General features: G+C 44.6%; 46 protein-coding genes and 1 tRNA gene (2 of these 47 only partly in view). 26 read left to right on the top strand and 21 right to left on the bottom strand.

Features of this window, described 5'->3' with window-relative positions; translation table 11 throughout:
• A protein-coding gene (locus V202x_RS04785) for a sigma-54-dependent transcriptional regulator (protein ID WP_145171707.1) crosses the window boundary here: on the bottom strand, nucleotides 1–295 show its 5' portion. The gene continues 1,061 nt to the left of window position 1, outside the view; 295 of the gene's 1,356 nt are visible here — the first part of the coding sequence; its start codon is at nucleotides 293–295; the stop codon falls past the left edge of the window.
• Nucleotides 296–319: 24 nt separating this feature from the next.
• Entirely contained in the window at nucleotides 320–1,783 is a 1,464-nt protein-coding gene (locus V202x_RS04780; protein ID WP_145171705.1) for a sensor histidine kinase, read from the bottom strand.
• 475 nt (nucleotides 1,784–2,258) lie between these two features.
• Here V202x_RS04780 and glgA point away from each other — a divergent pair, with 475 nt between their 5' ends.
• The 3 genes from glgA (at nucleotide 2,259) to V202x_RS04765 (ending at nucleotide 7,404) form a co-directional block, all read left to right on the top strand.
• Entirely contained in the window at nucleotides 2,259–3,770 is a 1,512-nt protein-coding gene (gene glgA, locus V202x_RS04775) for a glycogen synthase GlgA (RefSeq protein ID WP_145171704.1), read from the top strand.
• 51 nt (nucleotides 3,771–3,821) lie between these two features.
• Nucleotides 3,822–4,817 carry a DUF4921 family protein gene (locus V202x_RS04770; protein ID WP_145171702.1) on the top strand — a complete coding sequence of 332 codons (996 nt, stop codon included), beginning with the start codon at nucleotides 3,822–3,824 and terminating at the stop codon, nucleotides 4,815–4,817.
• Between the two features lie 391 nt (nucleotides 4,818–5,208).
• On the top strand, nucleotides 5,209–7,404 hold the full coding sequence (locus V202x_RS04765) for an alpha-amylase/4-alpha-glucanotransferase domain-containing protein (protein ID WP_145171700.1): 2,196 nt from the start codon (nucleotides 5,209–5,211) through the stop codon (nucleotides 7,402–7,404).
• Nucleotides 7,405–7,448: 44 nt separating this feature from the next.
• Here the strand turns inward: V202x_RS04765 and V202x_RS04760 are convergent, their stop codons facing one another.
• Nucleotides 7,449–8,729 carry a DUF1501 domain-containing protein gene (locus tag V202x_RS04760; RefSeq protein WP_145171698.1) on the bottom strand — a complete coding sequence of 427 codons (1,281 nt, stop codon included), beginning with the start codon at nucleotides 8,727–8,729 and terminating at the stop codon, nucleotides 7,449–7,451.
• A gap of 77 nt (nucleotides 8,730–8,806) precedes the next feature.
• Nucleotides 8,807–10,672 (bottom strand): DUF1549 domain-containing protein, encoded by a 1,866-nt coding sequence (locus V202x_RS04755; protein ID WP_145171696.1) that lies wholly within the window; start codon nucleotides 10,670–10,672, stop codon nucleotides 8,807–8,809.
• A 178-nt stretch (nucleotides 10,673–10,850) separates the two neighbouring features.
• Between V202x_RS04755 and V202x_RS04750 the strand changes: the two genes are divergently transcribed.
• The 6 genes from V202x_RS04750 to V202x_RS04725 all read left to right on the top strand — a co-directional run bounded on the left by V202x_RS04750 (nucleotide 10,851) and on the right by V202x_RS04725 (nucleotide 16,352).
• A complete protein-coding gene (locus tag V202x_RS04750) occupies nucleotides 10,851–12,554 on the top strand; it encodes a GntP family permease (protein ID WP_145171694.1) in 1,704 nt (567 codons plus the stop codon).
• Nucleotides 12,555–12,629: 75 nt separating this feature from the next.
• Nucleotides 12,630–14,075, top strand: a complete 1,446-nt coding sequence (locus tag V202x_RS04745; protein ID WP_145171692.1) for a hypothetical protein — start codon at nucleotides 12,630–12,632, stop codon at nucleotides 14,073–14,075.
• Between the two features lie 47 nt (nucleotides 14,076–14,122).
• A complete protein-coding gene (locus V202x_RS04740; RefSeq protein WP_145171690.1) occupies nucleotides 14,123–14,500 on the top strand; it encodes an iron chaperone in 378 nt (125 codons plus the stop codon).
• A 67-nt stretch (nucleotides 14,501–14,567) separates the two neighbouring features.
• Nucleotides 14,568–15,113, top strand: a complete 546-nt coding sequence (locus V202x_RS04735; RefSeq protein WP_145171688.1) for a DUF5946 family protein — start codon at nucleotides 14,568–14,570, stop codon at nucleotides 15,111–15,113.
• 75 nt (nucleotides 15,114–15,188) lie between these two features.
• The gene (locus tag V202x_RS04730) at nucleotides 15,189–15,935 is read left to right on the top strand and encodes a hypothetical protein (protein ID WP_145171686.1); all 747 of its coding nucleotides are present in this window, start codon (nucleotides 15,189–15,191) and stop codon (nucleotides 15,933–15,935) included.
• A 30-nt stretch (nucleotides 15,936–15,965) separates the two neighbouring features.
• Nucleotides 15,966–16,352 (top strand): VOC family protein, encoded by a 387-nt coding sequence (locus V202x_RS04725; protein ID WP_145171684.1) that lies wholly within the window; start codon nucleotides 15,966–15,968, stop codon nucleotides 16,350–16,352.
• 97 nt (nucleotides 16,353–16,449) lie between these two features.
• On the opposite strand, the gene V202x_RS04720 is transcribed toward V202x_RS04725, so the two are convergent.
• From V202x_RS04720 to V202x_RS04700, 5 genes are all read right to left on the bottom strand, one after another.
• A complete protein-coding gene (locus tag V202x_RS04720; RefSeq protein WP_145171682.1) occupies nucleotides 16,450–16,857 on the bottom strand; it encodes a hypothetical protein in 408 nt (135 codons plus the stop codon).
• A gap of 138 nt (nucleotides 16,858–16,995) precedes the next feature.
• A complete protein-coding gene (locus V202x_RS04715; RefSeq protein ID WP_145171680.1) occupies nucleotides 16,996–17,949 on the bottom strand; it encodes a DUF1559 domain-containing protein in 954 nt (317 codons plus the stop codon).
• Nucleotides 17,950–18,628: 679 nt separating this feature from the next.
• Nucleotides 18,629–21,772: a fused MFS/spermidine synthase gene (locus V202x_RS04710; RefSeq protein WP_145171678.1), complete on the bottom strand. Its 3,144-nt coding sequence runs from the start codon at nucleotides 21,770–21,772 to the stop codon at nucleotides 18,629–18,631.
• A gap of 388 nt (nucleotides 21,773–22,160) precedes the next feature.
• Nucleotides 22,161–23,609 carry a hypothetical protein gene (locus V202x_RS04705; protein ID WP_145171676.1) on the bottom strand — a complete coding sequence of 483 codons (1,449 nt, stop codon included), beginning with the start codon at nucleotides 23,607–23,609 and terminating at the stop codon, nucleotides 22,161–22,163.
• Between the two features lie 154 nt (nucleotides 23,610–23,763).
• Nucleotides 23,764–24,732 carry a C-terminal binding protein gene (locus V202x_RS04700; protein WP_145171673.1) on the bottom strand — a complete coding sequence of 323 codons (969 nt, stop codon included), beginning with the start codon at nucleotides 24,730–24,732 and terminating at the stop codon, nucleotides 23,764–23,766.
• 345 nt (nucleotides 24,733–25,077) lie between these two features.
• On the opposite strand from V202x_RS04700, the gene V202x_RS04695 reads away from it, so the two are divergent.
• From V202x_RS04695 to V202x_RS04665, 7 genes are all read left to right on the top strand, one after another.
• Nucleotides 25,078–25,530, top strand: a complete 453-nt coding sequence (locus V202x_RS04695) for a hypothetical protein (protein WP_145171671.1) — start codon at nucleotides 25,078–25,080, stop codon at nucleotides 25,528–25,530.
• A gap of 149 nt (nucleotides 25,531–25,679) precedes the next feature.
• Nucleotides 25,680–27,158, top strand: coding sequence for an efflux RND transporter periplasmic adaptor subunit (locus V202x_RS04690; protein WP_232098841.1), 1,479 nt, complete (start codon nucleotides 25,680–25,682; stop codon nucleotides 27,156–27,158).
• A 65-nt stretch (nucleotides 27,159–27,223) separates the two neighbouring features.
• The gene (locus V202x_RS04685; RefSeq protein ID WP_145171669.1) at nucleotides 27,224–30,448 is read left to right on the top strand and encodes an efflux RND transporter permease subunit; all 3,225 of its coding nucleotides are present in this window, start codon (nucleotides 27,224–27,226) and stop codon (nucleotides 30,446–30,448) included.
• An 83-nt stretch (nucleotides 30,449–30,531) separates the two neighbouring features.
• Nucleotides 30,532–31,062 (top strand): hypothetical protein, encoded by a 531-nt coding sequence (locus V202x_RS04680; protein ID WP_145171667.1) that lies wholly within the window; start codon nucleotides 30,532–30,534, stop codon nucleotides 31,060–31,062.
• A 237-nt stretch (nucleotides 31,063–31,299) separates the two neighbouring features.
• Entirely contained in the window at nucleotides 31,300–31,734 is a 435-nt protein-coding gene (locus V202x_RS04675) for a hypothetical protein (protein WP_145171665.1), read from the top strand.
• A 143-nt stretch (nucleotides 31,735–31,877) separates the two neighbouring features.
• The gene (locus V202x_RS04670) at nucleotides 31,878–32,639 is read left to right on the top strand and encodes an RNA polymerase sigma factor (protein WP_145171663.1); all 762 of its coding nucleotides are present in this window, start codon (nucleotides 31,878–31,880) and stop codon (nucleotides 32,637–32,639) included.
• On the top strand, nucleotides 32,636–34,792 hold the full coding sequence (locus V202x_RS04665) for a hypothetical protein (protein ID WP_145171661.1): 2,157 nt from the start codon (nucleotides 32,636–32,638) through the stop codon (nucleotides 34,790–34,792). Before V202x_RS04670 ends, V202x_RS04665 begins: the two co-directional genes overlap by 4 nt.
• 137 nt (nucleotides 34,793–34,929) lie before the next feature.
• Here V202x_RS04665 and V202x_RS04660 read toward each other — a convergent pair whose 3' ends face one another.
• The 3 genes from V202x_RS04660 to V202x_RS04650 form a co-directional block, all read right to left on the bottom strand.
• Nucleotides 34,930–36,219 (bottom strand): PQQ-binding-like beta-propeller repeat protein, encoded by a 1,290-nt coding sequence (locus tag V202x_RS04660; protein ID WP_145171659.1) that lies wholly within the window; start codon nucleotides 36,217–36,219, stop codon nucleotides 34,930–34,932.
• 68 nt (nucleotides 36,220–36,287) lie between these two features.
• Complete coding sequence (locus V202x_RS04655) at nucleotides 36,288–37,283, bottom strand: NAD(P)H-dependent glycerol-3-phosphate dehydrogenase (protein ID WP_145171657.1); 996 nt, start codon at nucleotides 37,281–37,283, stop codon at nucleotides 36,288–36,290.
• Between the two features lie 6 nt (nucleotides 37,284–37,289).
• Nucleotides 37,290–37,544: a hypothetical protein gene (locus tag V202x_RS04650; RefSeq protein ID WP_145171655.1), complete on the bottom strand. Its 255-nt coding sequence runs from the start codon at nucleotides 37,542–37,544 to the stop codon at nucleotides 37,290–37,292.
• 128 nt (nucleotides 37,545–37,672) lie between these two features.
• Here V202x_RS04650 and V202x_RS04645 point away from each other — a divergent pair, with 128 nt between their 5' ends.
• From V202x_RS04645 to V202x_RS04600, 10 genes are all read left to right on the top strand, one after another.
• Nucleotides 37,673–37,912, top strand: coding sequence for a hypothetical protein (locus V202x_RS04645; RefSeq protein WP_144984377.1), 240 nt, complete (start codon nucleotides 37,673–37,675; stop codon nucleotides 37,910–37,912).
• 608 nt (nucleotides 37,913–38,520) lie between these two features.
• On the top strand, nucleotides 38,521–39,660 hold the full coding sequence (locus tag V202x_RS04640; RefSeq protein ID WP_144984380.1) for a hypothetical protein: 1,140 nt from the start codon (nucleotides 38,521–38,523) through the stop codon (nucleotides 39,658–39,660).
• A gap of 56 nt (nucleotides 39,661–39,716) precedes the next feature.
• Nucleotides 39,717–40,463 carry an NTP transferase domain-containing protein gene (locus V202x_RS04635; protein ID WP_145171653.1) on the top strand — a complete coding sequence of 249 codons (747 nt, stop codon included), beginning with the start codon at nucleotides 39,717–39,719 and terminating at the stop codon, nucleotides 40,461–40,463.
• Between the two features lie 218 nt (nucleotides 40,464–40,681).
• Entirely contained in the window at nucleotides 40,682–41,629 is a 948-nt protein-coding gene (locus V202x_RS04630; protein WP_145171651.1) for a ribose-phosphate diphosphokinase, read from the top strand.
• A 65-nt stretch (nucleotides 41,630–41,694) separates the two neighbouring features.
• On the top strand, nucleotides 41,695–42,195 hold the full coding sequence (locus tag V202x_RS04625) for a hypothetical protein (RefSeq protein WP_145171649.1): 501 nt from the start codon (nucleotides 41,695–41,697) through the stop codon (nucleotides 42,193–42,195).
• A 50-nt stretch (nucleotides 42,196–42,245) separates the two neighbouring features.
• Entirely contained in the window at nucleotides 42,246–43,169 is a 924-nt protein-coding gene (locus tag V202x_RS04620; RefSeq protein ID WP_145171647.1) for an SDR family oxidoreductase, read from the top strand.
• Between the two features lie 124 nt (nucleotides 43,170–43,293).
• Nucleotides 43,294–44,580, top strand: coding sequence for a 3-phosphoshikimate 1-carboxyvinyltransferase (gene aroA, locus V202x_RS04615; RefSeq protein WP_145171645.1), 1,287 nt, complete (start codon nucleotides 43,294–43,296; stop codon nucleotides 44,578–44,580).
• Nucleotides 44,562–45,995: a 16S rRNA (cytosine(967)-C(5))-methyltransferase RsmB gene (gene rsmB / locus V202x_RS04610; protein ID WP_145171643.1), complete on the top strand. Its 1,434-nt coding sequence runs from the start codon at nucleotides 44,562–44,564 to the stop codon at nucleotides 45,993–45,995. The genes aroA and rsmB overlap by 19 nt, the downstream gene beginning before the upstream one ends.
• A gap of 214 nt (nucleotides 45,996–46,209) precedes the next feature.
• Nucleotides 46,210–47,535 (top strand): DNA-directed RNA polymerase subunit alpha C-terminal domain-containing protein, encoded by a 1,326-nt coding sequence (locus V202x_RS04605; RefSeq protein WP_232098838.1) that lies wholly within the window; start codon nucleotides 46,210–46,212, stop codon nucleotides 47,533–47,535.
• Between the two features lie 143 nt (nucleotides 47,536–47,678).
• Nucleotides 47,679–47,749, top strand: a tRNA-Gln gene (locus tag V202x_RS04600).
• 87 nt (nucleotides 47,750–47,836) lie between these two features.
• On the opposite strand, the gene argS is transcribed toward V202x_RS04600, so the two are convergent.
• The 9 genes from argS to V202x_RS04555 all read right to left on the bottom strand — a co-directional run.
• Nucleotides 47,837–49,801 carry an arginine--tRNA ligase gene (gene argS / locus V202x_RS04595; RefSeq protein ID WP_145171641.1) on the bottom strand — a complete coding sequence of 655 codons (1,965 nt, stop codon included), beginning with the start codon at nucleotides 49,799–49,801 and terminating at the stop codon, nucleotides 47,837–47,839.
• A 117-nt stretch (nucleotides 49,802–49,918) separates the two neighbouring features.
• Entirely contained in the window at nucleotides 49,919–50,287 is a 369-nt protein-coding gene (gene rsfS / locus V202x_RS04590) for a ribosome silencing factor (protein ID WP_145171638.1), read from the bottom strand.
• A 53-nt stretch (nucleotides 50,288–50,340) separates the two neighbouring features.
• Nucleotides 50,341–52,953, bottom strand: a complete 2,613-nt coding sequence (locus V202x_RS04585) for a sodium-translocating pyrophosphatase (protein WP_232098837.1) — start codon at nucleotides 52,951–52,953, stop codon at nucleotides 50,341–50,343.
• A gap of 271 nt (nucleotides 52,954–53,224) precedes the next feature.
• Nucleotides 53,225–53,641, bottom strand: coding sequence for a Minf_1886 family protein (locus V202x_RS04580; RefSeq protein ID WP_232098835.1), 417 nt, complete (start codon nucleotides 53,639–53,641; stop codon nucleotides 53,225–53,227).
• Nucleotides 53,642–53,838: 197 nt separating this feature from the next.
• Nucleotides 53,839–54,690 (bottom strand): stage 0 sporulation family protein, encoded by an 852-nt coding sequence (locus V202x_RS04575; RefSeq protein ID WP_145171634.1) that lies wholly within the window; start codon nucleotides 54,688–54,690, stop codon nucleotides 53,839–53,841.
• 199 nt (nucleotides 54,691–54,889) lie between these two features.
• The gene (holB, locus tag V202x_RS04570) at nucleotides 54,890–55,945 is read right to left on the bottom strand and encodes a DNA polymerase III subunit delta' (protein ID WP_145171632.1); all 1,056 of its coding nucleotides are present in this window, start codon (nucleotides 55,943–55,945) and stop codon (nucleotides 54,890–54,892) included.
• A 39-nt stretch (nucleotides 55,946–55,984) separates the two neighbouring features.
• Complete coding sequence (locus V202x_RS04565; RefSeq protein ID WP_145171631.1) at nucleotides 55,985–56,251, bottom strand: lipoyl domain-containing protein; 267 nt, start codon at nucleotides 56,249–56,251, stop codon at nucleotides 55,985–55,987.
• On the bottom strand, nucleotides 56,252–57,151 hold the full coding sequence (gene lipA, locus V202x_RS04560) for a lipoyl synthase (RefSeq protein ID WP_145171629.1): 900 nt from the start codon (nucleotides 57,149–57,151) through the stop codon (nucleotides 56,252–56,254).
• Nucleotides 57,138–57,671 carry the 3' portion of a lipoyl(octanoyl) transferase LipB gene (locus V202x_RS04555; RefSeq protein WP_145171627.1) on the bottom strand. The gene runs 213 nt beyond the window's last position, so only the last 534 of its 747 coding nucleotides appear in the window; its start codon lies off the right edge, out of view; it ends in the stop codon at nucleotides 57,138–57,140. The genes lipA and V202x_RS04555 overlap by 14 nt, the downstream gene beginning before the upstream one ends.

Genomic DNA, 57,671 nt, shown 5'->3' with positions numbered 1-57,671 from the left:
CTCCGGCTTTAAAAGCGGAGATCGTATTTTCGACTGTGGCATAGGCCGTGATGATCAGCACAAAGATACTGGGTTTGATATTTTGTAATCGTCTGAGTAATTCAATGCCATCACCGTCAGGTAATTGAACATCACATATCGCGACATTGAAATCCTGGCTACGGGCTAGTTCCAGAGCTTTAGTGACAGTGGAAGCCTGCATGGTTTGGTAGCCTTCACTGGTAAGGTATTCAGACAGAGAACTTCGGATTACTTCTTCGTCTTCGACAATCAGTACGGATCGGTTGAGTTGCACGTTGAATTAAGTCCTATTGATATTTCATGTCGTTACAAATTTAATTTCATTCGCCTGACCGGGAGGGATATCTGCCAGACCATTGAGTTCGTCACAATTGAGTGAGACAATAAATCTCGCACCATCTTTTACTGTATCATCAATTTCAATTGAACCTGAGTTTGAATGTTCAAGAATATTTTTACAAACAAACAAACCCAGACCAGTGCCTTTTGCTTTTGTGGTAAAGTAAGGTTGAAACAGTTTCTCTTTATCTTCGTCTCGGATTCCATGACCATTGTCGTGGACTGAGATCAGAATTTGACCGGCTTTCGCTTCGGTGGTAATTTCGATCGATTCGCCCTCTTCAGTAGCATCCATCGCGTTTAAAATTAAATTGAGAATCACCTGGACAAGCTGGTCTCGAACCACTTGGACGATTGGTAAGTTCTCAGCAAAACGGGTAATGATCTTTTTCCCTTTTTTGCGTTTATAATATTTTGAGATATTTAATGACTCTGTAATGAGTTCATTAATATTACAACGATTTCGTTCGCTGGTTGCCGGGCGGCTGAAGTCGATCAGTTCCCGTAGAATACGTTGTATTCTTTGTAATTGGCCATCCACTTCTTCAAGTCGTTTGTTGGTATATTCATCGTTATTCTGACGATTCCATAGTTGGACTAAAGAGCTGATACCTGCCAGTGGATTACCAACTTCATGGGCGATTCCGGCCGCCAATAGGCCAAAGGCAGCATGTTTTTCCTGCTGAATAAGAAGTGCCTGCGATTCTTGCAGATCACTGGTGCGGCGTGCAATTCGTTCTTCCAGGAGTTCTTGATTTTGTTTGAGCTGTGCGTTGGCAACAGAAAGCTCCATACTTGCTCGCTTGACCAGTCTGGAAAATGCAATACTGGCCCAGGCGACCCAACCCATCCAGACAATCATCAACATCAATTGTGTAGGCCAGTCCTTGGGAACCGAGGGACTGGTAAACAGGAGCGTTGTGAAGCTAGCAAGATGAAGAGCTAACGTAATGTAAGCGATCGATGGAGAATGCCGAATCGAGCAGACGATCAAGGAGAGGAAATAATAAAAGCGGAAAGGACTGTTCAAGCCCGCATCATAGTGGCAGAGTAATCCAATAAATAACGCTTCCATCACCGAGATGATGATCGGCCACTCTCCTAGAAAGACACGACCGCGAAAGCTGAAGTAGGTGTCCGCCAAAGCAAAGACAGCGCCCAAGGTCAGTATCCAGTTTAACTGAGAAACTTGAATGGCAGAGTTATTTCCGACTAAATTTACCAGCACATAGCCGACACAAAGGCCAAACCAGCGAATTCTCAGAGTGATTTCTTCCGCCGGTAGTTCCCATGAAAAGGCATCATGATGAATTTGGGATTGTGAATTCGGCACAGTTTTAGAGGCAGAACCTGATTGTGGAGGCTCATTTGGGGTTAAGCCTTCAGTAGTAGATTCATCCTTAAATACCGATGGATCATTCATAATGCAACTTGGGACTCTGTGTTGTGTTCATGATGGGCTATTAGTAAAGTCGCCGTTAAGTTATCAATTTTTTGATCGTGAAACTTATCCTTGAGCAAGAAACATTAGAGAATCATGTGTCTTTGTCGGAGCCAAATCTTATAATATCTCGAATCTGAAATTGATACGCAATTACACATACGTTATTTTGCGAGAGAACTTTCCTAATTTTACTGAACAAAGAGGTAAAATCAGTAACTGATCTTTCAGTAAAACTGGAGTTTGAATAAATCTCTCGGGATTTGAACTACAAAATACTTCACATGATAAACGCGTTTTACTTGATCAACCTAAAATAATCTTTCTGAAATGGCGTAATGCATACAGGCTTTGGTCTCTTCTTGTGTTTACAGATCCCTTACATTCAACAGATAATAACGTATAGAATATTGTAGCCTTTTCAGTGGATTTTGAATCCGGAATAGATTGGGGATTTATGAAAATCGTTTTAGCAAGTTCAGAGGCGATTCCATTTGCAAAGACGGGCGGACTGGCCGATGTCGCTTCCGCTTTGTCAAAAGCATTGGCAGAAGCAGGACATGAAGTCAGCTTGTTTTTGCCTTATTATCCTCAATCAACTGCCAGACGGGGTATCAACGCAGACGATTTTGAAACTTGTCCAGAGAAAGTCATCATTTCTGTAGGTAGTAAGGATGTCGAAGCCAGCTTGTTGAAAGCAAAATTTCCCAATTCCAATGTCTCGGTCTATTTGGTAGATCAACCTCGCTATTTTGATCGTCCCGAATTATATCATGAGGGGGGTTGCGATTATCAGGACAATTGTGAGCGATTTATTTTCTTCAGTCGCTCTGTTCTTGAATTCGTAGATAAACTGAACCTGAAGCCGGATGTAATTCATTCCAATGACTGGCAGACCGGATTGATACCCGCGCTTTTGAATATTGAATATCAGGATCGTCCCGGTTTTGAAAAGACGGCTTCTATTTATACCATTCATAATATGGCATTTCAGGGCCAATATTGGCATTGGGACATGTTGTTGACAGGGATTGACTGGAAATATTTTAATCGCCATCAAATGGAATTCTTCGGTCAGCTAAACCTTCTGAAAACCGGTATTGTTTTCTCAGACATGATTACCACAGTCAGTCCGACCTATGCAAATGAAATTCGAACAGAGCGATTCGGTTATGGTTTACATGGAGTGCTTGACTCACATGCAGATCGCTTGGTAGGCATTTTGAATGGTGTGGATCCGAGTGAGTGGAACCCGGAAACCGATCCGAATATCGAAGCAAATTATAGTGCGAAAACTGTTGAAGAAGGCAAGCCCCGGTGTAAAGCAGCTTTGCAAGCGCGATTGGGATTGCCGCAACGGCCAGATGTGCCTTTGCTAGGCACAATTTCCCGAATGACTGATCAAAAAGGATTTTCGTTGATTCTTGATGCGGCAGAAAATCTACTAACTACTGATGTGCAGATGATTTTTCTGGGAACGGGAGATCCATTACACGAAGTGGCATTTACGAATCTGGCAAAACGATTTCCAGATAAGGTGGCGACCTATATTGGCTTTGATGAAGCACTGGCCCATCAGATAGAAGCCGGGTTGGATATTTTTCTGATGCCCAGTCAATTTGAGCCATGTGGGTTAAACCAGATGTATAGCCTCATTTATGGAACGGTGCCACTCGTGCATGAAGTCGGGGGACTGGCTGATTCGGTCATCGATGCATCCGGAGAAAATCTCGAAAACGGAACAGCAAACGGTTTTTCATTCTGGCACTTTGATGCCACAGTGTTATATAGGCAGATGCGTCGTGCCGTTGAGATGTATTCTGACAAACAAAACTGGAACCAGCTGATACAAACAGGCATGACGAAAGACTGGTCCTGGAACCAGAGTGCCCAAAATTATCTCTCCGTTTATCAGCGCGCCTGCAGCCTTCGCGCCTGCAAAACGGAATCCGTTTCTTCCTCTCCTTGACTTGTAAGTAATGAATCCTATTCTCCATCTCACTTAAGTTAACTACACATTATGTCTGTCATCCGCACTGATCCATTAACGGGTTTTACGACGATCTTTGCGCCGGAACGTGCCAAGCGTCCCATTGCTATCGCGAAAACTGCTCCATTCGATGAAGATATTCAAGTGCAAATGGAAACCGATCCTTTCGCTGAAGGGAAAGAATCGGAGACAACTCTCGAAGTCTATGCAGTGCGTACTTCACAAAGTGAACCGAATCAGCCCGGCTGGAGTTTAAGAGTGGTGGCGAATAAGTATCCAGCACTCATTCCCTCTAACGATCCATCTTCAGATCAAAATTCATACGGTGTGCATGAAGTCATTGTCGAATGTCCTCAATTTGAAACTCAAGTGACTCGGTTGGGACTTTCCCAATTTCAGGAGATCTTTCGTGCGTATCGCAATCGCGTAGCCGTACATCGGTGCGACCCTCAATTGAATTATGTGATCGTCTTCAAAAATCAGGGAATTCTTGGTGGGGCTTCGTTGGGGCACGCACACTCACAACTCGTCGCCAGTCAGGTTGTTCCCGAATCTTTATCTCAGGAGCTAGAAACGGCTCAACGATATCTGGAGCAACATGAGAATTCTCTTTTCAGTACATTCTCTCAGGAGATGCCATCAGGATTTTCGGGGCTGGTGACTTCAACCACACACTTTAATGTCGTTTGTCCCTATGCCAGTCGCTTTGCCTTTGAAACCTGGATTGTGCCTCGTACTCTAAGGACGCATTTTGACGATTCTACTGACCAGGAGCTGGATGATTTGGCCCAGACCAGCCGACGTCTGCTGTTGGCTTTGGAAGAAATTCTGGGAAGTCACGACTTTAATTATGTCATTCAAACACCACCCTTTGATACTACTAAAGAATCTGGCTACGCGTGGAGCCTGCGAATTTACCCAAGATTAGCACATCTGGCAGGCTTTGAACTCTCGACGAACATGTTTATCAATCCAGTTTTTCCTGAACAGGCTATCAAACATCTCAAAAAACAGCTCGGATCCTGAATTGGATGTAATGATTTCGACAATACAAAGTATTGCGGATTACGAACTTCTTTCGAGGATAAAATAGAGAATTAGGTGTTACATTCGGAGTCAATCCAGTTAAAAGAACTGGCGAAAAATTACCTGCTTTAACAATTGACCTGAATTCATCTGCATTTCAGGATCGAGAGTATCGATTTTAAGGGGACTTGGATTATATTCTCCTAAAAAGTGCTCTATGATATTTCTGAGATTGAATTTACTATAAGTTATATTCGTAACAAATCTTGCGGGATCAGTATTTGCAATATGATGGAATAGATCTTTCGACTCGGCCTGATTTCGGTAGTCGGTTCCATTATATAGCGTAATTGATATTTCTGTGTTTTACACGGATGAAAGGATGCGGCCCATGGGCTGTCGACTTCGGCTCGTATTAGTCATTCACAACCATCAACCAGTTGGGAATTTTGAAGGGGTTTTCGAAGAATCCTATCAAAACAGCTATCAGCCATTTCTGGATGTTTTATCAAATTACCCTGATATTCCCTTTTCATTACATACTTCAGGTAGCTTGATGGAATGGCTGGTCGATGTGCATCCTGAATACATCGACAGAGTACGGGGATTAGCTGAATCTGGTCAAGTAGAGATTCTAGGTGGACCGTTTTATGAGCCCATTCTGGCGGGAATTCCTCGGCGTGACCGAATTGGGCAAATCCTGGCTTATACTGATTACCTGAAGAAATTGTTTGGAACTCCCATCAGGGGAATGTGGGTTCCAGAACGTGTCTGGGAGCAGGCATTTGCTTCGGATCTAGTCGATGCGGGCATGGAATATACTCTCCTTGATGACTCACATTTTAGTGCTGCCGGAGTTCGTGCTGATGAGATGCACGGCTATTATCTGTCGGAAGACGAAGGCCGTTTACTAAAGATCTTTCCAGACAACGAAACATTGCGTTATCAAATACCGTTTACAGATCCCGTGGAGACCATCCATTATCTGAAACAGATTGCCGATCACCAGCCCAATTCAGTTGTAGTCTTTGGTGACGATGGCGAGAAATTTGGAGCCTGGCCTGGAACTTATGACCATGTTTATCGTGATGGCTGGTTGAAAAAATTTCTAGATCTGCTGCAACAAAACAGTGACTGGTTAAAAGTAACAACGCTTTCCGAAGCCGTCGACTCGGTCTCACCTTTGGGGAGTTGTTATCTTCCCGATGCCAGCTATCGTGAGATGACGGAGTGGGCACTTTCACCGGAACGTCAGCTCGAACTGGCAGAATTAAAAGAAAAGTTTGCTCCTGTAGAAGGCTTTGATCGATTGAAGCCTTATCTACGGGGAGGTTTTTGGCGCAACTTTCGTGTGAAATACGCCGAACTCAATGAAATGTATGCCAGAATGTTAGAGGTCAGTGATCGATTGCAAGACCTGGAAGAAACAGGAGTCGATGCCGAGAATATCCCTTTGCTGAATGAAGCGCGCGTGGAATTGTATCGGGCACAATGTAATTGCCCATATTGGCATGGAGCCTTTGGAGGCTTGTATTTACCACATCTCCGAAATGCTATCTATAAGCATTTGATTTCAGCAGATTCTTTAATGGAAAAGATCACTCGCTCCGAACCAAACTGGATTACTGTTGATGCTGCGGATTTCAATCTGGATGCGCGTCAGGAAGTTCGACTGGCCAGCAATCGTCTCGTAAGCTACCTCGCACCTGCAAGAGGGGGGCATCTTTATGAATTGGATGTACGGGGGGCAAAACAGAATCTTCTTGCAACATTGAATCGTCGTCCTGAACCCTACCATGAAATCATCCGTAAAGCGGCACAGGAGAAACGGGATGGGAGCCAGAATGGAGAAGAACTTGGGAAGATTCATAATGCAGTCAATTTCAAACAGCCTGATCTGGACAAGAAATTGAAATATGATGAGACCCCTCGCAAATCGTTGGTTGATCATTTCTATCAACCTGGCCTCGATATACAGACTGCGATCGATGGTGGAGGAGAAGTGGGGGATTTTGTGCAGGGAGTTTTTCAAAGCTCGATGCGTCGCACTGATGATTACTGCGAAGTACGTATGATACGTAAGGGGCATGTCGGTCCTTACCAGATTGAAATGACCAAGACTGTATCATTAGCAAAAGGAGCAGCAGGTACCCTGGAATTTCATTACGAACTAGAGCAGTTACCCACCGATGTACCATTCCATTTTGGTGTGGAATTTAATTTTGCGGGAATGGCCGCCGGGGCGAGTGACCGTTATTTCTATAACCATCTGGGTAAGCAACTGGGAGAGTTGGGTGCTCAATTGGACCTGGAAAAAATAGATCGAATTGGCTTGGTTGACGAATGGCTGGGGCTGGATGCTGCGTTGGATTTATCCTCGCCTGCTAATATTTGGACCTTTCCCATTGAAACGATCAGTCAGTCAGAGGGGGGATATGAACTGGTGCATCAGAGTTCGGTTGTCATTCCCCGTTGGGAATTTGTGGCTGACGAACAGGGACACTGGTCAGTGAGTATTACCCTGTCACTTGATACCTCAGCCGCTCAAGCCAAAGCGCTTAGTGAAGCAGCCGCTTCCGGAGCATGAAGCGGCTGTCTTTCTTGTTTCACTGGGCAGAGTTATTTCCGCTATCAGGAGAATAACTCTGTGACGACCTTGCCCCCATCGACGATCTTCATCGGACGTCCCAGTGGGCTCATGTTTTCTTTCTTGGGATCAACTTTTAACGACTGACAAATCGAACAGAACAGATCGGCGACACTCACCGGCCGATCCTGAACAGCCGAGCCATTTGCGGTTGATGAGCCAATGACTTGTCCCCCCTGCACACCGCCTCCGGCCATAGCAGCTGAGAACACGCGTGGATAATGGTCTCTGCCTCCACGAGCATTGATTTTAGGTGTTCGACCAAATTCACCCATCCATACTACAAGAGTTCGTTCCAGCATACCACGATCTTTGAGATCAGAGATGAGCGCCGCCATCCCGGTATCTACTTGTTGTGAGATCGGTGTAATCACTTCCGAGATGTTGGCATGGTTATCCCAGCCATTTGAACGGACTTCGATAAACGTTGAGCCGGCCTCTACCAGTCTACGTGCCAGCAGACAGCCTTTTCCAAACGTGTTATCGCCATACTGTTCACGCAATGACTCTGGCTCTGAACTAAAATCAAAAACTTTTGTTTGAGGACTCAGTACGAGGGAAGATGCTTTGTTATAAATTTTACTATGGTTCTTCACTACGACTTCGCCCCCCCGTCCGGCAAACTCAGAATCCAGACGGTTTAATAATCCTAATCGTTTTTGATATCGTTGGTTCGGTACGGTAGCAGCCACATTATTGGGAGTATTTCCCGGGTTAGAAACGTTGAACGGTTCATAATCAACCCCCAGGAACCCTGCGCCATTGGTTGTTCCCACAGAAACAATCGAGGGGATATCCAGTTCTCGGTTACCGATTTCACGTGCGATATTCGAGCCTAGACTGGGGTGCTTCACACTGCCTGACGGAATATAGCCCGTATGCATCTGATAGGAGGCACGTTGATGATTCCCTTCTTTGTTGGTCATCGAACGGATGAGGGCGATATCCTGCATCACCTTAGCAGTATTCTTCCAATTTTCAGAAATCTCAATTCCTGAAACAGAAGTAGAGATCGCTTTTTTATCTCCTGCACCTGATGACTTTGGTTTGGGGTCAAACGTTTCAAGCTGGCTGGGGCCTCCGGCCATCCAGAGCAGAATCATCGCACGCCCTTCTTTACGCAGTTCTTCGGCGGAAACACTCATTAAGTCGTGAAAGCTCAGCGTTCCCGCAGCTATAGCCCCCATTGAGAATTTTTTCAGAAAACTACGACGTGAAAAACCTTTGCGATGAGTTTGAATATGCTGATGGTGATAAAGACTCATTGTAAACTCCTCAAAATGAGGTTAGGGACTGATTCAAAAGTAACTTTAAAGGACGGTCCGTCGGTCGGTCTGGTTGCTTAACGTTTCGTGATAAATTCACTGGAATTGAGCAGGCTCCACATAAGATCTTCGAGTGCTTCGTTCCGGTGATCAGTTGATTTAAAATAATCCTGACAGACTTTCATTTCGGTTTTGCTCGGTTCTCTGGAAAGTACCAGTAAATAGAGTTCATGAATCGCATCTGAATTCTTCGGGTAATCTCTGGCTATCTGAGCGAGCTTCGTGTTCTGGTTACTTCTCAGAAATCCATTGATGGTTGTGGAGTTCATCATAAACAGTGCCTGAGGAACATCACCGGTGATTTCATCCTGCGCGGTTGAAGGATCAAAAGTAAATAAATTACTGAATTGACTACGGGCGGTGCGATTTCCTCTATTATATCGATCTCTCAGATTACGGTTTGCCTGAAGGTCATCCACGCCGAATACCTGAGTGATCGCTGTGAATATTTGATCGCCTCGTAATCGTGTGGGAGACTGGGCAGCAAAGGGAGCTTGGATTTCCTCTGGTTTTTTGGCTTGCATTTGCCTCTGATAGGCACGCGTGTTTGCGATCGTACGATAAAGCCATTTCAGGTCGTATCGGCTCGCCGTGAATCCGTCAGCCAGAGTCTCTAACACTTTGGGATAAACGGCACTACGTTCCGGTCCAATATCATCAATAGGCATATAAAACCCTTCACCCAGCATTTCGGCCCACATACGATTTACTATGGCACGGGAAAACCAGGGATTCGATTTGGATGTGAGATATTTTGAAAGTGTTTCCCGTCGTTCCAGATCTTTCAGCCCTTTAGGAGAGGCTTTTGTTCCGACAAATAACACAGGATGAACAACTTTACCCGAAGCAGTAGGATCATTTAAGTCGGGCATCAGATATTCGGGTGTGGCACGTCGTGTATTGGGTGGTAGAGCAATGCTTTTAATTTCTTTGATCGTCAGTGCTTTATCTGAGTTTGAATCTCCACGATCAAGCATTTGCTCGAAATTTCTGGCTAAACGAGATCGTTTGACTTCTGCCTCTGTCAATTTGCCATCCCGGTTACGATCGAATGCTCTAAATAGTGGTGAGGGATCTTTGAACATTTGCAAGCGTCGATCATATTGGCTACCTTGATCCACCGAAACAACTTGGAAGGAGCGGCGTTGAGCATCTCGAACCGGACGCACCCGGACACGGGGGAAGAAAGCTGCCAGCTCATGGAAACTGTCTCGTTTCCATTTGTCGGTGGGGTGATCGTGACAGTTCGCACATTGAATCTGGATTCCCAAAAAGATGCGTGAAGTTTCAGCAGCCAATTCTGCGGGATCACCTTGATGGGCGAAGATCAATGCGGTACTCCCATTTTCCCGAACATCCCCAGTAGCCGTAAGCAAGTCGGTAGCAATTTGATCCCAGCTTTTATTTTCGTCGAGTTGAGTTGTCATCCAGGCTACGAACTCAGACTGATTGATCCGGGAACGAATGTCTGTCGCACGGAGGTAAATGACATCGCGCCAATACCGCGCCCAGTTAACGGCATAACTTTCTGAATTAAGTAGATCATTAATAATCGTTTTTCGTTTATCAGGACTCGCATCCAGGCCAAACAGGATCACTTCAGAAGAAGTTGGTTTTCTTCCCGCCAAATCGAAGGTCACACGGCGGAGAAAATCTTCATCATTGGCCAGTTTCGCTGGCTGAATATTTGTTTTTTTGAGTTCTGCTTCAATCAGCTCGTCAACCAGCTGTGCCGTTGCGATTTCATCAACTCTTTGTTGTTTGGTCGATTGTGAGCCACTCTTTGTTGCTGCAAAAGTGGAAGAGTGGCATAATGGGACCGACAATGTAAATAGAAAAAGGCAAACAATTTGTGTCGTTCGATTTACGGAAAAACTCGTCATGACTTTTCACCTGATTAGAAGTGTAAGAAGCTTGTTCTCTAGTCGATCCAGGAGTCAGACTGACTCAAATGACTGGCTGATGGGAATTTAACCCTCTTCATTTCTAGACGTATCGAAAAAAAAGATGTTTTTTCGGGAAATAAAATAATCTGAAGCAGAAACGCAGGCAGGTACGGCAATGGAACAGAGCACTTTGGTATTACTTATCATTTTTTCAGGGGTGGCCATTGTCATTGGTGGTGTGCTCTTTTTTCGTTTACACGCATTTCTGGCCCTGTTAGCCGCGGCGATTTGTGTGGGATTTTTAACCCCTGCTTCACAAATTGAAGAGACATCACTGCGAAAAAATAAACTGAAATTGATTGAGGTCGATGAAGAGAATCAGAAGCTCCAAATTGAGATTACCAAATTGGGTTCTATCCAACCTGGAATGCTGCTGCTCATCATGGGGCGTGACCAACCGAAATTTCCGCTGATTCCGATTGCGGAAACTGAAGTCAAACGTGTTACTGCGAAATTTACTGAAACAGGCAAGCGAATTGCGATTGCCGACTTACAAATTCGTGAAGGTAGTGCAAGCCGTCTCATTAAACTGGATGATTTTGCTATTACGCCTACTAATTATCAGGCAGCGATTATGCAGGGGAAACAATCGGTAGGCGAGCGTGTGGCTGCTGGCTTTGGTTCCACGTGTACGAAAATTGGAATCTTAATCGCATTGGCTGCCATCATCGGAATGTGTTTATTGGAAAGTGGTGCTGCGGAACGTATTGTTCGTTCGTCAGTCAACTTTGTCGGAGAAAAACTGGCTCCGCTCGCGTTTATGGCCAGTGGATTTTTATTAGCAATACCAGTGTTCTTTGACACGGTTTTTTATCTATTGATACCATTGGGAAAGGCGATGCGTTTTCGAACTGGCAAGAATTATCTGCTCTATGTACTGGCAATTGTAACCGGTGGCACGATGGCTCATTCGCTGGTACCGCCTACACCCGGACCGTTGTTTGTGGCAGAACAGTTAGGTGTGGATATTGCTACAATGATGATCGGTGGGATGATCGTCGGTAGTGTCGCAGCGTTGTTTGGCCTGGGGTATGCCGTAATGATCAACAAACGCTGTGTCTTACCCTTCCGTGATTCTGCCGATGTGACTAAGGAAGATTTGACCAAACTGGCCGCAAGTCGACTGGAAGATCTACCGGCTCTGTGGTTGTCGCTCACCCCCATTCTGCTTCCCGTAATACTAATTGCTGGTTCCACGATGTTGAAATTCGAATCGATCAAAAATGTATGCTCCCCCGAGATACAATCACTGATCTTGACATTAGGAAATAAAAATATGGCACTCGGCATCGCTACAGTGATCGCACTCGCGACTCTGATTCGTCAGAAAAAGTCATCATTGTCAGAACTTTCGACCTCAATTCAGGCATCGTTGTCCACGGGAGGGGTGATTATTTTGATCACGGCTGCCGGTGGTGCGTTTGGTGGTGTGCTGCAACAAACGGGGGTCAGTGACCTGATCGAATCCCTGCCACAAGTTTCTCCCTTGATGCTGGTGACTTTGGCGTTTTTGATTACAACCGCCATTCGCAGTGCGCAGGGGTCGTCCACTGTCGCCATGATCACCACGGTTGGTATCTTAGGTGGTATTGCTGAATCTACGACTCTTGGGTTTCATCCGGTTTATCTGGCACTGGCGATAGGCTGTGGTTCCAAGCCGATCTCCTGGATGAATGACAGCGGATTCTGGGTCATCGGGAAAATGAGCGGCATGACCGAAGGAGAAACATTAAAATACGTTACTCCCATGACGGCGCTCATGGGCATTGTCGGGTTTGTCATCGTCTTATTGGGAGTACAGTTTTTCCCGATGGTTTGAATACTCAGAAATGGATTCTGCCATGACATTGTTCCTACTAATTGAAATCTGTTTTTGATAGGGAATTCAGTTCGAATGAAAAATCGTCTCGCAGGTAACACGTTTTATTGTATTGCAATTCCCTTAGTGCTCATGGTCAATGTCTCTGTTTGGGGAGAACCAATTGAAATTGGAAGCAGGAGAGAGCTTTTTGTTGATAGACATTTGATTGACAAGATGCACCAAACAAAACTCAAACTACATAAACCCGTTAAAACACCACGGCCCAAGTCTCCGCTGCCTGTGCGTCATATGGTAACGGTCATCAAGGATGGTGATATTTATCGAGCGTATTGGCGTGGGTCTGACAAGAGTTTTCAAGGAAAAATCCATACCGGGCATGCTGGTGAAACCGTGCATTACGCAGAAAGTCGTGATGGACATGAATGGGAGTTTCCGAGTTTGGGATTACATGTAGTAAATGGGACGCGCGAGAATAATGTGATTCTCGCAAAGCAGCCTCCTTTTCTGACAAATTTCATCCCTTTTCTTGATACACATCCTGGTGTCAAGCCAAGTGAGAGTTTCAAGGCGTTAGCCGGCTATCCGGGACCTGGAGACAAACGAGGGCTCAAAGAAGCGGGCAGGGGACTATTTGCTTTTGTATCTGCAGATGGCATCCATTGGACGAAGAAAAACGAAGTCATCCCCTATCAGCCAGAGTGGCGTCATGCATTTGATTCAGCGAATGTCGCTTTCTGGTCGGAAGCAGAACAGTCATATGTTTGTTATTTTCGGACTTGGACGGATCCCGAGCGATTAAGAAGTATCAGCCGGTCTACATCCCCAGACTTTGAGAACTGGAGTAAACCGGTTGCGATGAATCCCAACTTACCGGGAGAGCATCTTTATACAAATCAGACGCAACCTTATTTTCGCGCTCCGCATATCTATATTGCATTGCCTACACGATTCGTTCCTGGTAGAGGCGATGCTCCTGAGTACGACAAGCAAGATGTCAATGCTACCGATATTCTTTTCATGGCAGCACGCGCGGGGGCTACAAAATATGACCGGCTGTTCACGCATGCTTTTATTCGACCAGGACTCGATCCTGCACGCTGGCGTAATCGATCGAATTACGTAGCGTTGAATGTCGTTCCCACTGGATTTGCAGAGATGTCAATCTATCATCGGAGCGGTGATCGTTATGTTTTGCGAACGGATGGATTTGTCTCGGTCAATGCCAGCTCAGATGAAGGTGAATTGTTAACGAAACCATTTGTTTTTTCAGGTCGCCAACTGTTTCTCAATTTTAGTACTAGTGCAGCAGGCAGTATACGGCTTGAGATTCAGCAAGTCGATGGAACGCCGATTCCCGGATTCACGCTCCAAGATTGCTTACCTGTGATTGGCGATGAGATCGATGGTGCAGTAGGCTGGAACGGAGATCGAAACCTGGCAACACTTGCTGGTCAGCCAGTCCGCCTGCGGTTCGTGATGAAGGAATGTGATTTGTACTCGTTTTGCTTTCAGAAATAAGTTGGTTTCAGTATTTGATTTTCATTCGTATGTCGAGGAAATCCAACATGCAATATGATGCAAAAACGCCTGCTGAATACATGGAAATGCTGGATGATGATTGGCGGCGAGAAACACTTTCGAACCTCCGAGCAATCATACAATCAAAAGCTCCAACTTTTGATGAGGGGATCCAACATAAAATGCTGAGTTACGGTGATCGCAGAGGTCCTCTGTTTCATCTTAATGCACAGAAACATTATGTCAGCCTTTATGTAGGTGATGCGAAAAAAATCGACCCTGACGGTAGCTTGCTCAATGGAATTGATGTGGGAAAAGGGTGCATCCGATTCAAAAAATCGGTGTCTGTTTCTGAGACGCACATCGATGAATTTGTGGAGCGCGCGGTCGAGTTGTGGAATCAAGGTGAAAAATTAGGATGTTAGTGCAGAGTCTTAATAAGATCGAAGGCCAGTAAGTATTTAACATTGTTGATTTTAGGATGTTAATGAGATGGCAAAACAGAAAGGGCTCTTAATTCCAAAGCCTACTAAGATGCCTAACAAAGAGCGTCAGTGTCCTGGTTGCCGACTGCGAATGCCTGCCGATACAGCCGCAGCCTATGACGGATATTACCACTGTTCTCCTGAGTGCTGGAGTATTTATAGCGAAGTTCTGGGAACTCAATTCAGTAACGCGATTATCTTTGGACAGGTTCATCAGATGACGGTTGATGCCTATGCACTTCAGCATGCAGGTGGTTCTCATAAGAATAAGTCGATTACGATTCATCTTGCTGGTCTGCATGCGGCATATGATCTCGGAATACCTCAGACACAGATTCCCCGTTTACTCCAGCAGCTTGCGAATTATGTCCAACATTGGCCTTATTATGTACCTCCACTATCCACTGGTCCGATGACAGCCTTCGATATTGCGCTGGCAGGTACGACGGAAGAACATATCTTGCGAGTCAAGAAGTGGGCGGATTTCGTTTGGGATGCCTGGTCGGATCACCATACAAAAATTGCGTCTCTCGTTTCGTCACATTTGCATTAGTGCAGATTCATGGAAATCAATCAGAGTCAGTTCTGTTAAATAGAATCAAAACATTAGAAATTACGCAGTCCTCCTATGAACTATAAAATTGTTTCATTAGCAGAACGGTATGATTTATTTGAAAGACAGGATAAAGTCTGTAGTGAAGTCTGGCCTGAATTCATGTTGCATAGTCCTGTAGCAGACGCTTATTGGATGCAATTTATCGAAGCGTTTAAAGATTATCAATTATTAATGATGGAGAGAGATGATATCCTTGCGGTCATAAATACTGTTCCAATTCACTTTGATAAGAGTATGCATGAGCTTCCCGATGGAGGATGGGACTGGGGTGTCAGGAATTCGATTGCCACCCATCAGAAGGGGATCAAGCCAAATCTCTTGATGGGAGTACAGATTGTTGTCAATAAAAATCATCAGGGGAAAGGCTTGAGCGCCCTCGCTGTAAAAGAAATGGCGAACTTGGCACGCAAAAAAGAATTCAACAATTTAATCATTGCGGTTCGGCCTAGCGACAAACATCATTATCCACTCATACAGATGGAAAATTATATTCAATGGCAAAATGAAAACTATTTACCATTTGATAATTGGCTGAGAGTGCACGCGAAAGCGGGGGGAGAAATCATTAAACCATGTCCTCAGTCTATGACAATTTCAGGAACAATTTCCGAATGGAAAGCATGGACAAATATGGATTTTCCCGGCTCGGGGTCCTTCATCATTCCGGGAGCACTCAATCCGGTATCCATTGATCTGGAAAAAGGGCAGGGACTCTATATCGAACCCAATGTATGGATATGTCATAAAATTGTTAACTGAGTTACTACCCATTACAAAGCGGGAGACGTCATGGAAGTTGATCATCTGGACCATCTGGTTTTAACCGTCAAAGATATCGAAGCCACAATTCAATTTTATGAATCAGTGATGGGAATGCAAAAAATCTCGTTTGGGGATGGACGATTTGCGCTGACATTTGGCAATCAGAAAATCAACCTGCACGAGCTAGGTAATGAATTCGAACCCAAAGCCGGAAATGTAAAGGAAGGGAGTGCTGATCTCTGCTTTATCATCAATACCCCTGTTGAAGATGCCATCAAGCATGTGCAAAGCCTGGATGTGGATATTATTGAAGGTCCTGTGATACGTACCGGCGCGGTCGGGAAAATTGTCTCGGCTTACTTTCGTGATCCTGATGGGAATCTGATTGAGATCTCAAATTATGAAGAGCAGTAGACATTGATTTTTATGTATTGAAAAGATCCCCAGTCTATATAGTAGATGTAAAAGTTAAGACTGAATTTACAGAACGAGCCTTTTACTGAATCGTTACTTATTTCGATTTAAGCGCGAATTCGAATTTGTTTTCGCCGTCTGGTTTCACTTCGGCTGTTAATGTCGTTTCTGAGTTATATTGTTTTGGAATATAGGATTCTGTAATCGGCTCGTCGTATTGGTCTTTTTCTCCAGTCTCACGTGTTGCTGAGATAAGTACTTTTTTCTTGCCGAGTTGGCTGTCGAATTGAAATTTACCATTTTCAATGCCGCCGGCAGAAGAGCCTCCCTTTCCATCACTGGGATCAAAAACAATGCTACCTGTCGACAGTGGTTCTCCGTCGAAGGTTACGGTTCCTTCTACCTTGACTTGCTGAGGAGCATCCGATGTACCGCCACACCCCGTGAATATGAGAAGAACAATTGCGTAACAGAATAGTTGTAGTCCGAAAGTAGGCCCTCGCATGATCGCTCCTTTGAAGATCGAGGTAAGCGTGCCTCGATCAGTCTTTTGGTATAGTTCATGAATTAAAACGGAGATACAGACACTGCCTGAGGTCACAATCGGGACTGGACCACAGGCAGTTCTTGAATTAAGGAGAGATTAGAATTCTCCGATCGTCTCTTTTCCTTCACGGGTTCCCAGCGCCCGAAAGAGAATCGTATCGATATTTTCAGAAACAAAGCGAACAGCACCATCACCCATCAAAGCATGCACACCCCCTTCATGACGGCTACGAGCGTGAATTTCATTCTCGCCAGATTGACAGGCACGGCAGGGTGCGTCTTCAGTACCATTACAATATTGAGCGACATCTCCGGTAGGAGTATTCGGTGGTCGGATTGTCGTAAATGTCAAACCACCGTTGTGGTAGCTGTTGTGATAACGTCCACGTAGATCGTGTGTACCACCGCAGAGGACATTGCCCGGTCCTGATGCGGGAATCCCATCTTCGGCAATATTGATTTCACTTCCCATAATTGTCGTTGACATACCATCAACCACATCACGCATTTTTGTACTGGAGAGGTTGTAAAACATTCCGTTTAATCTAGGGTAGATACCCGCAATACCTTGGTGTTCCGATCCGGAACACAGCAGATAATTACCATGAAACCCCTGTTGCCCGATCTTGCCCGCTTTAGGATCGGAAGGACAACTGAACATCGCAACTCGTGTCGTGGCTTCAGGCCAGCCTCCGGGAAACTGATTTGCCTGAATACGGGGAGTAATTTGATTATACAGGGGGGCCTGATCGACAAACGGAAGAATCATGTGAAACCATCCCTGTCTTGTATTCGAAGTGGCTCCTAGTGCATTAGAGGCAGCATTAACACGACACACGGTTGAGAATGGAAACACACGATGCGTTTCATGATAGTTGTGTAATGCCAGTCCAAGTTGTTTCAGATTATTTTTACATGTTGAACGTCTAGCAGCTTCGCGTGCTTGTTGTACCGCTGGTAATAATAGTGCGATCAGGATCGCAATGATGGCGATAACCACTAATAGTTCGATTAGTGTAAACCCTCGTTTCCGCTGATGCTTCAGATTCATGTCTCTTTTCCTTTTAAAAAATAAATGAGAAAAGTCCGTATCGATAGCAAAAATATTGCCCAAAATGGCAAATCAATATTTAAGAGGTACTTCTTGTAGGTGCCGATATTGAATCAGAGATGTGACTTTTGAGTCTGTAGGTAGACTTGAGTAGATATTTTCTTGGTAAACGGAATATCTTAATGTTATTAATACATGAGTTCATTAATATACGCATGATTAATAATTAAGTTTACAGAGAATAATGCAAAAAAGTCAACTGATTTCTGGATAAAAACAAAATACGAAAATTGAAATCATTTCTGAGGGAGCAGAAACTCACAGGAAAGAGCCCAAGGTTTTTTTGTCCTCGCTAAATATTCAATTAGAAATAACTTCGCAAAAACAAATGGAAGTATTTGAGTACGAATCGATCATTCTCACACCGAATCTAAGTGACGACAATGAGATTATGAGATAAAATACTAAGGTTATTTCACACACCATCATTTTTCGTTCTAAATTCTCTCAGAAAGTGCGATGGGAACTGGCGATGACAGCAGCCTGGAAGGCGTAATCCAAGAAATTCGGCGCGACAGGTAGCAAGAATTAGTGTGAAGAATGAATTCTCTGACTTAGCCTGGTTTGAAATGATAATGTTTGACTGCTAATTCATAGTCAGAGTGTGCCAAACCATTGTTTAATGGTTCCAGGTGCGAAACAGTTTCAGATCCCTTTTTGCTTTCTCAGAGAGTGGATGCTGTTCGGCGGCGTAGGCTTTGGCCCGACTTTCGAGCAACCATCCCTTCCACGGAACATGCGGTTCCATTGATTTCAGGGCTTCTACGATATGCTCTGATTCCAGCTTCTCAGAGATAATATATCGCACTACGAGTCGTTTATTTTCGAGGCGATACATAGAAAACGGTTGGTTCAGTTGTTCATAGATTGGTAAAGCCGTTCTGTCATCGATATCCGATAAAGCCACCGCTTTCCTCAGAACGGAATCTAACAGTAACGGACTTCCCCAAGGATTCGTTTGTAATCTTTCAAATGCGACCAAAATCATCTGAAGAGCAAGGTCGAGCTGGCGTTGTTGAAAGTATGCAATGGCATTTATTGCAGCGGCTTCCGTTTTGTTATTTTGATTGAGTATCTCCATAATGTCTTCAGGGATTGGGAGCCCTGCTTCGGCAAGTGAGTGTGCATATACCATTAACTCAATGGAACAGCTTTTATCGATATCGACTTCCTTAAATCGTTCTACAGCTTCTGAGTAGCGTTTCATCAAATACAGATTATAGGCTCCGGCTCGGTTCTGTTGAGTTTCTGAAAGATGTTTTACTATTGGAATCGATCCACCTAAATGCAAATGCATGGCAAGCCTGCGTTGTGCAATGGTTTCACTATTTAATTCATCTGAGGAAACAGGAGAGTTATCATCAAGTTTCATTGCCAGTAGATGCAGATCTTCTATCGAAAAGCGTGTTGTCTTTCCGACTGTCTTTGCAAATGCATATTCGAGAAAATTTTGGTCATCTTGATTAAGCAAATCAGCATGTTCCTTCAAAAGTTTGTCAATCGTAGTATCACCGCAAACATAGTGCGCGAAGATGCCCTCAATGTCACTAACACGCCAACCAAGCTTGAGGCCCTCTTGTATTGTTCTTTCAGTGAAACGCTTTCGAAGTAATTCTATGTCTTGCTGGAATGCTGATTCTGATTTACCACAAACGACAACCATATCTCTCGCCTTCGTTCGCCAGATTTGAATGTTCGGAAATACTGATCGTATTGTTTGGAGAACAATTATCACGGTGTGGTCATCAACTTCATACCCTTGGACCCATTGCAGAAATAATCCATTCTCGTTGAGCTTTGATGAAACAGATTCGTAAAATTCGCGCGTATAAAGATTCGCGATTCCCGCTCGGTACGGGTTTGAAGGTTCAGATACAATGATGTCGTATTGTGCTTTCACAGTCAGTAAATATTCGCGGGCGTCGTTAAAGTGCACTTGAAGCTTTGGGTTTTCCAAAGCATTGCGATTGACCTGGGCACAACGTTCGGACATATGCAAAACTGCTGGTTCCAGTTCAACAACATCGACCGTATTGATCTCTTCTACATCAGCCATCCAGCCTGCAGACTCACCCGTTCCCAGACCTATAACCAATCCCCTCTTTGGAGATTTATGTAAAAGCGGGCCAATCAGCCCGAGTCCAATTTGTGTGCCTGCGTCGCCATAGGCATTGCCATCGCTTTTTCCATTCACGATAAAGGCAAGGCTGTCCGTGGCCGTGATGGCGACACTTGATTCTCGCCCTTCAGCCTGCCAAATACACTGGCGTTTCTTGGTATTTGCGAAATTTTGTTCTGCATTACGTCCGGTACCATCGATTTTTGCTCGGTTTGCACCGATACCGGAATGACGCCAGACCGCGGTTGGACCTGTTCCAGCAATTCCGAGGATCGCAAAGAGAGATGCAGCAGCTGTGATAATCACAAAGGGACTTTTCCATCGATGGCTGAAAACAGTTATCACTATACCCAAGCAAATCAGTAAACAGATGGCGAATCGCCAAAGACCCGGTGCAGTCATGATCGGGAGTAGAAAAAAACCACCGGCAATGGAACCAGAAATCGCGCCTAATGTATTAGAAGCAAAAGTCCAGCCGACATGTTTTCCTACGTTCTCTCGTCCTTTTCCAGCGATTGCAATCAGTAAGGGAAATTGAAAACCAGCCACCAGTGACGCTGGAAAAATGACAAAGGCACCTACTTGAAACCAATTCCAAATCTGATCTCCAAAAGATGCGACGAATTCACTTTGCTGGTCTATTACCCAGAACGCAATTTGATCTCCATACCAGAAGGGGATCGCAATTAACAAAGCTTCCACGGCACAGATTGCTGCTAAAAACGGGAGTGATGGTTTCAGATAACGTGCTACAATTCCATACAGTGCCCCGCCGACCCCGATACCCAACAGCGCGATACAAAGAATCAAACCGAAGGTATATGTCGTTCCGCCAAGTAAAGGGCCCAGCATCCGATACCAGACAATTTCCATAAGAAAGAATACAAATCCAACGATTCCAGCTGAAACACAGACGACTCCGATTCGACTTGGTTCTTGTTTAAGGGGGGATGACTGTGAGAGTTCCTTTGTTTGCTGTTTCGTCTGCTTATGTGGAACCGATGACAATTTTTTAGATAACCGTAATGCGGTGGCTGCAAGCAGAAGGTTTAATCCGCAAGCTGACCATAATACGGTGCGATTTCCAAATGCTTCCAAGAGCATAAAATTTGCCAAACCTGCCCCAATAACGGCACCGAACGTATTCAATCCATAAAGAAAGGCAACGCTGCGCCGGTTCTGATCTGCATCAATTGACACAGCACGCGCTGCAGCAGGTAGCGTACCTCCCATCATGATAGTGGGAATGGAAAGTATGAGGGCCGCTGCCAGGAGTCGAAGAAGAGTGGCCAGCCCGGGACCGAGGACCGATTGTCCACCGACTTCGACATAAAAGTATCGCACGAAATCAATTAGAAATGGACTGAGTCCCGCAGACAATGCGATTCCCACTTCAAGCAACCCGTAGAGTCGAAGAGGAAGCAGTGAATTATCGATACGCCTGCCAAAGAGCCAATTTCCTAAACCTAATCCTGCCATGAAAATTGCCAGGACGGCAGCAGAAGAAGCAGTTGTTGCTCCGAATACAAGACGTAGCTCACGTATCCAAACCACTTGAAAAACCAGCGCGCAACTGCCCGAAACAAGGAGCATCAGCGATAACATCAATGGGGGGGCTGGTTGCTCTGACAACGGATCTTTCAAAAGAAGTCTCCTGCAAATCGTTTAAAAAATGAGCTGAATAATTATGAATGGAATCGTTATTGGATCGATTAAATTTTTGACGCAGGCCTACTTCTGTTTAATGGAACGTCATCATGACCGACATTCCATAATTTATCAAGAATCGAAGAGAATCGTCTGCATACAAATATCAATTGAACAGGAAGAGATAAGCTACAATACGCTGAATAGTGAGATCGAGCGAGATTATTTTCAAGCTGTGTGGGAGTGAGGAGAGAAATATATAGTGTTCAGAGCACTATGTTTGAATTACAGAAATGTAATAGAAATGATACGAATGCTAAGATTACCAGCTTATTTTTGTCCGAGCCAGGAGAGAAGTGTTATGTTAAGATTTGATGAACTTGCTTTAGTTGAGAAAGCCGAGCCAACTTTTTTTCCGGTCGTCGTCCATCTCGTCATCGTCAATTTTTTCTTCTTCTCGTTCTAAATTCAGACCCATTTGTTTTTCTTTTTTGCGTATTTGTTCTTCGCGATTTTGAAGCATTGATTCTGTTCGGGATAGCCGGGCGCGCTCAATTGAGATTTCCACTTCTGCCAATCCGAGGTTATGTTCCAGATCGTGGTGTAAAACTTGAAGCTTTTCAAGTAACTCTGCGGGAGCATTATTGAGTTGTTCCCAATTCACTGGAATGACTGCTGTTTCTGCTTCTCTTACCCTCTTGATCAATTGACTGATATATTGGTCTCGCTCTCTAATGGCTTGAATCAATTGATCGTTAGAAGCCTGTTCATATTGGATTTCAGCAGGAGCCTGAGGCAATGGAGGCTTATAACTACTAAGAGTGCGTTGGCTGGAGTCAGCTATATTTGCGCTCAGGCTTTGTGTTGTTGATTCTATTAGTGTTTCCTGAGGCGGTTCAGGGGGCGTTGATGGTACGATCGTTTTTTTCGCGAGATCAGTATCGACATCGACACCTTGGCCGGCGAGTAATTTTGCCTTCATCGCTTCCCAGCCACTAGCGTCTTCACTATCGGCTGTGGGGGAGTTTTCAGTGTTAGATTCATCTTCAACCGGTACACTGGCAGTTTGGTCTTCTGGTTGAAGTTGTTCAGAAGGTAGTTCTTCTACTTGACTCACAGCCTCTTCTGGAGAACTTTCAATGGTCGGTGATGATAAGTAATCGACCAGAGTTGACGGTTTGGCAGCAACAGGGCCCGCTTCAAATCCTTTTTCAACGATTTGCTTGAGTTCAGAGATTTGCAGTTCAATTCTTGACAGGGACGCATCCGTTTCCATGCCCTGCCATAGCTCTAAGACAGCATGTAAATCTTGCGAGATTTTTTGCTGTTCTTCAATCACTTCCTGCGGAACACCACCGGATATCGTCATGCCACGATCGGCACCGGTGCGGTGTCTGCGGTCCAACTGTTCCGCGACTTGCTCCAGGCGTTCGGTAAGAGCCACAATCACTTGCTCTTTTTCTTCGAGAGCTAATTCTAATTCTGTGACTTGTTCTTTTGCTCGGAGATTTTCCGCCGAGATTGATTCAAAATTTTTAGAGATTGAATCGAATTCTTGGTCGTTGTGATGTCTGTGTCCTAGTTCTTCAGCAACTTGCCAGAGCCGTTCGGTGAGGACGGCGATTAACTGCTCTTTTTCTTGCAGTGTTGCTTCCAGTTCTTTGATTCGTTTTTGATCCTCGGAAGCGGACATGTTCTGGGGTGGAGAGTTCTCTTTTGGGGGAGGTGATGGCGTACGCTCTTCGTGACGGATCGCATCAGAATCTGTGCCAGATTGTGATGCGAGCGCCTTCCCATCTACTTCAGATTGGGGAGCGTTACGATTGGGGTCCATCCATTCTTACCTGAATCATTAACCTTTCAAACTGGTTTTTTAAGCTAAAAATAAACGAGGACTACATTTAGCCTAGCTTATTTTCGGGCAGTTTTACTTAGTTTCACTGATTCAATGATGCACTTTTTCAACATCTTTGTAGGGATGGTAACGATTATTCAACTGCTGTTGCATTTACGACATTAGTGGTTTCCCTCCCCACGAGGATATCTGCCACCTGGCGGGCTGCCTGTTGCCGGAGTTCATCCAGTGATTCTTGCGAAATGAATGCAGCATGGGGAGTGGCAATCACTCTTTTATCCTTGAAAAAAGGATCATTCAGATCAGGTGGTTCCGGGTCAAACACATCCAGTGCTGCTCCAGCGATTTGCTCATTTTGAATAGCAGATTTCAATGCAGAAAAGTCAATGAGCCCTCCTCTGGAAGTATTGATGATTAAAGCGGTTGACTTCATTTGTTCGAACGCACTTTCATCAAATTGATGATGGGTGGCATCTGTCAGTGGTGCGTGAATGGAAATGACATCACTTTGCACCAGTAGATCTGAAAACGAAACCATAGTGGTTCCCGTTCCATAGTCGTTTCCAGACGAATTGTTTGCAATCACGTTCATACCAAAAGCACGTACACGCGCTGCAACGGCTTGTCCCGTCAGGCCGAAACCAAAGACTCCCATTGTCAATGTACTGACTCGATGTGGTATTGGCGCAACTGCGAGATCATAGATTCCCTGTTTCGTCTGGTGATGAAAAAAGGCAACATTTCGTAAACTCGCTAACATCAACGCAATCGCATGATCGGCGACTTCCGGGATACAGTAATCGGGAACATTGGTGACCGGAATCTTTTTGGAAGAGGCATATTTTACATCAATGTTGTCCAATCCAATTCCCAAACGCGCAATCGTTTTACAACGCGGGGCCGCTGCAATCACAGCTTCTGTCACGGGAGCCCAACATGTGGCGATGGCATCAACTCCGGTAGCGTATTCGATGAGTGTCTGTTCGTCTGCTCCGGGAGGGGCTTCGATAACTTCTGCATCGACGAGTGCTAATTCTTTGCGTTCCACTTCGCAATCCGGCCAGGCACGATCAGTAATTAATACACGGAATTTGGCAGACACAAATCACTCCTTTATCTAGTTTTGAACTGTAGATCTTTGCAGGATCGTACTTTTCTTACGTATTTACAAGTCAAGCTCTCGGGAAAATTTTAAGGATCCAATGATTCCAGAATTAAAGAGTCTGTTTGAACCGAATGTATTCAAAATCACAACAGCTTTGGCAGGAACGCTAATTAAATCTTTGGCTGGGCCTCCGCATAAAGCAAAGATTTAAAACCACTTATGGATGAAATTCTAATTCTGTGTTCTGTGTCCCTCATTTTGCTCGGTTAAAGAGATATCTTGACAGATTCTCTGTTTAGTGGCATTATTTGAATCAGAGTTCAATTTTTCCTAAGGTTTTTTATGTACCAATCTTTCACCGTCGTTCTAATGCTGCTTTCTATGCTGACACATACCTTACTGGGGTGTGGATGGCATCATGCGCACGAGTGTCATGCGGGACAACAGAACTCCTGCCAATCTATCGCATTATGTGAACATGCAGAATTAGAACACGCTCATCACAACCACGAGCATTCCGCAGGTCATCAAGAACTTGAAGGCACAACTGATGAGGCTCCCACCATTCCGGAATCGGATCCCTGTCAGGAAGGTCGCTGTTCTTATTTAGCATCAGCGCCTGCTAAAGTTCTTGAAGAAGCTCCTCAAATGGTGGACCTGTTACCTCCTACGGATCTTTTTTGTTCCTCTCAGGAGAAACAGTACATTCATTCTATGCTCGAGATCAGCGCCCTTTCTTCATTCACAGCGCCGGGAGTGCGCGCGCAGGCGCAAACCACAGTCTGGTTATTATAGAGCCTCTCTTCTCTGATCTTCATATTGGTTGAACGATGCGCTGGTGTTGTACTTATCAAGGCGCAACCCCTTTTCAACCAGATCTGATCTTTACGATTCCCATGACACACTTTTTAATCAAAGTATGCGCTGCCTGATTGAGGGCTGATATGAATAATTCAACGCTAACACAAAATTGGAAACGGATTCTGTCTCTGGTTGTCCTGATTCTGGTGGGGTTTCTGTTATGGAATTCTCAGCAGCAGTGGTTACCCGCAATAAAAAACGGGTTAGAAAATAACCAAACAAAAAATGAGAAATCAGCAGACAGTCATGCAGATGAAGATTCTCATAATCATGATCATTCAGGACATGACGAAACCAGCTCGCTGGAATTATCTGATCAGGCTCGAAAGAATATTGGGCTAACCTCAGACAAACTGATTCCAGTGAAACTGCAATCTTTCACACGGACGATTTCAATTCCTGCGATTGTGGTAGAACGCCCAGGAAAAACCAGGGTTACCATTGTAGCTCCCATGACGGGCATCGTAACGAATGTGAATGTGATTGCGGGTGAAGCCGTTCAACCCGGTCGCGAACTCTTCAAAATTCGATTGACGCATGAAGACCTTGTGCAAGCACAGACGGCTTTTCTCAAGACACTCGGTGAACTCGATGTGGAAAACAAAGAAATTGCTCGGATTCGGAAAATCACGAATCAGGGAGTGATCGCTGGTAAAGTATTACTCGAGCGAGAATACGCGAAAGAAAAACTGGAAGCCATCTTAAAAGCACAAAGGGAAGCGTTGCTGTTACACGGATTTAGTAATGCACAAGTTGATCAAATTGTGAAAACACGACATCTGATCAAATCCCATCAGATTTACGTCCCTATTTTGCATGATCAATCCGGCGAAGTACAACTTCCTAATCAGAAGATTCGACGAATCTCGGTGAATCCTCCCTCAAAGAAAGATAAATCGTCTGTGTCGACAAAGTCACAATTCATTGTACAAGCATTGAATGTCAGTAAAGGTGACTTCGTTCAGGCGGGTGATACGCTGTGTGTTTTAGCTGACTACAGTGATCTGTATCTTAAAGGACAGGCGTTTGAGCAGGAAGAGGCTGAGTTGACCCGTTGTATGGTCAATCAATGGTCGGTAGAAGCAATCCAGGAAGGGAAAGACAAAGAGAAAAAACAGATCAACAATCTCAAAATTAGCTATCTTGACAATAAAATCGAAACCGATGCACGCACATTTTCCGTATTTGTCAATCTTCCTAATCAGATAGAGCATGAAAATATCAGAGACAACGGAAACCGTTTTATCACATGGCAATTCAAGCCAGGTCAACGAATGCGATTGCGAGTTCCTGTTGAAGAATGGAAGAAAGAAATTGTGTTACCTGTTGAAGCTGTTGCCAGCGAAGGGGCTGAGCATTTTGTGTTTCAAGAGAATGGCGATCATTTTGATCGACGTCCGGTACATATTCTCTATCAGGATCAATTGTGGGCTGTCATTCAAAATGACGGTTCTATTTTTCCGGGTGATAAAATCGCGCTCGCTGGAGCACATCAACTGCAAATGGCTTTAAAAAATAAAGCAGGTGGAGGTGCTGATCCGCATGCCGGGCATTCTCATTAACCAATCAATGCTTGTGTGCTGCTGATCCATTTTTATAAATTTCTTCCCAAGTCCGGAATAGAAATATGTTGAATGCAATAATTCGATTCTCACTGAAACAGCGGCATTTGACGCTTGCATTTTCGCTATTCCTGATTGGATTTGGAACCTGGCAGGCGTCAAGCATGGGGATCGACGTCTTTCCTAATCTTAATCGTCCGCGTGTTGTGGTGATGACAGAAGCGCCGGGTATGGCTCCTGAAGAAGTGGAAGCGTTAATTACGTTTCCGCTGGAGACCACATTGAATGGTGCAACCGGAGTTCAATCGGTTCGCAGCTCTTCTGGTGTTGGCATTTCCATCATTTATGTCGAATTTGAATGGGGAACTGACATTTATAATGACCGGCAAGTTGTCAATGAACGTTTGCAACTTGTCACCGAACAATTACCTGATGGTATTAAACCTCAGTTAGCTCCGATTTCGTCAATCATGGGACAAATCATGATGATCGGAATGTGGAGCGAGGATGAGAAAACTTCGCCTTTGGAAGTCCGTACTTTGGCGGACTGGGTAGTGCGACAGCGACTGTTGACGATTCCTGGAGTATCTCAAGTATTTACAATGGGAGGCGGTCGCAAGCAATTTCAGGTGCTTGTCAATCCGGAAGCATTAGTGAAATACGGAATCACTTTGCATGATGTTAGGCAGGCTTGTGAACAGAGTAATGAGAACGCGACAGGCGGCTATCTGGATGAGCAAGGTCCCAATGAGTTTCTGGTGCGCGCACTGGGACGAATTCAGACGCTAAAAGATCTGGAAAAAGTTGTGATTGCAACGCGCAAGGGGCGTCCGATTTTACTTTCACAGGTTGCAAAAGTCAGAGAAGGAGCTCAGGTCAAGCGGGGGGATAGCTCTGCGTTCGTCAAACAGGAAGATGGCACCTTTGCTGGTGGATCAGCTGTTGTACTGACGGTTAACAAACAACCTGACGCTGATACACGACGCGTTGCCCAGGATGTGTTACAGGCTCTGAAAGACTTGAAACCGTCTTTGCCTGCTGATATTCGCATTCAGCCGGAACTCTATTCGCAGAAATCATTTATCGACCGTTCGATTGAGAATGTAATCGACGCCCTGGTGGATGGGGGAATTCTGGTCGTCATTATTCTGTTTCTATTCTTAATGAATTTTCGAACTACATTCATCACATTGACCGCCATTCCGCTTTCTATCGCGATTACAGCGATCATATTTTCCGTCTTTGGATTTTCGATTAATACAATGACGCTAGGAGGACTGGCGGTTGCCATTGGTGAGCTCGTGGATGATGCGATTGTTGATGTGGAAAATATCTTTCGCAGACTACAGGAAAATCGGTTTCAGGAGCATCCGAAACCACCCCTGCTGGTTGTTTTCCAGGCAAGCTGCGAAATTCGAAATTCAATTGTATTTGGTACTGTGATTGTAGTTTTAGTGTTTTTACCTCTGTTTGCTCTATCCGGGATGGAAGGCCGTTTGTTTGCTCCCTTAGGCGTTGCCTATATTGTTTCGATTCTTTCTTCACTTGTAGTTTCACTCACATTAACGCCCGTACTTTCGTATTGGTTACTTGGCAAAAAGTTTGGTTCTCCAATCAATTCTGATTCTCTCCAAATAGACCAGGCTCATCCGAAAGATGGACCTCTGTTGCGTTTATTGAAATGGATTGCAGGTTTTGTGATCAGTTTCAGCATTCGTTTTGCTAAACCGCTGTTGTTGGCAGGAATCGTTTGTGTTTTTGTTGCCTCTTTACTGCTTGCTCAGTTGGAACGAGATTTTTTGCCTCCTTTTAATGAAGGAGTTGCGCAGCTGAACGTCGTTTTGCCTCCAGGGACATCGTTACGAAAATCGAACGAAATTTCAGAAACCGTTATGGATCGGCTGAAAAATATCGAAGGTGTTGCTGCTTTCTCCCGGAGAACGGGGCGCGCGGAACTTGATGAACACGCAGAAGGTGTGAATATTTCAGAATTCATCATCACTTTTGATCCGAAGTCGGATCGCAGTCGCGAAGTGGTTCTTGATGATATTCGTACTTCAATGGAAAACATTCCAGGAATTGTGATTTCTGTCGAACAACCGCTGGCACATCTCATTTCACATATGATCTCAGGAGTGAAAGCTCAAGTTGGTATCAAAATCTATGGTGAAGATCTTACGGTCCTGCGTAACACAGCCAGTGAAATGGCGGCAAATATGAGATCTGTACCGGGGGTGACTGATGTGCTTGTGGAACCGCAGGTTGAAATTCCTCAGCTTCAAATTAAATTGAATCGAGACAAGTTGGAACTGTATGGCTTAACCAGTGCGTATGTAAATGAATATATCGAAACAGCGATGAATGGTTTAGTGGTTTCTCAAGTATTGCAAGGTCAGCGTACTTTCGATTTGTTAATTCGCATGGATGAGAAATACCGTGAAGACCTACAGAAGCTGAAACGACTTTCGATAGAGTTACCAGATGGTAGCACAACGCCTCTGTCTTCTGTCGCAGATATTTCGTTTTCTTCAGGGCCTAATACGATCAACCGTGAGAAGGTGCAAAAACGAATTATTGTGCAATGTAATGTGAGTGGTCACGGTCTGGTTGATGTCGTTAAGGACATTCAAGCAAAAGAAGTTCCGATCATTGAAGCATTGCCGGCTGGTTATTTTGTGGAATACAGCGGTCAATTTGAGAGTCAGCAAACGGCATCCCGTATGATCTCTGCGCTCTTTCTGGTATCGATGATGGGGGTTTTTCTAGTTCTGTTTACGATGTTCCGTTCCGTGAATTTTTCGTTTCAGGTGATGGCAGCGCTACCAATGGCCTTTATTGGTTCCGTTATTGCGATGGTCATCACAGGTCAAACACTCACAATCGCGGCAATGGTGGGATTTATTTCTCTGGGAGGAATTGCATCCCGTAACGGTATTCTCTTGTTAAATCATTATCTGCATCTGGTGAAGTATGAAGGCGAAACCTGGACGCGTGAGATGATTGTGAGAGCCGGTCAAGAGCGACTGGCACCGGTGCTCATGACGGCACTCACCTCAGGAATTGGTTTGGTTCCGTTGGCATTATCGCAAGGGGAAGCGGGGAAAGAGATATTGTACCCGGTGGCAACCGTGATCATTGGAGGTTTACTCAGTAGTACGATTCTGGAATTTTTTATTCGTCCTGCGTTGTTCTGGACTTTTGGACGAGGAGCGGGAGCCAAAATTGTAGCCCAAAGTGCGGATGATATTCCACTGATAGAAGAACAGGAAGAAGTTCTCACATCTGCTTAGCAGGAAGCATACTGACCATAATATACAAAGAGTTTTATGACAAACAAAAACGAAATTACATTTTTGAAAAAAGGATTTGACTGATGAAAAATAAATTTGCAGCTCTCTCAATTGTGCTACTTACTCTGGTGGATCTTACGCTGGCAGGTTGCAATACCAACATAGATCAAGGAAAAACATTTGATGAAGCGGCACCAGAAGACGTGACAATGAAAGAGGATGATCACGGGCACGATCATCCCAGTGAGGGACCACATCACGGTTCTTTGATTGAATTAGGGAAGGAAGCCTACCATGCTGAGCTGGTGCACGATGAAAAAAACGGTTCTGTCATCATTTATATTTTAGATGGCACTGCCAAAAAGAGTGTGCCTATTAAAGCCGAAAGGCTTTTAATCAATACTAAGCATGATGGCAAAGGGCAACAGTTTACTCTAGCTGCTTCTCCAGAGTCGACAGATCCTGAGGGGCAATCTTCTCGGTTCAGCACGCAAGAGAAGGAACTCGAAAAACTTTTACATGAAGAAGATGCGACGGCTCGACTCGTGTTAGAAATCGATGGTAAGTCTTATAACGGAGAAATTCATGCACACGATCATGACCATGATCACTAGCCGGTTGATTTAGAAAAAATACGGAAGGTAACGCCGTTCAATCCTGGTTGAGCGGCGTTTTTTATTAGTTGATCATCGATTCAGGGTGAAGGGTTTCTTTTTAAAATAATTCGCAAATACACGATTTTAGCTGCACGGAATGTCGTGTTCTTCCCACAAATAGTGCTGACAATAGAGACAAACAGGCCTGTAAATTTACTCATTTCAAACAAATCGAACCTCATGGAGATAAATTTAATGTATCGTTTATTTGCTTTATGTTTTGCTGTGGGCCTGATGTTTTTAACTGATACTGCGCTTGCTGATTCCTCACCTGAAGATCTTGCTTCCCGTTGTGCCAGCAAAGTCAATGATATTGTTGATCGATGTCAGAATGCGGCAGCTGAAGAAACGGTAGAGTGCGTCAGAAAAATCCGTCAATTAATGGCTGCTGGACGAGAAGATGCGGCTCACGATGTGGCTCGGCGATGTATTCGGTCCGCGACTACACGCACAGAAAACTGTGCGAAACGTGTGAATCGAATTTGTAATGTTTGTATTGATGAACTATTGGAACTAGGGGCACCACAACTTGCTCGCCGACTCAATAACGTTTGTGAAGATGCCATTTCGGATTTACGTACTACTTTGCAACGCGAGAAAAATGCGATACGAACTGCGTTAGGAGGCTAAGCGAAGAGATACAATTTCTTGTGAATCGTCCGTGAACCACATATGATGAATAATGTGGTTCACGGTTTTTATTCATTTCAATTTTGGAACTCAGATGGATTTGAAGATTTTTGTTATTTTGATGGTAATGAAAAAGTCACTTTATGACATCAACTGATTTTCCTCTTTTAAACGATCCACCCAGCGATGTGCCAGTCAGGCAAGCGTCGAAGGAACGTCGAAGTGTCAGACAGCAAGAGGCCATCGGAAATCGGCAAGTGTCTCAGAAGAAAGTAAATAAAAACGCACAATCCGAAGCCCATTCCGAATCAGTTATTCAGGAAGAGCATCATTTTATCTTGCTATTACTCAAGCGTGATCCGTGTGCCTGGCGCGATTTTGTTACCCGCTATGATAAGCTGATTATCAGTCGAATTCTTTCTACCTGTCGTGAGTTTGGAATGAATCCGCTACCAGATCTCGTTGAAGATTGTGGAGCGGAAGTCATGGCGGCGTTGTTTCAGGGTGATATGCGTGGTCTGCGTCAGTTTCAAGGACGCAGTAAACTGTCCACTTGGCTGGCAGTGATTACGCGACGGACGACATTGAATTTTTTGCGTCATCAGCAGCGGACCGCAAAAAAAATACAACCAAATGACAGTCAATTTGATATTGCTACGATTCCTGATAAGCCTTTGCAGGAGACTCATCCCGTTGAGGCAGATGAGCGTGTGCAAATTCAGAGTTGTATGAATCAATTGAAGCAAACAGATCGTCAGGTTTTAGTGTTGTACTTTGATCAGAAGTTGAGTTATGCGGAGATTGGCCAGGCGCTTGGGATTTCAGAAAATGCAGTTGGTCCTAAACTGTATCGTGCACAACAAAGATTGAAAAAGTTAGTGAAAACAAGAAACAAACAGATATGAATCAGCAATACACTCACATCCTGACATTAATCAAGCTGCTGGAAGGCCACCTTTCCGTAGCAGAAGGGATGTCAGTGCGTGAACAATTGGCTTCCGATTCTGTTTTATTGCAACATTGGAAAACGCTTTCGAGTCTTTATAAAAAACCAATGTCTTCCACAGAGTATTCGGAAACCGATTTTGATTTAGTTGATTCTGAACTCGTTGCCGCATTTGTAGAAGAAAGAATGAGTTTTGAAGAACAGCACTCATTTGAATCATTTTGTTGGAATGATACAGCGGTTCTCCGTGAAGTGATCTCAGCATACCAGTCAACACATTTAGACTCTACTTATCCTGACATTACAAACAAGTTTTCAAAGCATTCTTTGCAGGCTTCAAAACGTATGCTTGATTACGCTTTGGAGCAATGTAATCACATTGATTTCGAACATCCTGACGGGAACTATTTACAGGAAATAGAAATACCTCAGCAGTCGGTTCAAAATTTAGCTTTAACAGATTCTGTCGAACTTGAAGTGAACGAGGAATTTTTAAATGAACCTCAGCGAAATCCACATTTAAAACATCGTTTTAATATAGATGGTGTGAAGCTAAAACCAAGTCAACGCTGGCTCTATGTGGTTATGGCTATTGTAGTAGTTATTATTGCTCTTCCAGCATATTTGCTATTTGTTGATCATGACGAGAACACATCAATTACAAAGAATCCTGCTCCCGAAAATTCCGTTCCTTTTCGAGATCATCGCTCTCTTAGCACAGATCAAAATCCTAACTTTGTACCAGTCCCTGAACCGACTCCTCAACTGACAAAAGGTCCTGAAACAAAGAAATCCCTTGATTCTCCACAAAATTCACCAGACTCAATTCTCAAAACTCCTTCAATGGACAAGGAAGACATCGAAGAACCGATCATGGCGAGAAAATATTTGCCTGATGAGACGATTGTTAAAGTTGATTTGCAAGTTGCCTGGACCCGACTTGCTGGTATTTCCGGTTATCGAACTGATGCCACCTTACCTTGGAAAGGAATCCTGTCTGGTGTTTCTAAAAAACGCCAGAATACACAAAAAGGTGTTTTAAACGTGGTTGCTGCTAATAAGAAGTTTATGGTACGCACATTGCCATTCAGCTGGCTACAAGGGAAAGTGGAACCGAGATCAAATGAATCAGTGGCTAAACATTCAAGCCGGGAGATTGTAGCAGACGCCAATTCGGAAATTCAGCTAGCCATTCAAGGAGTTCGGGAACCGAATACAACAAATCAATCTGATAACGAATCTGGTCCAATGCACGCGTTGATTGATTTGGAATTACACTCTGGCAAAGTTGCTTTCACACAACTTCAAGTAGGTGATACATTGCGATATCGAGAGGGGCAACTGGAATGGACCGTTCAAGCCAATCAAGAAGGGACTTCGTTCGGACTCATTCAAAGCGACGAGCATGGTAAAGATTTAATTATTTTCTCAGGAGAAGTTCATGTTATATCGGTTTCAGAACAGCAAGAGATTCTATTGAAGGCAGACCAGATGGTTGTATTGAGCGGTCAGGGTTTTAGCACACCTTCAAAAGCGACCCAAAAACAGCGTTGGCTGAAAGGTCCAGTAAAATCATTGAGGTTAAGTAAAGCGTTTATCAAACGCATGAATCAAAGTGATGATCTAATAACAGCACTCTTATCTGCTTCTCCGATTGGATCTGGTAGCAACATTCTGATAAGTACCAATCTTGGTTTCTCACTTGATCCGATTGATTCGGTTCCTCAGGCAGCGTTTTCGCAGTCAGAAGTTCAACGGGTTGCAGCCATCAATTGGTTAGTTGCTGCGCAAGATAATCAGACGACGCGGACAGTCTGGAATAAAATTGGTATGACTGGTAATGTTACTCAATCCACGCTTTCAGTGCGTACCTGGTTTCGAGTTGCACAGGCAAAAGCCCCTAGAGATCAAAAGTTTTTGAGAGAGCTTTCTACAGGTTTAGAGGCGACTCAACCTCTATTCGTACGGCAATGTTCGATTTATTTTCTACGACAGATCACTCGACAACGTCTTGCAGAATATGATCCGAACCGACCAACCAAAACAGCCATTAACAGCGTTCGACAGAAAGCCCGCCGCGCAACTGGTAACAACAATCGGCGTCGGCCATAAGTCCATCTGTTACGAATAAAAAAGTAACTCTAATAATGGTTTATGTACAATAATCATGCGAATATCAAATTAAAGCAGATGCTTAAATAATTAAACTAAAATAATCAGGTAACCAATGATAATGAACGTGTTTGTTTTTATTTACCTTTGATGGCATATAAACGGTCAAAGGATCTCAAATAAATCACTCCCTCGCTGATCGCGGGAGTGGAATAGAATGTACCTGGTAATTGATTCTCAGCAATAACGTTGCCGGTCTCAGGGCTAATGACTGTGCAAAGTCCATCGGTGTTGAGAAAATAAACTTTTCCATCACCGGCCACCAATGCTGAAAAATATTCTCCTTTCATGCGCTTTTTCCAGAGTGGATTTCCATTTTTTAGATCCACACAAGTGGCAATACCATTTTGACTCACCATGTAAAGTTTGTCATTCAGAATTAGGGGAGTCGAAGAATCCGGCGTTGCTATATCATACTTCCATAATAATCCTGATTTGGTGAGATCCCCTGTTAGACCCTGTTTGAATGCCTTAATGTATCCAAGTCCTCCACCTCCCGGATTACCCGATGTCGCAATCACCGTTTGAGAATCAGCCACGGGTGCTGCAATGATCCGACCAAAGGGACTGGGGATATCGAGCCCGCCGGCGATCCAGAGTTGTTTTCCTGTTTGGGGATCGTATGCATTTACATGCTCTGAACCAGAGACAAGTAACTCAGTTCTGGTTCCGTTTTGAAAAATAGTGGGGGTAGAATAGGCGTCGGCTCCATCTTTATGGGCAGGCAGTTTTCGATTCACTTTCCAGACTTCTTTCCCGCTTCTCTTGTCGAATGCGACAACATAAGAGGGGCCTTTGGTGATGCAGGTGACAAACAGTAAATCTCCCCATAAGCGGGGTGTTGAACCCATGCCGAACGTAATATTGTAGGGACCATAATCTTTCACAAGATCACGTTTCCATTGAATTTCACCCGATTTTGCATCAAGACATACCAGAAGCCCCGTACCGAAGAAGGCCCAGATATTCTGGTCGTCAGCAATCGGTGAAGGAGTTGCCGCATTGTGTCGATGGACCCAGAGGTTGCGTGGGCCGGGAGCTGATAATGATCCGGATCCTACTTTGACTCTACGAAGTTCCTGACCACTTTTGCGATCAAAAGAAATAACCCAGAGCGAATCATCATTGGTTTTTGTAGTGATATCAATTCGGTTGGCCGTGATTGCAGGAGAAGAGTTTGCTCGTCCTGGTAAAGCGGCAGACCAGAGAACTCCTTGATCCTGCGACCACTTTGCAGGCAAGTTTTTCTCCGTGGAAATTCCACTTCCGGTTGCGCCGCGAAACTGAGGCCAGATTTCTGCCGCAGAGATTGTAGGAATCAGCAGGCAAAAAACGAGGACTGAAAAAATACGTTCTGAAAATCGCATGAAATAACTCCCGGATTGATTCAAAGGATCTTGAGCATCTTTTTTGATTTGAGAAAGACAACAACAAATTATTCTTCTCTTTGAGGACGTGTCATTAGTGTTTGAGTCGCATCATCCGGTGATTTGCCTTCAAACAGAACACGATATATTTCTGTGGTAATGGGCATCTCCAGGCCTTTGTCCTCAGCCAGGTCATACACACTTCGAGTGGTATTGACGCCTTCTGCAACAGCGTCCATCTTTGAAAGAATCTGTTCCAGAGATTCGCCTTGTCCCAACTGTTCTCCCAGTTTTCGGTTTCGGCCAAAGGGGCTCATACAAGTTGTAATTAAATCGCCTACACCCGCCAATCCAGAGAATGTCGTGGGTTCAGCTCCCAATGCAGAACCGAAGCGATTCATTTCTACCAGACCGCGAGTCATGATCGCCGACTTTGCATTGTCACCATACTTGCCGCCATCACAAATGCCTGCGGCGATGGCAATCACATTTTTTAACGCTCCCGCTAATTCCACACCGACGATATCTACATTCGTGTATACACGAAAACGGTCCGTGCTGAAGAGTTGTTGGGTCTGTTTGGCGAGTTGAATATCACCACTGGCTGCGACTACACTTGCCGGCAGACGACGGGCAATTTCTTCAGCATGGCTGGGGCCGCCCAGAGCGACAACAGGGCGCGGTCCCAAAACATCGGCAATGATTTCGCTGGGGCGAAAAAAAGTCTCTTTTTCAATGCCTTTGATAACACTGATGACTGGCAAACCTTTTTTCAGATGCGGTGCTAATGGCGTGAGCGCTGTTCTAAGGAACTCTGTTGGAATGGCTACAACGAGATATTCAGCATCCTTAACTGCTTCATCGATGTCGGAAGTGACGTTGACTGATTCCGGAAGTGGAACACCAGGGAGCAGTCTTTTATTCTCTCGATGTTTTCTCAAATCTTCAGCGACCTCAGCTTTGCGTACCCACATGGAAACGGCAACATCTGATGATTCAGTCAGTAATGTTGTACAGGCAGTTGCCATCCCGCCTCCGCCCAAAATTGCAACTTTTGTATTCATAAAACATCAATCTTTCATTTTTAAGCCAGAGACGTCTTGATTCTTTTCACCAGTAATAGAGATCCCTCCCTCAGCTAACAGCATGACAGGCAGAATACGCAGGATCGTAATACTTGTAATATAACGAGAATTGCCATGTAAGCCAAAGAAGACAGAAATAACTGTCGATGGTATTTTTTGATGGTTCTGTTTTAAGGCAAAATTGACGCACTCTGCATCTAGAAGAGTCAATTTAAGTTGATTTTCTCGTATAACTGCCATAAGCAGAACATTGAAAACGATCCGCAGCAAAAGACAGCAATAATCGTTGCAGATAGCAAAATTTCCCACATTACCAAAAAATGTAAGCTACGTTTTGCTTGGTAAATACTTAATTGAGGAGCAATCGTATGAAACAGGTTACCGAGCCACAATCTGCCACGTTCCAGGATCGTCGCCAGAATCGAAATGACAATCCTCTGCAAGAGATGGGCGAAAGGCGTCAGTTCAGCAATTCTTACAATTCAGACAACTCAGATGTCAATGAACTGGCACAAGCAATTGACCAGTACAAACTGCGTCATCGCCGACGGTTCATTACTTTTGAAGAATTACATTCTGTAGTGACTAGCCTGGGTTACCATAAATAAGTCACCGCAGTATCTCAATTCTTCTCGATTATTGAGAACATATTAAGCGACTGCGATGTGAGCTACTCTGACAGACTTCATCGGACGTCTCAACTGTCCTGATTGATCGGTGCCAGCGATATTTACATGCTTGAATAAAATACTGTATTCGCCATCGTTCATAGTGCAGGAATTTTAAGCTTCGATCCTCGTTTAGATACAAATTCGAATCTCCTTCAAGACGGGACATTTCATACTCGCGATTCAGCTTTCTTAGTTTCGAAGATTATGAATTTACTGTCAAATTGTCTATTTATAAGATGTCTTATCGTTCTGTCTTTCGGGTTTAAAATTCTACCTGGTAATTCTTTATCTATCATTTCTTAGTTCCTTCTTGTTGGATCGAAGTCTGGAACTTTTTCTACTCAATTTCCAAAAAATTCGAACTTTTCCTCAAGTTTGCTTCCGATTGCCTTCAGATTGCTGTTGACCTAATCGTCTACATTTGGAAAATTCCCTCACTAAACCACCCCCAAATATGAGTCAAGCTACATTGTGTCGCTAACTCCCCATTCAGATAGAGCGTTTCTGCTCATAAACTGATTAATCCTATATTTGCAGGTTGAACATTGAACGCTTCCCTTCTTTGTCTTGCCACCGTATTGTCAGCGGGACTGAATCCCGCTGAATTAACAACTGTCTACACTCCCGCAGAGGACTTTGAAGCAGTGATTCGCGCTCAAAGCCCTCAGCCAACTTATGAGGAACAAGTTCCATTTGGTAACAATACGAACCCTCCCAGTGGTTCTTACACTGTTCCTGAAGGACAGACTTTTGATCCTAACGGAGGAGGTAACTTGTATGGTGCTCCCGCTGCTGGATACGATCCATTTCTCACTCCAGGGGTTGGTCCAGGCCAGTTTGGAAACCAGCCGCCGTCTGGTTATGCAAGTGGGATGAATGGCCCACAGCCTTATCGCTTTGGTTGGACATCTCGATTTGAGATTGGATTTTTGCCTAAATCACGCACTTACGTTCCTCCAACAGGAGCTGACGGTGGAAACTTTGGAGTTTTTGAAACAGACGTGGATCTGACGTATACAACACCGACCCGTAATGGTTGGATTTTTGCAGTGACACCAGAATTCGATTACCGAGGATGGGAAGGTCCGCAGAACATTTCCTTGCCGGGAAAAGGTTTTCGCTTTGGTTCAGATTTGCAATTATCAACGCCCGGCAATGGGCTTTGGAGTGTTCAGTTAGGATTCACCCCTTCTCTGGGTTCTGATTTTGGAAAAAGTCTCAGTTCCAGAGCCTGGATGTTCGACGCACGTGTCGTTCTGTTCTTTCGTCCCTCTGACACCTGGATGTTTGCCGTTGGTGCAGGTTATTGGGATCGAGTACGTGACTATGTGATTCCTTATGCGGGAATCGTTTGGACGCCTAATGATATTTGGGAAGTGCGTGCAATGTTTCCCAAAGCACGCGTCAGTCGTTTCATGGGTAATGTCGGAGATAAAAGTGTCTGGTTGTATGGTAGCTTTGAATACGACATTGAAGCCTTTCAGGTCGAACGAACTGGTGTAGCAAACCGTGATCAAGTAGAATTTAAGGATTACGTCATGATGCTCGGTGTCAGAGGCGACAATGGATTGGTGTCTCTCTTCCTCGAAGCAGGTGGTGCCTTAAAACGAGAAGCTGACTTCAAAAGCGGTGGTGGATTTGATATTAAAGATGGTTTCATTGCCCGATTTGGTGTGCAATATTAAGCCGCGCTTTACATAAGAATCTATCACACCATGATACCTGATAAAGGAATTCATTAGTGAATCCTCCTGCAGCGATCATCCTTGCCGCCGGCAAGAGCACTAGGATGAAGTCAGATCTCCCCAAAGTGTTACACCCCATATTGGGGCGTCCCATGATCGAATACGTTTTGGACGCCGCGCGTTCCGCAAATTGCCAGAAATTAGTTGTGATCGTGGGACATAAAGCAGAGGAGGTCAAAACGGCACTGGCTCACCATTCCGATGTAGAATTTGCACTGCAAGCAGAACAAAAAGGCACAGGTCATGCGGTTATGATGTGTGCAGATCATCTGGCCAACCATGATGGACCTGTTTTGGTTTTAGCCGGTGATACCCCATTGTTGAAAGGGGCTTCGTTAGCGCGCTTGCTCGAAATTCAAAAAGAGAATCAGGCAGCCTGTGTCGTGGGAACAGCAATAACGAAGGCGAATGCAGGTCTCGGACGAATTGTTCGCGATGCAGAAGGTCAATTCTTGCGGATTGTGGAACAAAAAGATGCGACTCCCGAAGAAGCCGCCATTGAGGAGATTAATACGGGTTGTTTTGCATTTGACTGTCAGCAATTATTTCATGCTCTGGAACAAGTGAAGCCTGATAATAGTCAGGCAGAGTACTACCTGACAGATTGTGCAGAGATTCTACTGAAGGAAGGACAGCCTGTTTTTGCCAGTTCTGTGTTTGACATTCAGGAAGCTAAAGGTGTGAATACGCAGGATCAACTGGCTGAAATCGCCGAGATTATTCAAAGTGCTGCGACTGAATAATCGAACGAAATTGTCCACCTTTTTCTTTCGTCAATGTTCTTAGAATTTGTCCAGATAACTGCATTTTGGCACTTTCGCACGAAAATGAAACCTCATACTTGACTTCTTTCTCGCGATAAGCGTGAATAGGGAGAATTGCCAGACAGATTCGTTCGGCGCTGACTGTTTTGGCTCCCGCATCATAATGTTCCGCACTACAACTGCAGGCATCGCATTTAATGTATGATCATCTGACTCTTCTCAGTGGACGAGCACACCCGCAATTAGCTGGAGAAATTGCGGATTATCTCGGCATTCGACTGGCTTCAGTAGAGTTGTCAAATTTCCCTGATGGTGAAATTAGTTTAAAACTCAATCAAAATGTTCGAGGACGAGATGTGTTTATCGTTCAACCGACTTCGCCGCCCGTGAACGATAATCTGATGGAGCTGTTGATTCTGATGGATGCCTGTCGACGTGCCAGCGCAGAACGGATCACCGCTGTAATTCCCTATTTTGGCTACGCTCGACAAGACCGAAAAGATTCAGGCCGCGTTCCCATCACTTCGAAACTGGTTGCTAATCTGATTAATGAAGCAGGAGCAGATCGGGTTCTGGCTATGGATCTTCACGCTGCACAGATTCAAGGTTTTTTTGATACACCCGTTGATCACTTATATGCAGCACCCATTCTTGACCGTTATTTTCGATCTCTGAATATTCCTGACAAAGAGCTCGTTGTGGTTAGTCCTGATGAAGGCAGCATTAAACGCACTTTGCAGCATAATAATCACATTGGTGGCACACTTGCGATTGTTGATAAGCGTCGTAAGAATGCTCTGGAAACACAGCAGGCAAATATCATTGGTGGTCCGATAGAAGGTAAAATCGCCTTGATTTTTGATGATATGATTTCAACGGCAGGATCAATTGTTGGGGCGGCTAATGTTGTCAAAGAACATGGTGCCAAAGAAATTTATCTTGGTGCATCCCATGCCGTCTTCTGTGGTTCTGCAATCAAACGTTTGAGTGCAGCACCGATCAAAGAGATCGTTGTCACAAATAGCCTGCCGATTCCTGATCAGGAGAAACTATCTAATTTAAGATCAATTTCAATTGCTCCTTTATTAGGAGAAGCCATTCGTCGGATTCACCGAAACGAATCCGTAAGCCATCTGTTTGATTAAGTCGTATTGGTGAGTTCAAACAGAAATGTACAATCGGGATCGCATTCTGAAAAAGTGAGATGTCGATGGCACGAAATGAACAAGACCGCGAAGACCTGATGCGAGAAGCGATAGCCTTCTTTCCTCGTGCTGAAATACAAGTCGAACATGAAGCGGATCCTGTATTCTGGGGACAAAAGAAAAACGGTCATTTTTCTTTTTATTTTGGCAGTGATCCCGTTTATCAGTTTGATCAGAACGGTCTCTTAAGGCGGGCATTTATTGCAGGGCAGCTTTATCGAACCCAGAAAAATACACTTGCGCGATTAACACGTGAAAGAAATTCTACTGAAACAGTTCTAAAACGAGACGACTTGACTATAACACAAGTAGAAGTCTTATTGCAGACGATGGCAGACCGATTTCAAAAACTGGACGTCTATTTTGTCAACAAGCAGCATGTAAGATTGATCCGATCCCTGTCTGACAATTCCGAATTAGAATTACAGAACTTTATTCAAGATAAAATCAAACAGGTATTACAAAATTCACATCAGCTTGCCCCGAGAATTCGGGGGAAACGTTAATAAAGCCAAACAGTTATTTCTCATTTATTAATGTAAATTGTTCTCGAACGATGACGAAACTTATTATTGGCTGTGGATATGTAGGTTTACCAGTGGCTCAGAAATGGCTAGAGCAGGGGCATACTGTCTATGCGCTAACACGATCAGAAAAGCGCGCCAATGAATTCAAAAAGCTTGGACTCAAGCCGATCGAAGGAGATATCACCCAACCGGAATCACTCAAAAGTTTGCCCAGTGCAGATACGGTCTTGTATGCGGTGGGATTTGACCGTTCAGCAAATCAGACTCGTCATGATATCTATGTCACGGGATTGAATCATGTACTCTCTGAAATCAAAAATCGGACGAGGAAAATTATTTACCTTTCCAGTACCAGTGTTTATGGTCAGACTATGGGAGAATGGGTTGACGAAACAAGCCCTTGTGAACCGGAGCGGGAAAACGGAAAAATTTGTTTGGAAGCGGAACGTCTGTTTGAAAAACAGAGACTCATCTCGAAACGGGAAGGTCACTACTCCGCGTCAGCCGTGATTCTCAGGTTAGCCGGGATTTATGGTCCGGGACGACTACTTGCCAGGATGGAACAAATTAGAGCTGGTGAACCATTACTGGGTAGACCTGAAGCTTATTTAAATCTGATTCATGTCACAGATATCGTCAATACAATCCTCCGATGTGATGCCGATATTCCTCTCGAGTCTCATTATCTGGTCAGTGACAATTATCCAATGACTCGTCAGGAATACTATGAAACTTTGGCACAAATGATAGATGCTCCTCTTCCACAATTTGCAGTGAAGGAGTCAGATCAGCCTGAATTGAAGTCAATGCGCAACCACAGTACTGAACGGGCGGCAGGATTGAATAAGCGGTGTAGTAATAAAAGGTTACGCGAAGGTTTGGGGATCGAATTAGTTTATCCGACCATCAAGGAAGGTCTTCCAGATGCGACTCAAAGTCTCAGAGACACTTGAAGACACGGATCTACTCACTTTAGGTTTGGATACCAAGTGTGTATGCTGTGACGAATTAACGACTCATTCACTATTAGCTTGAGACAGTTACCAGATCTCAACACATCTTTCATTTAACTTTTCCATGCTCAAAACTTATCAAGTCAAACCTGTTACCGGTTCCATTGAAGGGACGATTCGTCCACCTGGCTCAAAAAGCATTACGAATCGTGCATTAATTGTTGCCGCACTCGCTGAAGGAACGACTCAGTTAACAGGAGTTCTGGATAGCCAGGACACTCAGGTCATGATTGAAAGCCTGAATCGATTAGGTATCAACGTCAAGCACGATCCGGAAAAGTGTACTATCCTGGTAGAAGGCTGTGCTGGAAAAATTCCACAATCAACAGCCTCCCTGTGGTTGGAGAACAGCGGTACCAGTATCCGGTTCTTGACGGCACTTTGTGCAACAGGTACCGGTGAATATATTCTAGATGGCAATGCGCGCATGCGAGAACGCCCCATTCAGCATTTGGTGGAAGCGTTGAAGCAATTAGGAGTCGATGTTGTCTGTGAAAATGATACAGGTTGCCCACCAGTCAGAGTCAAAGGGAATGGATTATCAGGTGGTGAAACTGCAATTTCTGGTAGCGTGTCTAGTCAATATTTAAGCGCCTTGTTGATGGTTGCTGCGACTGCTGAAAATCCCATTACCATATCCATCCAGGGTAAAATGGTCTCAAAGCCGTATCTGGAGATTACGTTAGGAGTTATGGCACAATTTGGTGTTACCATAGATCGAATTCAACCCTCTGTATGGAGAATTCACCCGCAAACCTATCGGCGATCCATAGCTTATGATATTGAACCTGACGCTTCTGCAGCCAGCTATTTTTTTGCTGCTGCTGCGATTACGGGAGGGAGTGTCACAGTAGAGGGGTTGAATCAAGATGCGTTGCAAGGCGATATCAATTTTATTCGGGTCCTGGAAGACATGGGATGCAACATAGAACAAAGTCGCAATAGTATCACTGTGCATGGTTGCCCCTTAAAAGGCATCGATGTGGACATGAATGATATTAGTGATACCGCTCAGACGTTGGCCGCAGTTGCATTGTTTGCAGAAGGTCCTACCTCTATCAGGAATGTGGGGCATATTCGCCACAAGGAAACTGATCGTCTCACTGCGATTGCAAATGAATTGAAGCGAATGGGGATCAAAGTTGAAGAAACGGAGGATTCGATCACGATATATCCAGGTGAAATTCATTCGGCAACAATCGAGACATATGATGATCATCGAATGGCGATGAGTTTTGCATTGGTCGGCTTGAAAGTCCCAGGAATCGTGATTGCAGATCCAGATTGTACCATTAAGACTTATCCGCATTTCTTTGCCGATCTGGAAAAGTTGTGTGGTCAGTCATCGTGAAAAAGAAAAATGTATGGCATCAAAAAAAGCCATCTTCAAATTCGCAAGACATACAACTGCCCCAATATTTTCGCTCCGCGCGTGAACTCGCCTTTTTTCTGCTTGAAGAATATCGCACTCGTGATCAATTTGTAAGTGATTCGCTTCATCGCTGGGATCATCGTATTGAACTTTCCTCGCAAGATCGCCGACTAGCGATGGAAATCAGTATTGGCGTCATTCGACGACAGTTGACTCTCGATACGCTGATTGAGCACCAGTTGACGCGTCCAAGGGAGAAGGTGGAGCCTTCCTTGTGGACGCTGCTGCAAATCGGTGTGTATCAATTGGTCATGCTCGATCAGATTCCCGATCACGCAGCAGTTTCTGAAACAGTTGAGCTTGCAGGGAAGCTCAAGCGTGTACGCTGGAAAAAAATGGTGAATGCGATTTTGCGTTCAATGAGTCGACAACTTATTGAAGAAATTGCCATTACCCCTCAAGCGAATGCGATTCCCTTGAGCTACGAGCGATATCGCTGTTTTGCATCAGATTATTTTGATGATCCTGAAACAAATTTTTCCAGGTATGTTTCCAGAGCATTTAGTTTTCCTGAGACACTCGTTTCTGATTGGTTTACTCGATATGGTGTCGATCAAACACTTCAGATTGCTCAATGGTTTAATCAGCGCAATAAGCTCTATTTGCGTGTTAACCTTTTAAAAACCAATCGGGAATCTTTACTCGCGGAGCTTCTGGATTCGGGTATCCAGGCTAGCTTGGGAAAAGAGCCTCAATCGATCAGGTTGGACCAGGCAGTTCCTCTAGAATCTCTTGTTGGATTTGATTCTGGAAAATTTACGATCCAGGATGAATCTGCGATTGCAGCCGGAAATCTCTTAAATCCACAGCCGGATGAAACGGTTTTGGATTTGTGTGCGGCTCCTGGAACGAAAACGACTCATCTTGCAGAACTAATGCAAAATCAGGGGGCGATTATTGCAACTGATGTTGGAGAGGACCGGCTCGATAATATCAAACAGAACACTTCTAGACTTGGGCTCAATATCGTTCAGCCTCGACTGATTAAGTTGTATGAAACTGATTTACCTGGCGCTCCCTTCGATGCGATTTTAGTCGATGCCCCTTGTTCAAACTCGGGGGTGCTTGGTAAACGTCCTGAAGCACGTTGGCGCATTGATGATTCCTCAATCAATGAACTGGTTGAAATTCAGCGTCACTTGGTTCGACTTGCTTTAGACCATTTGAAGTCAAGAGGCCGCTTGGTCTATTCCACCTGTTCCTTCGACCCCAGGGAGAATGAAGAGCTGCTGAAAAGCGTTTTGAATGACTATCCAGGCAGAGCAATCGTCCAAGAAAATATTCATTTGCCGGGATCTCCCTCTGATGGTGGTTATCAGGGGCTTGTCCATTGAAGAGGCTTATTGGTGTTTGTTTGACCACTTTTTTGTAATGTTTAAGCATAAGGTACATAGCTATAGCGATAAAACAGGGTAAACGAGCCTTGATGGTTGCTGTTTCCCTAACCAGATTGTAAGATTCGAGTTTAAGAAATTTGGTAATAGTTGGTCGCGATGATATCTATTGCCTGCTTCCATCTGCGCGCTAGCTGCAATAAAGGAAATTAGTGTGAGTGTAGACGAATTAATTGATGTAAAAGGTGTATTACAAAGTTCTGGTAGTGTCGGATATTCAGATGTAGAGCAGTTGACTGAAATTGTCTGCTCTGATCAGGTTGCCGAACTACGTAATGAAGTACAGGCTCTCGTCAAAAATATCGCTGAGGGTCAGGCTTCGCCTGAGCTTTCTGCGAAGGCTGGTATCGCCTTGCATTTGTTAGGTCAACACAGTGATGCTGTTGAGCAACTTGAAAAAGTTCAAGATAACGCAACGGCCAGCTTTTTTCATGCTGTTTCTTTAATCGCACTAAAGCGATATCCAGACGCTGGCAAACAACTAGAGACAGCAGCAAAGTTGGGCTACGATGCAATTGAGTGCTCACTGAGAAGAGCAGAAACTTTTCGCCTGGTGGGTAATTTGGATGAATCAGAAACGATTCTCTCTTCCATCGCTAAAGATGCGGCTGGCCGAGCCGAATATTCATTCCAGATGGGATGTATTCGCTCAGACCGTGGAGACTTATACGGGGCGATTGAATATTTTGAACGAGCCGTCGATATGGACCCCCGTCACTCTCGCGCGATATTTCGTCTCGCAGGAGAAAACGCTTCGCGTGGAAATGATGAAGATGCGATCCGTCTCTATGAGCAGTCACTCTCCAGCCCGCCTTTCTATCTGGGAGCGATTCTGAATTTGGGATTACTCTATGAGGATATGGAAAACTATCCGGCTGCTGCATTTTGTTTCCGGCGTATCTTGGAAGCAGATCCACAAAATGAAATGGCTGCGATGTATCTAAAAGATATCGAAGCGGCTGACAGCATGTACTACGATGAAGAGACTGCTCGTAACGAAGCCCGCATGAAACAACTGTTGGATCGACCAGTGACTGATTTCGAGCTTTCTGTTCGCAGTCGCAACTGTCTGCATGCGATGGATATTCATACGTTGGGTGATCTGACACGTGTCAGCGAAAATGACCTGTTAGCCGGAAAGAATTTTGGCCAGACGTCACTCGATGAAATCCGAGAGATGCTTACTTCATTCGGTTTACACATCGGTCAAAACCTGCACGAATCATTGGGTCAGGATGGTGGCTATGCTGCCTTGCCTCCTGAATTGGCTGACAATCCTGTTACAGAGAAACCCATATCCGACCTCGGGCTTTCTGTTCGTTCACGGAAGTGTATGTCTCGGCTTGGAATTGGAACTATGGGCGAATTGCTTCGACGTAGCCCGGATGAGTTATTGGCCAGTCGCAACTTCGGCGTGACTTCACTTAATGAAATCCGTGAAAAATTGGGTGAAATGAATCTCAAATTGCGTAACGATTAGTGAATTTGAAAGATGCTGATTTTCTCTGAGACAACTCTTGCCAGATTATCAGAGATTCAATAAACTCCGTTCGATTAGAATTTTTCTACTTCAGTAATGAACCTGGACGCAGCTACCGCGTCTTGAACAGGTAAATACAACATTACCCGATAGTGTAATGGTAGCACAACAGATTTTGATTCTGTTAGTCAAGGTTCAAATCCTTGTCGGGTAATATTTATAAAAAAAGCATTCCATTTTGGAATGCTTTTTTTATTTCCCTTGGCGCAAGCAATTTGATTATCGTGATTGTCATCTATATTTACATTCGTTCGCAGGTACGGATTCCCAATAGAGACAATCCATGCTCAATGACACGAGCCGTTAAATCACATAACAATAAACGGCTCGTCTTCACATTCTCGTCTTCTGCCTTGAGGACATGGCAGTTGTTATAAAACGTACTGAATAAATTTGACAGCTCGAAGAGGTAGTTGGTCAAGTAATTCGGCCGTGCTTCGATAGCCACGCTCTCAAGAATTTCGGAATATCGATTGATTTGTAACGCCAAAGCTCTTTCACTTTCCTCAGCAAGATTGAGCATTGTGTGTTCATTCCGTAGGGTAGGGCGGTCGACATTCCCTTTACGAAAGATTCCGCAAATACGTGCATAAGCGTATTGCATGTAAGTAGCAGTATCACCTCGGTTTGCCAGCATTTTGTCCCAGTCAAATACGTAGTCACTATCGCGGTTGTGCTTCAGGTCGGCGTATTTGATGCCTCCCAGGCCCACAGTTTCGGCGATTTGAGTCCGTTCCTCTTTTCTTAGTTCTGGTCCATCAGGTTTGGCATCATCATTTTCTGCAACGATTGCATATGCTCTTTGAATTGATTCATCAAGCAGGCTTTCTAAACCAACAGTATCACCAGATCTTGTTTTATATGGGCGTTTATTCTTTCCCAGAATGGTTCCAAAGCTCACATGCTGTAATTCAAGATTAGTGAAGCCCCACTCTTTAACCGTGGCAAACAATAATTGAAAGTGCTCGCTCTGCCTTGAATCGACGACATACAATACCCGATCTGCTTTGAGTTCTTCAACCCGATACTTGATCGTAGCCAGGTCGGTCGTGGCATAGGTAAACGCACCATCCTGCTTTTGTACAATAAAGGGGGCTTTGAAACCTTCTATGAAGACACAAGTCGCTCCTTCGCTTTCGGTCGCTAATCCTTTTTCTTTGAGATCAGCTACCACATCTGCCAGCATAGGTTGATAATAACTTTCCCCTAAAGTCATGTCGAAGTGAATATCGAGGCGATCATAAACAACTTGAATGGCTTCGAGACACTCTGGAAGAAATTGTTTCCAGAGGTCAAGGTTTTCGGGATCTCCCGCATGGAGCTTTGCTGTCTCTTGACGTGCCAGTCTAGCGATTTCAGGAAAGGTATCAGCTTTGCTTTGCAAGTCTTTGTCTTGCTCGAATGCAGTCAGTTTTTCCTGCATCGACGTTAGTTCTGACTTACGTTCTCCGATGTTTGACTTTAATTTCTTGAGCTGTTTCTGGGATTTTTTGTCTGATGGATTGTTAGCCGCTTCCATTGTTTTCAGCTTTGATTCCAGTTGCTCAACTTCGTTCTGTACTGTAGGAATGGTATTCCTGGTTGCATGGTAATCAGACAGTTGGTTTACCAGTCTATAAAGCCGTGCCAGTTCCTCCACAGGACTTTCCTGGAATGCAGCTTCGTTGAGGAAGTGCTTATATCCAAAAATGATCATACCAAACTGTGTTCCCCAGTCGCCGATGTGATTATCGCCGACAACATCGTGCCCCAGGAACTGCAGAACACGATAGTTGGCATCGCCAATCACCGAACTTCTTAAATGTCCTACGTGCATTGGTTTGGCAACATTGGGGGCTGAAAAATCAACGACCACTTTCTGTGGAGACTTAGCAGTAGCGACCCCCAGTCGGTCATCGGTAACTAATTGTTTGGTTTGATCCTCCAACCAGTCTTGTTTCAGCTTGATGTTGATAAACCCGGGACCAGCCACTTCCAGGGGTTCACAGACATCTGATAGATCAACTTGTTCAACAATTTGGGCGGCAAGATCTCGTGGCTTTAACTCTTTAGAACGATTCGCTAAAGGCATTGCAAAATTTGCCTGATAATCACCAAACTTGGCATCTTGAGATGCTTTCAGCATTTCAATTACGGAAGATGGATCGTCCGTCCATGCCAATAAAGCTGGCGTGAATCGAGTTCTGAGTTCATCAAGAATATTCATGTCAAATTTCCAATCACAGGACTCTAATCTCTCGCTTCATGAGAAGATGCTACGGCGAGAGTATTGATGCCCAGAATACACGCTGATAGGGGAGAAAGCTAGAAACTACGGTTTCTGTTAAGCTGAATCCGCTTTGAACGACTGCCAGTCCACTTTTTTGGCATCTGCCCAGAGGCGTTCCAAGTCGTAGGTCTCGCGTGCTTCTTCAGTGAATATATGCAGAACGATATCTCCATAATCACCGAGAATCCACTCACTATCTTTGCCTTCAATGTTGCGTCGATGCGAGGGATCGCGTTTCATTAGAACACGAACCTCTTCAGCAATCGCATGGCTTTGTCTTTGGTTGGCAGCCGTTGTGATAATAAAATAGTCAAACAAAGGAGTAATATCGTAGACATCCAGTACGATGATGTCTTTCCCTTTGAGTCCATCACAGGTTTGAGCACAGAGACAGGCGCGTTCTAAACTGGAGGCACCTTCAATTGAATTAGATTGTTCAGTATTGATTTTCGTAACCTCTAGCCTGTTTCAATCACTTAAAATAACTCTAATGCGTATTGAATAATAAACCCGGCCATGACAACAGAAACCATACTCATCAATTTAATCAGAATATTCAGGCTGGGGCCACTGGTATCTTTAAAAGGATCACCAACGGTATCGCCTACTACTGTGGCTTTGTGCGCATCAGTTCCTTTTCCGCCATGCGCACCAGCTTCAATGTACTTTTTCGCATTGTCCCAGGCGCCACCGGCATTAGCCATCATAATGGCAACTGCAAACCCACTCGTCAAGGCACCAACCAGAAGGCCGACGACGCCGGGAACTCCCAGGAGAAGGCCTACAATGATCGGTGAAAGTAATCCGAGCATCGCAGGTAGAATCATCTCGCGCTGAGCGGCTGCAGTACTGATTTCGACACACGCAGCATAATCGGGTTCGGCTTTATTCTCCATAATGCCTGTGATTTCACGGAACTGACGGCGCACTTCATCTACCATTGCGCCTGCGGCCCGTCCGACTGCTTTCATAGTCATAGCACAAAAGACAAAGGCGACCATCACGCCAAAGAAGACTCCAACAAGCACTTTGGGATTCAACAGAGAGAAATTATAAAAGCGTGAGAAGTCAGGCACTGTTGCTTTCTTGACATCAACAATTTCCCCTCTTTCTAATAGTTTGGAAATGTTAAGCCCATTAATGACGGAGCCAACTTCTGCATTTACAATTTTTTCACGACCGGGAGTGATTTGGGTCAGATTCAGAGCTGGGAATAATAAGAATCCCTGATTGTTATGTTCTGAATCTTGTCCTTCTTTGTTAGCAGTTCGTAATGCAATGCAGTTACTACTCAATTTAAGTGCTGAAGCATTTGCCATATCGTCAGAGATGGTTTCAACAACAGCCGAATGTTCGATCCAGCGTTCATATCCGATACGAACTTCTTCGACATAAGCGGCCAGTAGAGCCAATGCTGTTAACGCAGCAGAGCCAATGGCAAAACCCTTACCGGTGGCAGCAGTTGTATTCCCGAGGCTGTCTAGCGCATCGGTTCTCTCGCGAACAAATGGCTCCTGCCCACTCATTTCGGCATTTCCGCCTGCGTTGTCAGCAATCGGACCATAGGCATCTGTCGCGAGAGTGACTCCCAATGTACTTAGCATTCCCACAGCGGCGATAGCCACGCCATACAAACCCATGGCAAAGATCTGAGCATTTGCAAAGTCAAATCCGGTACACAACCCAAAAGCTAGAAGAATGGCGACCCCGATCACGACAATCGGAACCCAAACGCTATAAAAACCTTCGGCGATTCCAGCGATAATCACTGTTGCTGGGCCGGTCGAAGATTGATCTGCAATAAAACGCGTTGGCCTGAATTCATCGCTTGTTGAATATTCAGTCCATTTTCCGACCAACCAGCCTGCAACGAGACCACAAACAATAGAGCCAAATACACCAAATAAAGAATTGCCAACAACGAGTGGCGAATCAGCGGGAATTCCTGATGACTGAGAGGGAATCACCAGCATCAACCAGACAAGTACAAATGCTGCAATGCATACTCCTATCGCACTACTGTCGATTCCCTTTGCCAAAGCTTTCAGCAGGTTTTTCTGTGATGCTCCTTCTTTTGTTTTCACCATAAAGATTCCGGTGACAGAAAGAAAAATTCCCACAGCGGCAAGACACATTGGAAGCAACAAGCACATCATTTGCATTTTGGGATAACCATGATAGGCGGCAACTCCAAGCGCACCACTGGCGAGAATGGATCCACAGTATGACTCATACAGGTCTGCTCCCATTCCTGCAACATCACCCACATTATCGCCAACGTTGTCGGCAATTGTAGCGGGATTACGTGGATCATCTTCGGGAATACCTGCTTCCACCTTACCAACCAGGTCGGCACCAACGTCTGCCGCTTTGGTAAAGATACCACCGCCAACACGTGCAAACAAAGCCTGGCTACTTGCACCCATACCAAAACAGAGCATGGTCACGGTAATGTCAGCCAGACTCATTCCGACGACCCAATGTAGTACACCAAACCAGAGGCAGATATCGAGCAAACCCAGTCCAACGACTACAAGTCCCATCACAGCACCACTTCGGAAGGCAACTTGTAAGCCGCTGTTTAATGAATCTTTCGCAGCGTGAGCAGTACGTGCACTGGCGAGTGTGGCGGTTCGCATTCCAAACCAGCCTGCCAGGGCAGAAAAGAAGCCTCCCGTTAAAAATGCAAAGGGAACCCACTCTGATTGAGTCTTCAAGCCGAAGGCCATATAAGCCAGCAGTGCACACACGACTGCGAAAAAGATGGTGACTACTTTGAATTGCCGATCCAGATAAGCGCGGGCACCATCTCGCACATGTCCGGCAATTTTTTTCATACTTGCATCGCCTTCGCTTTGATTGACCATCCAGCTGAAGAAGCGGTACGCAGTAAAAAGTGCAAAGATCGCTCCTGCTATGGCAACAAGCCAACTGATCACAACTGTTGCCGATTCGGCATCAGGTGGCGCACTCGTCGAACCTTCAGCAGCAAGCAGAGGTGCTGAGCAGAAAAAAGCGATGATCGTTAAGGTGAGGAGAGTTGTGAGAAGACGAACGGGAGGGAAGCAAGCGCGACAAAGAAATCTCATCCTTAGAGTTAACCCCATGTAAATAAGCCGTTGTAAGTCTTGTTGTAAAACCACAAAACCTGAGTCGGTTTCGGGCAACAGTGATCAAAAAATTTTGAATACTCAAAAAATACAGCTGGAACTCAAGCAAAAGTCTCTATTCGGAGGAGTGTAGCACGTGCAATTAATTTTGCAATAACAGCAACTTAACAAAGTTAGCTAAATGCAAAACTTAGAGGCGTCGAGAGAGACGAGAAAAGAAGAGGGTTGAAAGGAAGGCTGGTCAGCAGAATCAAGATTGTTCTGCTGTACTACGACTAAAGACCTGACTTGTGTCAATGGTATAATCTAAGTCAAATACCTGATCAAAATCGTAGAGATCGACAAAATCTTCCAGGCGATCGTTTTCTGTTTTTCGCATTCTGCCGTGTTCAATCATTTCAAAGACGATTTTTCCAAAATCTTTGGTCGTCGTGATACCCCACTGCTTGAACACGGTTGTGGTCATTAATCCCAGTTGCTTTAAAGCAAGGATTTTGACGCCTTCCAGAAGTTCCTGCCCTGAAACATGGGCTTCTTCCTGCTCACTCTCGTTGGTGACAGGACGTGCATAGAGTTCTTGCGCTTGTTGTAAGGCTTCAAATACAAAGTCGTATGCATTAGGGTGATATTGTAATTTCGGTTGGGAAAGATTTGTTGTCGATGTCATATTTTCACCCATACCCTGAATAATTCTTAATAAACGCCTTTGTCTACATTCTAGTGTTTCGATCTTGGAGACTTTGGTCAAGTCTTTCTTTAAGGATATCAGTTCAGATATTAAAAAATATCATTGTGAATCATTCGAAATTCCACTTGTTTCCCTAACAGGACTTGACTTAGTAAATTCGGGATTTCCCTCTTATTTTACTCACTCGGAGGCGATTCACTTTTCTTCTTTTTGATCACTTCCAGAATATCTTTTCTATGAACAATTGTCTTTTTTGAATCTGCATAAATGACTTGCACACACTCTGAAAGGATTTCCTGATTTGTCACCTTTGCTTCTCCCTGTTTGGTAATGATCGTTGAGCCAATTGGAGGGAGGTCTTTTTTATAACTCTTATAGGTATCGTATTCATATCGCAAACAACATTTCAGTCGACCGCATCTTCCAGAAAGCTTATTTGGATCAAGGGATGTTTTTTGTAGCTTTGCCATTTTCATGGAAACGGGTGGCATTTCAGTCAGGTGAGATCCACAACAAACCGGTTTTCCGCAATCACCAAAATCGGCGAGAAGTTTTGCTTCGTCGCGAACGCCAATTTGCCGCATTTCAATTCGCGACCGATATTTTCGGGCCAATGATTTTACAAGTTCGCGAAAGTCGACACGTTTCTCTGCAAGATAGTAAAAGATAACCCGTTCACCACCAAAGAGATGCTCGACATCTACTAACTGCATTTGTAGTTTATGTTCGTTGACCAATTCCTGGCATCCCAGAAATTCTGCTCGTTCTTCATGGCGACTTTGATCACGTTGGCGATAATCGTCGTCCGTAACCAGCCTGACGATACGTCCTGCTGATGTGGTTTCTTTCATAAAAGAACGGACGCGCTCAGTCGCCGGAGAAAGCACCTCCCCCCATTCGTGTCCCCGTTCACTTTTAATGATGACGGCCGCGTTGCGATTTAATTCTGCAGCTCCCTTCCAGGTGAATTCTGCAATCAATCGAGTGACACCGTATCGAACGATATAGCCTGTAACTTCGTTGTTCATTTATTTATTAAAATTTCATGCAAGCTAGATTGAGTGAGATAGCCATCGCACTACGGAAATGATCATGATGAATAATGACGACTACCAGATAAGATTTTATTATAGCCAATCCGCACCAATCAATACCCACTTGTTTAAGAGAAATTGACATTTTTTTGAAAAGCCGACGATCACATGCAAGATCCTCTTTAAAAAAGGCTTATGATTTCTGAATCTTTCGCAGATCTTCACTCAAGCTCTCGATACACAGAGTGATTGTTGCATTTTGGCTGATTTGTTCTTCTGTCAGAATCATGCGGTCGAGCAAATTCCCAATTTTTTCGATCCGCTCTTCGGCTTCATCTGAAAAACCAGCGACAAATTGTCTAATTTGCTCCGAGTGAGATTCCAAGTCGTAGTTGGCTGCGTACTGGATTGCCTGATGATAAAAATCAGCACAAAATTTAATGATCCATTTGGCCGTTTTCCGTTGCGTCGCTGTTTCACCTCCGATGTCGTCAATGGCCTGTATCACGGATTGAGCGAAGACTTGTGGCTGAAACGGTTTTTTGATCAGTTGTCGTGTAATGTTGACGCGAAGTTCCTCTAAGCTTTCATCCAGTAATTGTCTGGCAGTGCTCAAGGATCCCTCAGCTAATCGTGCCACTTGGGTTGCCCGATCATCAAAATCAACTAATTGCTGTTCGATTAATAGTTCTGCTACATCGTCATCCGACAAATGTCCGAACCGAATTGATTGACAGCGAGAACGAATGGTGGGCAATATCGCATCCAGTTCGTTCGCGATCAAAATCATTAAATAATTTGCAGAGGGTTCCTCAAGTGTCTTGAGCAAGGCGTTAGCGCTCTCTGCATTCATTTTATCTGCATCGTCGATGATCGCGATTCGTCGATCTCCCAGCATAGGACGTAGTGACATTTCATAGCAAATACCTTCTCGCCCGCGCTGTTCGTCCTTGCCGATGATCAGGCTTAACGGGAGAACGGCTTTATCGGGAGGACATTCGACACTGATTAAGTCTGGATGAGTACCAGCGGCCATTTGCTTACATGAATTGCACTCATTGCAACAGACTAATTGATCGACCGGAGTTTGTTGGCAAAAGAGACATTGGGCAAGATGTTGAGCCACTCGTTTTTTCCCAATGCCAGCATCTCCCACAAATAACAGGGCGTGAGGCAGCCGGCTTCGTGACAAGCTGCGATCGAGCATTTCAAGAATCAGCTGATGGCCACGTATTTGATTGGCTATCATTTGTCATCTCATTTCTTTTCAAACGCTGAACGATTTGTTCTATTCCAGTTCTGCTGATGGATCGGGTTTCATTTCATCGATCCAGCCTAACACACTTCCTTCACAAACTTCTGCACCGGGTTGACAATCACAGGAAATAATGGTTCCAGAGCAGGGGGATTCGACGTCAAATGTAATACCTGGTATCAGCAGTTCGACGACACGATCTCCCGCCAGAACTTGTTCCCCGACTCGACTCAACCACAAACTGACTTTCAATTTTTGGTCTGCACTACCCAGATGAGGAACAAGAATTGGTGTCGCCATTCAGGAATCAGTTCCCAGAACCGCAGCCATTTCGCCTGCGTTGTAACTGGAACGCACAAAGGGACCGCTGGCTACCAGCTTGAAACCCATGGCTCGAACTTGATCTCCTACCTCATCAAATTCTTCAGGTGGGAGAAATCGTTCAACTGGTAAATTCTCGGGAGTCGGTTGCAGATATTGACCAATGGTGATCATATCACAGCCTGCAGCCCGGAGATCAGCACAGACTTCCAGGACTTCTTCCCTGGTTTCTCCTAGTCCCAGCATCAGACCACTTTTTGTTGCAATCGAAGGATCTGTTTCTTTGACTTGAATCAATAAATCGAGTGTTCTCTGGTATACGGCATTCCGTCGCACTCGATGGTAGAGTCGTGGTACCGTTTCCGTATTATGATTGAAGACATCGGGGCGTGCTTCAATGACTCGATGGATCGCTTTACGATCGCCTCGGAAATCCGGTGTTAAAACCTCAATGTCGGCTCCTGTACGTTCGCGGACAGCCAGGATACACTTATAAAAATGGTCCGCTCCGCCGTCGGGTAGGTCATCGCGAGTGACCGAAGTAATCACAACATGCTTGAGTCCCAAACGCTCTGCTGCTTCAGCGACACGTTCAGGCTCATCAATTTGAACTGTTTCTGTCTTTCCCTTTGCGATAGAACAGAATCCACAAGGCCGCGTGCAGACATTTCCCAGAATCATCAGCGTCGCCGTTTTGTGGGACCAGCATTCCGTTCGATTAGGACACTTTGCACTTTCACAAACGGTAACAAGATTTAAATCATCAATCACATGACTTGTATATGACATACCCGGTTTGGGAAGAGGTCTTTTCAGCCATTTGGGGAGTCGCTGTCTTGGGGCAGGTTGAGGGTCTGACAATATATTAAGCGTGGACATAAACGTTTTTCTTCACTTTATGTAATAAGGGGTGTTTTGTAAAAAAGTGGGTTTCCTGATATCCAAATTTCGTCGCAAGCTGTCTCACAATACTTTCGCGGACAGAACTCATACTGGCTTCCCGCGTGAGAATTGCAGACAGCGATGTAAGCCTGTGATCATACTGATTGGAATCAATCAAGCGTAGTAATTTCATATCCGGTGAAACATTGATGTAGAAACCATAGTAAGAAATCCAAGATTGAATCGCAGCCCCCACGCTGGCAAACTGCCCACAACGGCTAAAAATTCCGGTCGTTTCCGGTTGGGTTTCTGCTTCGACTCGTTGTTCTGCTGCCATATCAATGATTGCTTGTTTCACTCCGCTCTGGTAATCGTGAACACATATTCCAAGTTGGTTCAGAGGGAATAAGGGGTAAACGGCCAATTGTCCTGGTGCATGCATCAGGGCTCCTCCCCCCCGATTGAGCCAGCGAACGTCAATCTGCCCCGATTGAAACTCCTGATAGTATCTTGTTAA

It is taken from the genome of Gimesia aquarii, assembly GCF_007748175.1.
GTDB classification, from domain to species: Bacteria; Planctomycetota; Planctomycetia; order Planctomycetales; family Planctomycetaceae; genus Gimesia; species Gimesia aquarii_A.
Note: the sequence above shows the minus strand (reverse complement) of the source record. Positions and strands in the feature narration are given on the sequence as shown.

Coding starts and splice junctions, on each gene's coding strand:
- V202x_RS04665 (WP_145171661.1), top strand. CDS start 32,636: ATGAATCAGCAATACACTCACATCCTGACATTAATCAAGCTGCTGGAA.
- V202x_RS04620 (WP_145171647.1), top strand. CDS start 42,246: ATGACGAAACTTATTATTGGCTGTGGATATGTAGGTTTACCAGTGGCT.
- V202x_RS04625 (WP_145171649.1), top strand. CDS start 41,695: ATGGCACGAAATGAACAAGACCGCGAAGACCTGATGCGAGAAGCGATA.
- lipA (WP_145171629.1), bottom strand. CDS start 57,151: ATGTCCACGCTTAATATATTGTCAGACCCTCAACCTGCCCCAAGACAG.
- V202x_RS04725 (WP_145171684.1), top strand. CDS start 15,966: ATGGAAGTTGATCATCTGGACCATCTGGTTTTAACCGTCAAAGATATC.
- glgA (WP_145171704.1), top strand. CDS start 2,259: ATGAAAATCGTTTTAGCAAGTTCAGAGGCGATTCCATTTGCAAAGACG.
- V202x_RS04680 (WP_145171667.1), top strand. CDS start 30,532: ATGAAAAATAAATTTGCAGCTCTCTCAATTGTGCTACTTACTCTGGTG.
- argS (WP_145171641.1), bottom strand. CDS start 49,801: ATGAATATTCTTGATGAACTCAGAACTCGATTCACGCCAGCTTTATTG.
- V202x_RS04705 (WP_145171676.1), bottom strand. CDS start 23,609: ATGGACCCCAATCGTAACGCTCCCCAATCTGAAGTAGATGGGAAGGCG.
- V202x_RS04685 (WP_145171669.1), top strand. CDS start 27,224: ATGTTGAATGCAATAATTCGATTCTCACTGAAACAGCGGCATTTGACG.
- holB (WP_145171632.1), bottom strand. CDS start 55,945: ATGATAGCCAATCAAATACGTGGCCATCAGCTGATTCTTGAAATGCTC.
- V202x_RS04690 (WP_232098841.1), top strand. CDS start 25,680: ATGAATAATTCAACGCTAACACAAAATTGGAAACGGATTCTGTCTCTG.
- V202x_RS04745 (WP_145171692.1), top strand. CDS start 12,630: ATGAAAAATCGTCTCGCAGGTAACACGTTTTATTGTATTGCAATTCCC.
- V202x_RS04770 (WP_145171702.1), top strand. CDS start 3,822: ATGTCTGTCATCCGCACTGATCCATTAACGGGTTTTACGACGATCTTT.
- V202x_RS04755 (WP_145171696.1), bottom strand. CDS start 10,672: ATGACGAGTTTTTCCGTAAATCGAACGACACAAATTGTTTGCCTTTTT.
- V202x_RS04585 (WP_232098837.1), bottom strand. CDS start 52,953: ATGAGATTTCTTTGTCGCGCTTGCTTCCCTCCCGTTCGTCTTCTCACA.
- V202x_RS04695 (WP_145171671.1), top strand. CDS start 25,078: ATGTACCAATCTTTCACCGTCGTTCTAATGCTGCTTTCTATGCTGACA.
- V202x_RS04670 (WP_145171663.1), top strand. CDS start 31,878: ATGACATCAACTGATTTTCCTCTTTTAAACGATCCACCCAGCGATGTG.
- V202x_RS04730 (WP_145171686.1), top strand. CDS start 15,189: ATGAACTATAAAATTGTTTCATTAGCAGAACGGTATGATTTATTTGAA.
- V202x_RS04675 (WP_145171665.1), top strand. CDS start 31,300: ATGTATCGTTTATTTGCTTTATGTTTTGCTGTGGGCCTGATGTTTTTA.
- V202x_RS04660 (WP_145171659.1), bottom strand. CDS start 36,219: ATGCGATTTTCAGAACGTATTTTTTCAGTCCTCGTTTTTTGCCTGCTG.
- V202x_RS04650 (WP_145171655.1), bottom strand. CDS start 37,544: ATGGCAGTTATACGAGAAAATCAACTTAAATTGACTCTTCTAGATGCA.
- V202x_RS04765 (WP_145171700.1), top strand. CDS start 5,209: ATGGGCTGTCGACTTCGGCTCGTATTAGTCATTCACAACCATCAACCA.
- V202x_RS04735 (WP_145171688.1), top strand. CDS start 14,568: ATGGCAAAACAGAAAGGGCTCTTAATTCCAAAGCCTACTAAGATGCCT.
- V202x_RS04575 (WP_145171634.1), bottom strand. CDS start 54,690: ATGAACAACGAAGTTACAGGCTATATCGTTCGATACGGTGTCACTCGA.
- V202x_RS04760 (WP_145171698.1), bottom strand. CDS start 8,729: ATGAGTCTTTATCACCATCAGCATATTCAAACTCATCGCAAAGGTTTT.
- V202x_RS04780 (WP_145171705.1), bottom strand. CDS start 1,783: ATGAATGATCCATCGGTATTTAAGGATGAATCTACTACTGAAGGCTTA.
- V202x_RS04740 (WP_145171690.1), top strand. CDS start 14,123: ATGCAATATGATGCAAAAACGCCTGCTGAATACATGGAAATGCTGGAT.
- V202x_RS04720 (WP_145171682.1), bottom strand. CDS start 16,857: ATGCGAGGGCCTACTTTCGGACTACAACTATTCTGTTACGCAATTGTT.
- V202x_RS04645 (WP_144984377.1), top strand. CDS start 37,673: ATGAAACAGGTTACCGAGCCACAATCTGCCACGTTCCAGGATCGTCGC.
- V202x_RS04630 (WP_145171651.1), top strand. CDS start 40,682: ATGTATGATCATCTGACTCTTCTCAGTGGACGAGCACACCCGCAATTA.
- V202x_RS04715 (WP_145171680.1), bottom strand. CDS start 17,949: ATGAATCTGAAGCATCAGCGGAAACGAGGGTTTACACTAATCGAACTA.
- V202x_RS04750 (WP_145171694.1), top strand. CDS start 10,851: ATGGAACAGAGCACTTTGGTATTACTTATCATTTTTTCAGGGGTGGCC.
- V202x_RS04580 (WP_232098835.1), bottom strand. CDS start 53,641: ATGACATCGACAACAAATCTTTCCCAACCGAAATTACAATATCACCCT.
- V202x_RS04655 (WP_145171657.1), bottom strand. CDS start 37,283: ATGAATACAAAAGTTGCAATTTTGGGCGGAGGCGGGATGGCAACTGCC.
- aroA (WP_145171645.1), top strand. CDS start 43,294: ATGCTCAAAACTTATCAAGTCAAACCTGTTACCGGTTCCATTGAAGGG.
- V202x_RS04565 (WP_145171631.1), bottom strand. CDS start 56,251: ATGGCGACACCAATTCTTGTTCCTCATCTGGGTAGTGCAGACCAAAAA.